Annotated in this window: 45 protein-coding genes and 2 pseudogenes (1 of these 47 cut by a window edge); 25 read left to right on the forward strand and 22 right to left on the reverse strand. The window is 66.2% G+C overall.

What is annotated here, in order from left to right; all coding sequences use genetic code 11:
- From ESZ60_RS12595 to ESZ60_RS12620, 6 genes are all read right to left on the reverse strand, one after another.
- Positions 1 to 13, reverse strand: the 5' portion of a protein-coding gene (locus ESZ60_RS12595) for a YciI family protein (protein ID WP_134681091.1). It extends 410 nt beyond the left edge of the window; the window shows 13 of its 423 coding nt (coding positions 1–13); it begins with the start codon at positions 11 to 13; the stop codon falls past the left edge of the window.
- 125 nt (positions 14 to 138) lie between these two features.
- Entirely contained in the window at positions 139 to 852 is a 714-nt protein-coding gene (gene arsH, locus ESZ60_RS12600) for an arsenical resistance protein ArsH (RefSeq protein WP_134681092.1), read from the reverse strand.
- Positions 845 to 1,264, reverse strand: coding sequence for an arsenate reductase family protein (locus tag ESZ60_RS12605; RefSeq protein ID WP_134681093.1), 420 nt, complete (start codon positions 1,262 to 1,264; stop codon positions 845 to 847). The genes arsH and ESZ60_RS12605 overlap by 8 nt, the downstream gene beginning before the upstream one ends.
- Before the next feature lie 10 nt (positions 1,265 to 1,274).
- Positions 1,275 to 2,315 (reverse strand): ACR3 family arsenite efflux transporter, encoded by a 1,041-nt coding sequence (arsB, locus tag ESZ60_RS12610; RefSeq protein WP_134681094.1) that lies wholly within the window; start codon positions 2,313 to 2,315, stop codon positions 1,275 to 1,277.
- Between the two features lie 2 nt (positions 2,316 to 2,317).
- Positions 2,318 to 2,833 carry an arsenate reductase ArsC gene (locus ESZ60_RS12615; protein ID WP_134681095.1) on the reverse strand — a complete coding sequence of 172 codons (516 nt, stop codon included), beginning with the start codon at positions 2,831 to 2,833 and terminating at the stop codon, positions 2,318 to 2,320.
- 7 nt (positions 2,834 to 2,840) lie between these two features.
- On the reverse strand, positions 2,841 to 3,173 hold the full coding sequence (locus ESZ60_RS12620) for an ArsR/SmtB family transcription factor (RefSeq protein ID WP_134681096.1): 333 nt from the start codon (positions 3,171 to 3,173) through the stop codon (positions 2,841 to 2,843).
- Positions 3,174 to 3,414: 241 nt separating this feature from the next.
- Between ESZ60_RS12620 and ESZ60_RS12625 the strand changes: the two genes are divergently transcribed.
- Positions 3,415 to 4,557 (forward strand): HPP family protein, encoded by a 1,143-nt coding sequence (locus ESZ60_RS12625; RefSeq protein WP_425331320.1) that lies wholly within the window; start codon positions 3,415 to 3,417, stop codon positions 4,555 to 4,557.
- Here ESZ60_RS12625 and ESZ60_RS12630 read toward each other — a convergent pair.
- The 6 genes from ESZ60_RS12630 to ESZ60_RS12655 are packed head-to-tail and all read right to left on the reverse strand — an operon-like array spanning position 4,538 to position 11,208.
- Entirely contained in the window at positions 4,538 to 5,584 is a 1,047-nt protein-coding gene (locus ESZ60_RS12630; RefSeq protein ID WP_134681098.1) for a glycosyltransferase family 4 protein, read from the reverse strand. The genes ESZ60_RS12625 and ESZ60_RS12630 overlap by 20 nt on opposite strands.
- A complete protein-coding gene (locus ESZ60_RS12635) occupies positions 5,581 to 7,110 on the reverse strand; it encodes an ABC transporter permease (RefSeq protein WP_134681136.1) in 1,530 nt (509 codons plus the stop codon). The genes ESZ60_RS12630 and ESZ60_RS12635 overlap by 4 nt, the downstream gene beginning before the upstream one ends.
- The gene (locus tag ESZ60_RS12640; RefSeq protein WP_134681099.1) at positions 7,107 to 7,871 is read right to left on the reverse strand and encodes an ABC transporter ATP-binding protein; all 765 of its coding nucleotides are present in this window, start codon (positions 7,869 to 7,871) and stop codon (positions 7,107 to 7,109) included. Before ESZ60_RS12640 ends, ESZ60_RS12635 begins: the two co-directional genes overlap by 4 nt.
- Positions 7,861 to 8,838 (reverse strand): ABC transporter substrate-binding protein, encoded by a 978-nt coding sequence (locus ESZ60_RS12645; protein ID WP_134681135.1) that lies wholly within the window; start codon positions 8,836 to 8,838, stop codon positions 7,861 to 7,863. Before ESZ60_RS12645 ends, ESZ60_RS12640 begins: the two co-directional genes overlap by 11 nt.
- Positions 8,839 to 8,887: 49 nt before the next feature.
- Entirely contained in the window at positions 8,888 to 10,471 is a 1,584-nt protein-coding gene (locus ESZ60_RS12650; RefSeq protein WP_134681100.1) for an alkaline phosphatase family protein, read from the reverse strand.
- Entirely contained in the window at positions 10,468 to 11,208 is a 741-nt protein-coding gene (locus ESZ60_RS12655) for a CDP-alcohol phosphatidyltransferase family protein (RefSeq protein WP_245155687.1), read from the reverse strand. Before ESZ60_RS12655 ends, ESZ60_RS12650 begins: the two co-directional genes overlap by 4 nt.
- A 92-nt stretch (positions 11,209 to 11,300) precedes the next feature.
- Between ESZ60_RS12655 and ESZ60_RS12660 the strand changes: the two genes are divergently transcribed.
- The 20 genes and pseudogenes from ESZ60_RS12660 to ESZ60_RS21285 form a co-directional block, all read left to right on the forward strand.
- Positions 11,301 to 11,849 carry a cytochrome b gene (locus tag ESZ60_RS12660; protein ID WP_134681101.1) on the forward strand — a complete coding sequence of 183 codons (549 nt, stop codon included), beginning with the start codon at positions 11,301 to 11,303 and terminating at the stop codon, positions 11,847 to 11,849.
- A 198-nt stretch (positions 11,850 to 12,047) separates the two neighbouring features.
- Positions 12,048 to 13,742 (forward strand): phage tail sheath C-terminal domain-containing protein, encoded by a 1,695-nt coding sequence (locus ESZ60_RS12665; protein ID WP_167620139.1) that lies wholly within the window; start codon positions 12,048 to 12,050, stop codon positions 13,740 to 13,742.
- A 23-nt stretch (positions 13,743 to 13,765) separates the two neighbouring features.
- On the forward strand, positions 13,766 to 14,146 hold the full coding sequence (locus ESZ60_RS12670; RefSeq protein ID WP_134681103.1) for a hypothetical protein: 381 nt from the start codon (positions 13,766 to 13,768) through the stop codon (positions 14,144 to 14,146).
- Between the two features lie 2 nt (positions 14,147 to 14,148).
- The gene (locus ESZ60_RS12675; protein WP_134681104.1) at positions 14,149 to 15,405 is read left to right on the forward strand and encodes a hypothetical protein; all 1,257 of its coding nucleotides are present in this window, start codon (positions 14,149 to 14,151) and stop codon (positions 15,403 to 15,405) included.
- Positions 15,402 to 16,058 carry a hypothetical protein gene (locus tag ESZ60_RS12680; RefSeq protein WP_134681105.1) on the forward strand — a complete coding sequence of 219 codons (657 nt, stop codon included), beginning with the start codon at positions 15,402 to 15,404 and terminating at the stop codon, positions 16,056 to 16,058. Before ESZ60_RS12675 ends, ESZ60_RS12680 begins: the two co-directional genes overlap by 4 nt.
- On the forward strand, positions 16,055 to 17,074 hold the full coding sequence (locus ESZ60_RS12685) for a hypothetical protein (protein WP_134681106.1): 1,020 nt from the start codon (positions 16,055 to 16,057) through the stop codon (positions 17,072 to 17,074). The genes ESZ60_RS12680 and ESZ60_RS12685 overlap by 4 nt, the downstream gene beginning before the upstream one ends.
- Positions 17,071 to 17,730: a hypothetical protein gene (locus tag ESZ60_RS12690; protein ID WP_134681107.1), complete on the forward strand. Its 660-nt coding sequence runs from the start codon at positions 17,071 to 17,073 to the stop codon at positions 17,728 to 17,730. Before ESZ60_RS12685 ends, ESZ60_RS12690 begins: the two co-directional genes overlap by 4 nt.
- Positions 17,730 to 18,131, forward strand: coding sequence for a PAAR domain-containing protein (locus ESZ60_RS12695; protein WP_134681108.1), 402 nt, complete (start codon positions 17,730 to 17,732; stop codon positions 18,129 to 18,131). Before ESZ60_RS12690 ends, ESZ60_RS12695 begins: the two co-directional genes overlap by 1 nt.
- The gene (locus ESZ60_RS12700) at positions 18,128 to 18,586 is read left to right on the forward strand and encodes a GPW/gp25 family protein (protein WP_134681109.1); all 459 of its coding nucleotides are present in this window, start codon (positions 18,128 to 18,130) and stop codon (positions 18,584 to 18,586) included. Before ESZ60_RS12695 ends, ESZ60_RS12700 begins: the two co-directional genes overlap by 4 nt.
- Positions 18,583 to 20,322: a baseplate J/gp47 family protein gene (locus tag ESZ60_RS12705; RefSeq protein ID WP_134681110.1), complete on the forward strand. Its 1,740-nt coding sequence runs from the start codon at positions 18,583 to 18,585 to the stop codon at positions 20,320 to 20,322. The genes ESZ60_RS12700 and ESZ60_RS12705 overlap by 4 nt, the downstream gene beginning before the upstream one ends.
- Positions 20,322 to 21,608 (forward strand): hypothetical protein, encoded by a 1,287-nt coding sequence (locus tag ESZ60_RS12710; RefSeq protein WP_134681111.1) that lies wholly within the window; start codon positions 20,322 to 20,324, stop codon positions 21,606 to 21,608. Before ESZ60_RS12705 ends, ESZ60_RS12710 begins: the two co-directional genes overlap by 1 nt.
- Before the next feature lie 11 nt (positions 21,609 to 21,619).
- Complete coding sequence (locus ESZ60_RS12715) at positions 21,620 to 22,126, forward strand: hypothetical protein (RefSeq protein WP_134681112.1); 507 nt, start codon at positions 21,620 to 21,622, stop codon at positions 22,124 to 22,126.
- Between the two features lie 14 nt (positions 22,127 to 22,140).
- Positions 22,141 to 23,100 carry a hypothetical protein gene (locus ESZ60_RS12720; protein WP_134681113.1) on the forward strand — a complete coding sequence of 320 codons (960 nt, stop codon included), beginning with the start codon at positions 22,141 to 22,143 and terminating at the stop codon, positions 23,098 to 23,100.
- A gap of 14 nt (positions 23,101 to 23,114) precedes the next feature.
- The gene (locus tag ESZ60_RS12725; protein ID WP_134681114.1) at positions 23,115 to 24,812 is read left to right on the forward strand and encodes a coiled-coil domain-containing protein; all 1,698 of its coding nucleotides are present in this window, start codon (positions 23,115 to 23,117) and stop codon (positions 24,810 to 24,812) included.
- A gap of 36 nt (positions 24,813 to 24,848) precedes the next feature.
- A complete protein-coding gene (locus tag ESZ60_RS12730; RefSeq protein ID WP_134681115.1) occupies positions 24,849 to 25,754 on the forward strand; it encodes a hypothetical protein in 906 nt (301 codons plus the stop codon).
- Positions 25,751 to 27,334, forward strand: coding sequence for a hypothetical protein (locus ESZ60_RS12735; RefSeq protein ID WP_134681116.1), 1,584 nt, complete (start codon positions 25,751 to 25,753; stop codon positions 27,332 to 27,334). The genes ESZ60_RS12730 and ESZ60_RS12735 overlap by 4 nt, the downstream gene beginning before the upstream one ends.
- On the forward strand, positions 27,331 to 30,588 hold the full coding sequence (locus tag ESZ60_RS12740; protein WP_134681117.1) for a hypothetical protein: 3,258 nt from the start codon (positions 27,331 to 27,333) through the stop codon (positions 30,586 to 30,588). The genes ESZ60_RS12735 and ESZ60_RS12740 overlap by 4 nt, the downstream gene beginning before the upstream one ends.
- On the forward strand, positions 30,585 to 36,761 hold the full coding sequence (locus ESZ60_RS12745; protein WP_167620140.1) for an RHS repeat-associated core domain-containing protein: 6,177 nt from the start codon (positions 30,585 to 30,587) through the stop codon (positions 36,759 to 36,761). Before ESZ60_RS12740 ends, ESZ60_RS12745 begins: the two co-directional genes overlap by 4 nt.
- A gap of 354 nt (positions 36,762 to 37,115) precedes the next feature.
- Complete coding sequence (locus ESZ60_RS20775) at positions 37,116 to 37,286, forward strand: hypothetical protein (RefSeq protein WP_167620141.1); 171 nt, start codon at positions 37,116 to 37,118, stop codon at positions 37,284 to 37,286.
- A 27-nt stretch (positions 37,287 to 37,313) separates the two neighbouring features.
- A pseudogene (locus tag ESZ60_RS21285) lies at positions 37,314 to 37,657 on the forward strand (transposase domain-containing protein); the annotation flags it as partial.
- Between the two features lie 295 nt (positions 37,658 to 37,952).
- Here the strand turns inward: ESZ60_RS21285 and ESZ60_RS12750 are convergent.
- From ESZ60_RS12750 to ESZ60_RS12780, 7 genes are all read right to left on the reverse strand, one after another.
- On the reverse strand, positions 37,953 to 38,339 hold the full coding sequence (locus ESZ60_RS12750; protein ID WP_134681119.1) for a RidA family protein: 387 nt from the start codon (positions 38,337 to 38,339) through the stop codon (positions 37,953 to 37,955).
- A gap of 19 nt (positions 38,340 to 38,358) precedes the next feature.
- Positions 38,359 to 40,152 (reverse strand): ABC transporter ATP-binding protein, encoded by a 1,794-nt coding sequence (locus ESZ60_RS12755; RefSeq protein WP_134681120.1) that lies wholly within the window; start codon positions 40,150 to 40,152, stop codon positions 38,359 to 38,361.
- A 1-nt stretch (position 40,153) separates the two neighbouring features.
- Positions 40,154 to 41,005, reverse strand: a complete 852-nt coding sequence (locus ESZ60_RS12760; RefSeq protein ID WP_134681121.1) for an ABC transporter permease — start codon at positions 41,003 to 41,005, stop codon at positions 40,154 to 40,156.
- Complete coding sequence (locus ESZ60_RS12765; RefSeq protein WP_134681122.1) at positions 41,002 to 41,952, reverse strand: ABC transporter permease; 951 nt, start codon at positions 41,950 to 41,952, stop codon at positions 41,002 to 41,004. The genes ESZ60_RS12760 and ESZ60_RS12765 overlap by 4 nt, the downstream gene beginning before the upstream one ends.
- 6 nt (positions 41,953 to 41,958) lie before the next feature.
- Entirely contained in the window at positions 41,959 to 43,479 is a 1,521-nt protein-coding gene (locus ESZ60_RS12770; RefSeq protein ID WP_134681123.1) for an ABC transporter substrate-binding protein, read from the reverse strand.
- 48 nt (positions 43,480 to 43,527) lie between these two features.
- Positions 43,528 to 45,009, reverse strand: coding sequence for a M81 family metallopeptidase (locus ESZ60_RS12775; RefSeq protein WP_134681124.1), 1,482 nt, complete (start codon positions 45,007 to 45,009; stop codon positions 43,528 to 43,530).
- A 253-nt stretch (positions 45,010 to 45,262) separates the two neighbouring features.
- Positions 45,263 to 46,345 carry an alanine racemase gene (locus ESZ60_RS12780; protein ID WP_134681125.1) on the reverse strand — a complete coding sequence of 361 codons (1,083 nt, stop codon included), beginning with the start codon at positions 46,343 to 46,345 and terminating at the stop codon, positions 45,263 to 45,265.
- A gap of 133 nt (positions 46,346 to 46,478) precedes the next feature.
- Here ESZ60_RS12780 and ESZ60_RS12785 point away from each other — a divergent pair, with 133 nt between their 5' ends.
- Together ESZ60_RS12785 and ESZ60_RS12790 are read left to right on the forward strand one after the other, a co-directional pair.
- Entirely contained in the window at positions 46,479 to 47,342 is an 864-nt protein-coding gene (locus tag ESZ60_RS12785; protein WP_134681126.1) for a MurR/RpiR family transcriptional regulator, read from the forward strand.
- 634 nt (positions 47,343 to 47,976) lie between these two features.
- Positions 47,977 to 49,706 (forward strand): annotated as a pseudogene (locus tag ESZ60_RS12790) (DUF3604 domain-containing protein).
- A 934-nt stretch (positions 49,707 to 50,640) separates the two neighbouring features.
- On the opposite strand, the gene ESZ60_RS12795 reads toward ESZ60_RS12790, so the two are convergent.
- Positions 50,641 to 51,273, reverse strand: coding sequence for a response regulator transcription factor (locus ESZ60_RS12795; RefSeq protein WP_134681127.1), 633 nt, complete (start codon positions 51,271 to 51,273; stop codon positions 50,641 to 50,643).
- 51 nt (positions 51,274 to 51,324) lie between these two features.
- Positions 51,325 to 51,717, reverse strand: coding sequence for a response regulator transcription factor (locus ESZ60_RS12800; RefSeq protein WP_134681128.1), 393 nt, complete (start codon positions 51,715 to 51,717; stop codon positions 51,325 to 51,327).
- Between the two features lie 219 nt (positions 51,718 to 51,936).
- Between ESZ60_RS12800 and ESZ60_RS12805 the strand changes: the two genes are divergently transcribed.
- Both ESZ60_RS12805 and ESZ60_RS12810 read left to right on the forward strand, forming a co-directional pair.
- Positions 51,937 to 53,430: a sensor histidine kinase gene (locus tag ESZ60_RS12805; RefSeq protein ID WP_167620142.1), complete on the forward strand. Its 1,494-nt coding sequence runs from the start codon at positions 51,937 to 51,939 to the stop codon at positions 53,428 to 53,430.
- Between the two features lie 395 nt (positions 53,431 to 53,825).
- Complete coding sequence (locus ESZ60_RS12810; protein WP_134681130.1) at positions 53,826 to 54,230, forward strand: hypothetical protein; 405 nt, start codon at positions 53,826 to 53,828, stop codon at positions 54,228 to 54,230.
- 332 nt (positions 54,231 to 54,562) lie between these two features.
- Here the strand turns inward: ESZ60_RS12810 and ESZ60_RS20780 are convergent.
- The coding region (locus ESZ60_RS20780; RefSeq protein ID WP_167620143.1) for a hypothetical protein at positions 54,563 to 54,978 on the reverse strand (416 nt) is incomplete at its 5' end.

Consider the following 54,978-nt stretch of genomic DNA (forward strand, 5'->3'; position numbering starts at 1 on the left):
CCATCACGCGCATCGTGTCATCCTCATTTTGACAGACCCTTCGGGGGCCCATGATGAGATGACGATCAGCATGAGCCAATCCGGACAAAACGGAATGAAAAAATGCGCGCGTTCTGCGCCGGACGCCGATCCGGAGGTTCAGACCGCCTTGGCCTGATTGACGCGTTTGGACAGGGCCTCGTGACTTTCGACGCGCTCGGAATAGCGGTCGACGAGATGGTCGCGTATGTCGCGGGTGAGCAGGGTGAAGCGGACCAGTTCCTCCATCACGTCGACGATGCGGTCGTAATAGGCGGAGGGCTTCATCCGCCCCTCGGCGTCGAACTCGTCCCATGCCTTGGCGACCGAGGACTGGTTCGGGATCGTCAGCAGACGCATCCAGCGACCGAGGATGCGTAACTGGTTCACCGTGTTGAAGCTCTGGCTGCCACCGCAGACCTGCATCACGGCCAGCGTCTTACCCTGCGTCGGGCGTACCCCGCCGAGCGATAGCGGGATCCAGTCGATCTGGCTTTTCATCACCCCCGACATTGCGCCATGCCGCTCGGGCGAGGACCAGACCATGCCCTCGCACCAGCCGACCAGATCGCGCAACTCCGCGACCTTTGGGTGATCGGCCGGGGATTCGTCCACCATGGGCAGGCCATGCGGGTCGAAGAAGCGGGTTTCGGCGCCGAAGGTGTTCAGGATCCGGGCGGCCTCCTCTGCGGCGAAGCGCGAGAAGCTGCGTTCGCGCAGCGAGCCGTAAAGCAGCAATATGCGCGGCTTGTGGCTGCTGCGGCTGGCGGGGAAAAGCGCATCCGCATCCACAGGGTGGAAGCAATCGGGCTTGATATTCGGCAGGTTAGTCAAGGATCTCGCCCTTTTCGTTCAGGATCATCTGGCCATCTTCCTTGTAGAGGGGGCCGGGCGGCAGGCGGTCGAGCAACGGCAGCACCGCCTCCGAAGGACGGCAAAGCCGCACCCCCTTGGGTGAGGCGACGATGGGCCGATTGACCAGCACGGGATGCTTGAGCATCGCGTCAAGAATGGCCTCGTCGCTGACGCCTTCTTCCAGCAGACCCAGCTCGGCGGCGGGGGATTTCGAGACCCGCAGCGCCGCGCGCGGGGTGAGGGCCGCGGCGGCGAAAAGCGCCAGAAGCTGCGGTCGGGTCCAGCCCTCGGTCAGGTAGTCGATGATGACGGGCTCGGTGCCCGAGGCGCGGATGATCTCGAGCACGTTGCGCGAGGTGCCGCATTCGGGATTGTGGTGGATGACGATCATCGGGCCCTCCTCAGGCGAATTGGCTGCGCGAACGATTGGCGAAGGCGACCAGCGACAGCATCACCGGGACCTCGACCAGCACGCCCACCACGGTCGCGAGCGCCGCTCCGGAATTCAGCCCGAACAGGCTGATCGCCACGGCCACCGCGAGTTCGAAGAAATTCGAGGTCCCGATCATCGCGCAGGGCGCGGCGATGCGATGCGGCACACGCAGGGCCCAGGCCGCGCCATAGGCCAAGGCAAAGATCGCGTAGCTCTGGATCACGATGGGCGCGGCGATCAACAGAATGACGAAGGGGCGGTTCAGGATGACCTCGCCCTGCAGCGCGAAGAGGATCGCCACGGTGGCGATCAGGCCGAGGACCGACCAGGGCTTGATGCGCTGCGAGAAGGCCTCGATCGCGGCCGGGCTGCCAAGGGCGCGGCGCGTCAGAAGCCCCGCCGCCAAGGGCAGCACGACGTAAAGCAGCGTGGACAGGACCAGCGTCTGCCACGGCACGGCAATCTCGGTCACGCCCAGCAGCAGCGCAACGATCGGCGCGAAGGCCACCACCATGATCAGATCATTCACCGAGACCTGCACCAGCGTATAGGTCGCGTCACCCCGCACCAGTTGCGACCAGACGAAGACCATCGCGGTGCAGGGCGCGGCCCCGAGCAGGATCAGCCCGGCGATATATTGCTGTGCATCTTCGGGCGCGATCCAGGGCGCGAAGATATGCTCGAAGAACAGCACCGCGAGAGCCGCCATGGTGAAGGGCTTGATCAGCCAGTTAATCACCAGCGTGATCAGCAGCCCGCGCGGCTGTCGCGCCACGCCCGCCACCGCGCCGAAATCGACATTGACCATCATCGGAAAGACCATCGCCCAGATCAGCACAGCGACGACAAGGTTGATCGAGGCCACCTCGGCCCCGGCTATGGCATGAACCAGCCCCGGCGCAATGGCGCCGAGGGCGATGCCGCCCAGCATGGCCAGCGCGACCCAGAGGGTCAGCAGGCGTTCGAAGATGCCCAAGGGGCTGCTCTGGGTCTGGACTGTATCGGTCATGTTCAATTCTCGGAAAGGGTGGTCGCGCTCTGCCCGATCTCATCGACATGGCGCTGCAGCGACATGCGGTCGATCGAGGCAATGGGCAGGCTGGTGAAAGCCAGAATCCGGTTCTTCAGCGCGCGATAGGTGTCGGCAAAGGCAAGGTGCCGCTCGGCCTCGTTGCCGGTGGCAACGGCCGGATCGGCAAGGCCCCAATGCGCGGTCATCGGCTGGCCGGGCCATACCGGGCAGATCTCATCTGCGGCATCGTCGCAGAGGGTGAAGACGAAATCCATCTGCGGCGCGTCCGGGCGCGCGAACTCGTCCCAGCTTTTCGAGCGCAGCCCGGAGCAGTCATGTCCGAGCCGGTCGAGGAGTTGCAGGGCAAAGGGATGCACCACGCCCTTGGGTGTCGAGCCGGCGGAAAAGGCATGGAAACGGCCTCCGGCCTCAGCATTCAGGATGGTCTCGGCCATGATCGAGCGGGCCGAGTTTCCGGTGCAGAGGAACAGGACGTTATAGGCTTTGTCGGACATGGCAACCTCAGCAATTGCAGGTGATCTGATCCAGCACGGGCTGGCACGCGCCGGGCTCGCCGCCGCAGCAATCCTCCATCAGGAAGCCGAGCAGCCCGCGCATGGTCTCCATATTGGCGAAATAGCGGATCGAGCGGCCCTCGCGCGCTGAGCGCACGAGCCCCGCCACGGCGAGGATATTCAGGTTGCTTGAAAGCGTATTCGGACGAACGCCAAGGGCCTCTGCAATCTCGCCCGCTGCTTTCCCTTCCGGGCCGGCGCGGACCAGCAGGCGAAAGACATCAAGCCGGGTATCCTGACCAAGAGCCGAGAGGGCTTCGAGCGCGCGATTCTTTTCCATAATTCGAGTATAGTCGAATTAAGTTCCCCCGCAAGCCCGGATCGCCCTCGGAACATGATGGTTAAGGGATGCGAGGGCAGATTCCGAAAGACAACGCTGAAAGTCGCGTGTTCGGGGGAGGGTTTTAGCCCTCTCCTGCACGAGATGCTGAAGATCGTGACGGGTCGTGCGCATCGCTCACGGGTTGACCTTTTCATAAACTGCCGAATATTTGCGCTCGTTTATCATGCAGGCGAGTGATTTGCGTATTTTTCGTTCATTAGGACCAGCGGTTGCCGGGACCTCGCTATGGGAAGCCACCCGCGCAGGCATAGGGGCACTCATCGGCCTGGCGCTGACGGGGCTTTTTCTGCTCTCGCCCGCCATTGATCTCCAGACCGGATTGTATCTGGTCGCCCCGTTCGGGGCGAGTTCGGTTCTTCTTTTCGCCATCCCCAACAGCCCTCTGGCTCAGCCTTGGTCGGCGATCATCGGCAACAGCATCGCCGCGCTGATCGGAGTTGCGGTCTGCATGCTGGTGGCGGACCCGGCGGTGCGGGTGGCGCTGGCCGTAAGCCTGACCATCACCGCGACGATCCTGTGCCGCGCGGTCCATCCTCCGGCCGGGGCGGTCGCGATGACGGCGGCGATGAGCCCCGATGCCATAGAGCAGCTCGGCTTCTGGTTCGTGCTTGCTCCGGTCGCGTCGGGAACTTGCCTGCTGGTCCTGCTGGCGATGATCTATGCCCGGCTCACCGGGAGGCGCTACCCCTTCCGCCAGTTCGACGAGCCGAACCGGCATGGCACGCGCGACGCCGAGCCGGCCGAGAGGCTAGGTCTGTCGGAGCAGGAATTGGCAAGGATCCTTGAGCGGTACAGGCAATCCTTCAACCTCGGTGTTGAGGATCTGGCCCGTCTGATCGGCGCCGCGGAACTGCAGGCCGCGACCCATCATATCGGTCCGATGACCGCGGGCGAAATCATGTCCCGCAACCTGATCACGGTCGGTCCCACGACCCGCCTGTCCACTCTGGCTGATCTCTTTGGGCGACACCATTTCACCTCGCTTCCGGTTGTCGGGCCAAAGGACGAATATCTGGGCGTCATCTTCCAGATCCACCTGATCGAGGCTCTGCGCGGACAGCATGGGCAAGACGTAACCCGGGCCGCCGCCAGCATCATGGACGTGCACGGCCCGCGCGCGACAGCTGACACGCCGGTCGCAGCGCTTCTTCCGATGATGGCCGAGGGCGAGGTCGATGCGGTCCCCATCGTCGAGGAGGAGCGGATCACGGGTATCGTCACACGCACCGACATGATGGCGGCGCTGGCCCGGCATCGGGCGCAGTCCCGGCCGGAAGCGGATCGTGCGCGCGGGGGGCGGATCAGTCCAGCCGGTCGATGACCGCGCTGGCAATCCGCGCGGTATCGTCCCAGCCCGGAAGGTTTCTGCCGGCGGCAAATGCCTGTGCCGCCATTTCCTGGCGCAGGAATTCATTGGTCAAAAGCGCGCGCAGCGCCTCGGCAAAGGCCAGCGGGCGATCCGCGGGGACCAGGATGCCTGCCGCCGCGGGCACGGTTTGGGGCACCGCGCCGACCCTGCAACTGACGATGGGCAGGCCGCATGAAAGCGCCTCGTCCAACACGATCCCATAACCCTCGTAACGGGTCGCCAGAGCAAAGATCGACGCTTTCGCATAAAGCGTCTCTAGCTCGGCTTGGGGAACGCGTCCCGCCAGCCGAATGCGCTCACCGGCGGGCGACCCGGCAATCTGTCGCGTCAGAGCCTTCGCGCAATCCGCGTCCCAGGGATTGCCGACGATGACCGCGCGCCAGTCCAGCCCGGCCAATTCGCCAAGCGCCGAGATCAGCACGTCATGCCCCTTGCGCGGATGCAATATGCCGACCGACAGGATCAACGGAGGGCGTTCCGGCGCGGCCGCGTGCGGAGGCCGGTCCGTGCCCGGCGGCACCACGCTGATCATCCCGGGCGCGACGCCGTATTGGCCGGTCAGGATCGCCTTGGTATGCAGGCTGGGAACCATCACGTGACGGGCATGGCCAAGATTGGCGCGTTCGGTCCGGTACAGGTGATCGCGGCGCGCGGCGGACAGCCCGGTCTCGAGCGCAAGCGGATGGTGGATCATCGCGATGAGCGGCGCGCGGACCTGCGCCAGCGCCGTGGGCGCGATCGCGCCAAAGACCAGCCCGTCCAGAATCAGCGGATGCGCCGGATCGACCGCCGCCAACAATGCGGCCGCGCGTGCCATCTCGGCGCCCGATGGGGTGGGAAAGCCCGCGGGCAGCGCCAGATGGCGCATGGGATGGCCCAGATCGCGCAGCCCTTCCAGCAGGCGTCGCTCGTAGATATAGCCGCCGGTCAGCGAGGCGATGTCTCCGGGAATGGCAAAGGTGGCGGGGCGATGGGTCATGGCCGCATCTGTTCAGGGGCATAGACCCCCAGAACCCGGCGTTCGATCGCGGCGACCCCAGCGTGACACAGCATGGCAATCACCGTCACCAGCGCCACGGCGGACCAGAGCATCCGGTAATCCGAGGTCGAGGCGGCCAGCGCCATCAGGCTGCCAAGCCCGCGCCCGGTCACCAGCCATTCCACCACCGTCACGGCAAGGATCGCCGCCGGCACTCCCATCCGGGCGGCGGCGAAAAAGGCGGGCAGCATCGCGGCCAGGCGGACATGGAGCATCTGGGCCAACGGCCCTGCGGCATGGACTCGGAACAGATCAAGGATCTGGCCGGGGGCCTGTCGCAGCCCATGCAGGCAGGCGATGAAACTGGGGAAAAAGATCATGATCGCGACAAGGCTGACCGTGCCAAGCGCATTGCGGCCAAGCAGCAGGACGATCAGCGGCCCGGTCGTCACGATCGGAACCGCCCGCAGTGCCAGCGCCAATGGCAGGACAAACCCGGCGGCTCCCGGGCGCAGTGTCACCAGAACGGCAAGCCCGGCCCCGCCAGCAAGCCCGGCCAGATAGCCCGCCGCCGCAAGTCCAGCGCTTTGTCCCAAAGCGCGCATCAGACCGTCTCGCAGGGCAGGGTCATGGAAAAGAGCGGCCGCGACCTCCGCCGGACCCTTGGCGAAAAACGGCGACAGGCCCGCAAGCCGGATCGCCGCCGCCCAAAGCCCGATGACCGCGATCGCCAGGATCACAGGGCCCAGAAGGCTGCTCCGCGCGGCCGGGACCCGGGGCGGTGCAAGCAGCAGCGGAGGATCTTCGCGCAGCAGCTTGCGGGCGAGCGCGCCGATTGCGGCATGGGCCAGCATCGCCGCAGTCGCCGCGACCAGCGCGACCGACCACAGCGCGGGCACGTCCAGGGCGCGCATATAGCGGATCGTCAGAACCCCCATGCCTCGCTCGGCCCCGGTGAACTCTCCCACCATCGCCCCGAGGAATGCTGCCGGGGCCGCGATCTGAAGTCCCGCGAAAAGATAGGGCAGCGCGGCGCGGGCGCGCAGATGCCACAATTCCGAGAACCGCCCCCGGCCATAGCTATGGACGAGGTCCAGCCAGACCGCGGGCACGGCACGCAGGCCGATCAGCAGCGCGGCCAATGTCGTGAAATGCACAGCCAATGCGGCCAGAACGATTTGCGGACCCTCGCCCGGCCCCATGAGAACGCGCAGGATCGGCCCGATGGCAATCAGCGGCAGACAAAAGCCCGCCAGGGCCAGGCCGAGGACAAGATCCTGAAGTCTTGGCCAGAGAACGGCAATGGCAGCGCAGAAGATCGCTGCGAAATTGCCCAGCAGGAATCCCGCCGCCGCATTGCTGGCCGTTCGTCCCAGCGCGCGGGCGACGAGGCCGGAATGTTCGAAGAGCCAGCGCAGGATCTCGAGCGGTCCTGCCAGAATCAAGCCCAGGCTCAACTCCATGGCCAAGGCCTGCCAGCCGATCAGCAGCAGGATTGCACCGATCAGGCCCGGCCTCGGGGTCATCCGCATGACAAGGCGGCCAAGGCCAGCGACGCGATGGCGCGAAATTGCGGGTTCTGGTCAAGATCCGCAGGCCTGGGACGGGGCAGGGGCACGGCCAGATCGGCAACGATCCGGGCCGGGCGGGGGGAAAGGACAAGGATGCGGTCCGAAAGCGTGACCGCCTCATCGATCGAATGGGTGACAAGGACTGCGGTGGTTCCGCGCCCTTGCCAAAGCGGCGGCAGATCGCGCGCCAATTGGCGACGGGTCAACTCGTCCACCGCGCCGAAGGGTTCGTCTAGCAGCAGGATGCGTGGCCGGGTCACCAGCGACCGGGCAATGGCCGCGCGCTGGCGCATGCCGCCGGACAGCGCGGCGGGACGGGTGGCGGCGAACCCGTCAAGACCGACCAGCGCGATCAACCTTGCCACATGGTCGGGATCGGGTTCTTGGCGCGCGAGGCGGCGCGCCAGCGCGACATTCTGCTGGACCGTCAGCCAGGGAAGCAGCGATGGGTCCTGAAACGCGACCGAGATCGCCCCCTCACGGCGCTGCTCGGCGGGGGTACGGCCAAGAATGCTGACAGTTCCCCCGGACGGCATGTCGAGACCGGCGATCAGACGCAGCAATGTCGATTTGCCACATCCCGAGGGTCCGATCAGCGCCGTGGTCAGGCCCTCGGAGAATGCCAGATCCATTTCCGCGACGGCCTCGACCCCGCCCGGATGGGTCTTGGACAGGCCCCGGCAGATGATCGCCGCGGCGGCCTCGCTACCGGGCATGTATCTCGTCGAGGATGGACCGGTCCCACAGATCGGTCGTCACCTTGTAGCCAAGATGCGCCAATGTCTCGATATTGGCGGAAACGCTCGCCTCGTCCCAGGCGCCAAAGCCTTGCGCCTCGGTCAGGTCGGAAAACATCAAGGGCACCTGTCGCGCCGCCTGAAGTTTCTGGGTCTCCTCGTCCAGACCGGCATCGGGGAACATGCGCAGGGTCAGGCGGGCCGCGGCATCGGTATCGGCACGGTAATCGTTCCAGCCGCGGATCTCGCCCTGCATCAGGGCGAGCAGTTCCTTGCGGCGGGCGCTCAGGCTGTCACGCGTCGCGATATAGGTCTGGGAATGAACCGCATAGCCGTGATCGGCCATCAGCATGGTCAGGCATTCGACGCCGTTCACGGCCATGGCGACCGGCAGGTCGGTTTCCCAGCACAGCAGGCAATCGACCTCGCCCGCGATCAAGGGCTGGGCGGAATATTGCGTTGGCACGATGCGGATCGCATCGAAATCGACCGCGTTCAGGCTGCACAGGGCCCGCAGCACCGGCGTATTCGCAATCGCCATGCCGATCCGCTTGCCCGCAAGATCGGCGGGGCTGCGCACCGGATTGGCGGGCAATGAGGCGATGACAAAGGGGTTTTTCTGCATGGCAACGCCGATGATGCGGAAATCCGCCCCCTGCGCGACGGCGCTGGCGGTGTAATCCGCGGCCGAGATGCCCACCAATGCGGTTCCGGCGACCACGGGCGGCTCGACCGGGGCATTGGGGCCCCCCTGCATCAGGCGGACATCGAGGTCGCTCTCGCGCCACCAGCCCCTGTCCTGCGCGATATAGCTGCCCGCGAACTGGACCGAATGCAGCCAGGACAGTTGCAGGCCGACCGGCGTGCCTGGCCAGGCGGGACGGGCCAGACCGAGCGCTGCCATTCCCGCGACAACCCCGCGCCTCGTGAGTGTGGAAGAGATCATCATGCTTCTGTCCCCCTCGCCGCAGCCTCGGGCAACCGGGGCCGCGAAATCAACAATTTTTCGCTTCCCGCTGTTCCACGGCACTGCACGATTCGCCGTCGAACCCGCCCAGAATGAGGTCGCGCAGTTGCTCCAATGGCCGTGAGGGCGCATCGGGTGGGGGGATCAGCCCCGGCGCAAGACCCCATGCCGCCGTGCGCTCGACCAGAGTATGCGGGCCGATCACATGCAAAGGCACCTCCCGCCCTTGCTTCAGCGCGATATGCGGCGCGGCGGGATGATCGCCCAGGATCAGGACCAGCGGGGCCTCGGCGGCGTGTCGCAGCACATACCCGGTGACGGCCTGCAGCGCGTAATCGAGCGCGTCGCGATAGCTGCGCCGAACCCTGTCCTGATCGCGCCAAACCACCGCCGGGGGATCGCCCGATTCGGCCATCTCATCGAATTCCCGTCCGTCACCGATGAGGTCCCAGGCCAAGATCCGCGGCACTGGCGTCCATGGCGCATGGGACGAGATCAACGCGATCTGGATCATCATCCTGGGCCGCGCCCCGCCGTTTCGCAGCAGCCGGTCCATCGCGGTCAGGGTGAATTGATCGGGCATGGTCACCCAGTCAAAGGGCTTCCCGCGATAGCCCAGATCGGCCGCAGCCAGAACCCGGTCAAAGCCCATCCGTTCCGCTTCGGGCCAAGGGCGGGTGATGGCGGGCATCACCGCCGCGGTCCGGAACCCGGCTTGGGCGGCATGGTGAAACAGACCCCTGCGCGGGCTTGCCAGAACCGCGCGATAGGCGGCCTGATCGGCAATCCTCAGCCCGTTTGCGGCCGTGGCATGGGCAAGCCAGCTTTGCCCGCCCTGAACCGGCGAGACGAAGAACCCCGAGCGCGCTGCCAATCCCGCCTCGGCAAGCGCCGTTTCCGCACGGCGCAGCGTGTCGATATGGCGGGCGTAAAGCGGCTGGGAAAAGCTGCTGCGGCCATAGCTTTCGACAAAGATCAGCAGCACGTCGCGGTCGATCGCCCCGAGCATTCCCGGGCGGCCAAGATGGGGATCCGTGGCGGCCGCTTCGCGCAGCCGGCGCAGCTCCGCAAGGCTTTGCCGGATCATCGCGGCATGGGCGACAAGATAGCCCGCATTGCCCGCGATCGGCGCTTCGGCCGTGGCGGCGGGCAGCAGAACCAGAGCGCAGATTGCCGCGGCAAAGGAACGTTGCGCGCCGCTGATGGGCCGGGCGGCCCAGCACCTGACCGCAAGGCCAAGGGCAAGCCCTCCCGCAATGGCCGCGACCACGGCTCCGCACGCGAGCGAAAGCGCCGCCATTTCGCCGAACGTACCCGCAAGAAGCCGCCTTCCCGCATCCAGCAGCGCGAGATCCGTCACCGGATTAAAGCTTCGACCCAAAGCGGCCTGGGTCACGAGATCCGCCGCTTTCAGCAGCGCAAGCGCCAGCAGCACTGGCAGCAGCAGAAATAGCGCCGCCCGGCCCAGGACGCAGATCAGCGCCAGTAGCAGCAGCAATTCGACGAGATGGAGCGGCAGTTCCGCCCAGGGCATCGCCGCTTCGCGCGGAATGAGCAGGATCAGAAGAATGGTCCCGGAGGCCAGAAACGGGCCGATGCGCCGCCCGCTCATGTCCGGGCCCGCCAGAGCCGTGCCACATCCGTTCCAAAAGACCATGTCAGCCCAAGGATCGCCGTCCATGCAAGCAGGCTGGAAAGCACGGGCGGCAAGGCCGGCAATTGCAAGAGGACCAGCACCGAAAGCTGCGCGACGCATATCAGCTTGCGGCGCAGGCTGGGCGCAAGCGGGGCCGCGAGCCAGGGCCAGATCCATCCTGCCGCGACGAAGACGTAGCGCATGACGCCCAGCAACAAGGTTGCGATCCCGACCCCGGCTGCGACGGCATGAAGGCTCAGGACAAGGGCCAAAGCGGCATCGGCCTCGATGTCGAAGCGCGCGCCGAAAGCCGAGGCCAAGCCGCTGCGCCGTGCCAGCCAACCATCCATCCCGTCCAGCAGCATTGCGCCAAAGGCCAGCAGGGCGACCATCCAGCCACCGGGTTGATGCGCCAGAAGCGGCGGGATCATCGCGCAGGTCAACGCAAGGCGCAGCAGCGTCACGACATTGCACGCGCCCAGCCTCGGATGCGGATAGAAGCGGCGCATGCGCCCCGCGACAAAGGCTCCCAGCAGGATGAACAGGCCCAGAGCGGCGATCCAGCCGACAAAGCCGCCCGACATTCCGGCCCCACCCAGGCCCGCGACCAGCGCAAGCCCGGCCAGCATCGCCAATCCGAAATGGCCGCCGATGCCCGGCCGCAGCCGGACGGTCGGGAATGAAAACCTTGGCGCGGATCCGCTGTCTCGCATGGGCAAAGGCTAGGCTCATGGCGGAAGAGGTCAAGGCTTTCGCTATGCCTGGACGGCAATCCGGATTAACATCGGCGCAGGAAGGAACAGCCATGCCGGAACGGCCCGCAGCCTACCGCCCCACCGCCCGCATGTTTCACTGGGGCATCGCGCTTGCGGTGCTGCTCATGATCCCTGCGGGCCTAGTCATGACGCGCGAGGGTCTTCCCCGCCCCTTGCAGGACGGATTGTTCATCCTGCACAAGAACTTGGGCGTGCTTTTGCTGCTGGCGATGCTGGGGCGGCTGGCCTATCTGGCGACCCATCCGCCGCCCCCGCTGCCCGATACGGTTCCCGCTTGGCAAAAACTGGCCGCGCGTGTTTCGCATGGGGCGCTTTACCTTTTGCTGCTGGTCATGCCGCTCACTGGCTTTACCCGGGTCCGGGCGGGCGGATTTCCGATCGAGATGCTGGACAGGCTGGGTTTCGGCCCCTGGATCGCCCAATCGAAGCCTCTGGCCGATGCGGCGCAATCCCTGCACAGGACCGCGGCCTATCTTCTGATCGCTCTGCTTGCCTTGCATGTCGCCGCGGCGCTTTATCACGCCCTGATCCGCCGAGACGAGGTCTGGGGGCGGATGTGGCCGCCGCGTGGTCCCTGATCCGGGTTTCCGGCGCGGACGACGGCCCCGAAATAGACGCTTGGGCGAATCGGGTCGTCGCGGTTATTATTCCCGCATAGGTCAATTGCTTTTGAGTTCCGGCTCTCCGGGGCTGTACTTGGTATATTGAACTGATTTTTCTCAGTTTTCTGTGCCTTGGCTTGACCCGGAGTCCCTCTGATGATGGAGGTGACTTCCTTGACCGTTCTCGTTGTTCCCGGCGTGAGCATCGCAACCCGTTTTGATGTTCTGCCGCCGCTTCCTGCTGCCTCGGGCGTCGTGGGCATCGCCGCAATCATTGATCGCCCTCCGGCCACCGCGAGCCTGATCGGCCTGACGAAATCCGCCGAGATCGACGCGCTCTTGGGTCCGGGCACCCGGGCCAGCGCGCCCGAGATCGTCCACGCCCTTGGCAATGGCGCGCAGGAGGTGGTGGTCAGTCCCGTCCTTGGTGGTGGCGCGGCCTCGCTCGTGCTGAACAATGCTGACGGAGCCCCGGCGGTGATCCTGCGGGCGCGGTCGAACGGGAGTTGGGCGCATCGGCTCAGCGTCGATATCCGCGCGCTCGCCTCGGGCAGCGGCGGCACGGCCCGTGTCACGCTGAGGCTGCTCGCAGCTGGCCAGGTGATCGAGGAATTCCCCGATCTTGCCGGGGACCGAAACGATCCGTCCGCGATCTTCGACGTGATCAATACCCGTTCGGTCCATGTCGTGGCGGTCGATCCCGGCTTTGACGGGGATGATCCCACGCCCGGCACCTATGCCTTGCCCGGCGATGGCAGCGGCGTGCCGGTCAATGTGACCGGAGAGGCGACCGAGCTTTTCCGCATCCTTGCCGAGACCGGGGTCGACGAGACCGGGCTCTCGGTCGAGATCGCGGGCAGCGGCAATGCGATCACCGTGCGGGTCTCGCGCACGGGGGCGGTGCAGGAAGAATTTACCCGCCTGACCATGGATCCCGACAGTGCAAGGCATCTTCCCGCGGTGTTGCTGGCCAATTCCGCGCTGGTGACCCTGCGGCAGGCCAATTCGCTGGCGCCAGCCGCGCGGCTGCCGGCCGCCACCACGGCCCCGATCCCGCTTCAGGATGGCAGTTCGCCCAATGCGGCTGCCTATCAGGCCGCGATCGACCGTCTGGGGGACGATCCGCGCATCAACCTCGTGCTGGCCGCGATCGAGCCCACCGCCACGAGCAATACCGTCCGAACCATCCATCAGGCGCTGGTCGCCCATGCGGTGCAAGAGGCCGAGAATGGCAGCCCCCGGATTGCTCTTGGTGCGGTGACGGCGGGCGAACAACCTGATCTGGACCAGGTGCGTGACCATGCGGCGGCGGTGCGCAACCGGCGCTTCGTCCTTGTCTCGCCCGCCGGGGCGGCGGGGGCGGTGGCCGGGCTGGTGTCGCGGCTCTCGCCGGAAATATCGCCGACTTTCAAGACCGTGCCGCTCTTTGGCCTGACACCGGCAAGCTATAGCGGCTCGGAACTGAACAAACTGCTTGGGCCAAGCCATAATGCGCTGGTCGTGCAGCAGCGCAGCGGACGGGGAATCATTGTCCTGCGCGGGCTCGATACGTCCGGCGATCAGATCTCGGTCACGCGGGTGGCCGATGCCGCGATCCGCGAGACCAAGGCCATTGCCGAGAATTTCATCGGTCAGCTCAATTCCTCGGATGCGCGCGCCGCCTTGCGCAGCCAGATCATCGCCACCTTCACCCGCATGGAGCGCGCCGGGGCGCTGGTGCCCTCGACCGATGGGACCGACCCTGCCTTCTTCGTCGATGTCTATTCGACACAATTGGATTTCGCCCAAGGAATCGTGCGCATCGACATTGCCGTCCGGCCGGTGCGGGCCATCGATTTCATCTACGCCACGATCCGCGTCAAGAATTAACCCAAGCCGGAAGGAGGCTCGCGATGTCTCTGATATTTGCAGCCAATGAAAGCGCAGTTCTGGTCAATGGCGAACCCGTTCTTGGGGTGCAATCGCTGGAATACCGCCGGGTGCGCGAGCGCAGCAACGTCTATTCCGTCGGCGGGGCCGAGCGCGTCGCCGTGGTGACGGGCCGCGAAAAGGTCGAGATCCGGCTCTCGGTCGCCTCGACCTGGCCGCCCCTAGACGAATTGGGCTGGGCCGAGGAGCCCTTTGCCATCACCGCGCAGCTGCGCTCGGCGGGCGGTGAGACGACGGTGTCCTTCGACGAGGTGCTGATCTCGGAAAAGACCTTTGCCATGCCCGTATCGGGCCGGGGCGAGACGGTCTATGAGATGACAGCAACGCGCGTGCGCGAAGGCTGACCATGACGGGGATCGCCATCCTTCTGGGTCTTGGCGAGGCCCGGTTGGCGGACCGGTCCTTTGCGATCGCGCCCGGTGCCGGGGACGGGGCGCTGCGCTTGCTGCCGGACGGGCCCGAATTGCGGATGCTTCGCTTTGGCGAACGGGGCCGCCTTGCCCGCGATGCCCTGCGCGCCGCCGCCCCCGAAGCCGAACTGGCCCAAGCGGCGCTGCGGCTTGCCACGGTCGCACCGGGCCGCCATCCGGCAGCCGCGGCGCTCGCGCTGCATCTGGCCGGGGCCGGGGCAGAAAGGATCGGCTTTGTTCTGGCGCAAAGCCTTGTCGCGCGCCATCTGGGCTGGTCGCCCGCCGCCATCTCCGAGGCCGTGGCGGCAGAAATCGACCTGCTGGCGGGCGAGTGGCATCGCAGCACACAAAGCGCGCCCGGAGGATGGACACGGGTGGTATTCGAGGCTGCCCCGGCCGGTGGCGAGGAAAGTCTCGACAGCCTGGCGGAGAGTTTGGCCCGCGATCTTCTGACCCGAGCGATGATGGGGACCGAGACCGAGGCGCTGTCTGCCATCTCGGTCGCCGCAGCTCGGCGCAACCCCGAAGATCCGCACCCTGCCGCCAATGCGCGCGGGGTACCAAGCGGTCCGCGGCGCAGGGCGGGCTTGACCCTTCCCGATCGCGCGCGCGCCGATGCGCCCTCCGATGCGCCCCCCCAACCTCTCTCCGATCCGCGCACCGATGCGACTCCCGCAGCGGCGCATCGCGCGGCGTCCCGCCATTCGCTGTGCGCCGCGCCGCAAGGTCGTGGCGCAGGATCGCCTGATCTGCCACCTGCGCAGGGTTCCGCAGATGCCCGCTTGCCATCCGCCCAAGCCCAAAGCCCGGTGGGAAGTGAAGACCCCGCTGCCGCAACCGCCCGGCGCGGCAGGGACGCGTTGCCGCAGATGGCGCGCGCCGCCTTTTTCGACATGACCGACAGGCTGCCGGGCAAGGCCGCGGGGGGGCGTGGTTTTGCGGAAAGCTCGGCGGCGATGCCAATGCCACCCGCTTTCGCCAATTGGTTCTCTGCCCCGCCGCGGCCTGAGGTGCCGGCTGCTGCGGAAGTCGCGCGGCCCTCGCCCTGGGTCTGGAACAACCCCGAACCGCCCCCGGCCCATCTGGCGCCAATGCCGGCCCCGACGCTCGCGTTGCCGCCTGCGTCCGATCCCCTGGACGCACTGGCCGAGGCGCTGCATCTGGCGGCCGATCTGCGGGGGATCGCGCCATGACCGAGCGCAGCCTGCCGATGATCGGAGACATCGCGCTTGGGATCGTCGAGCGGATCGAGCATTTCGCGGAAAGCGGCTTTCGGGGCCATGAGGTGATCGGGCTCGAGGGCTCGGCGCAGCAGCATGTCGGCCGGGCGAGCCATGTGATCCGCATTGCGGGGCGGCTGGCGGGGGCAAGCGCGCGGGACGATCTCGAGGCCTTGCAGACGCTTGCCGCGACGCCCGAACAGACGCAGTTCACCGCAGATATCGTGACCGCGCTCGATCTTCAGGCCGTGGTCCTGTCGCGTCTCGCGGTCAGTGAAGTGGCGGGCGCACCGGGCCAGATCAGCTATCAGATGGAGTTGATCGAAGCGCCGCCTCTGCCCCCGCCTGCGCAGGTCTCGGGCTTTGGCGGGCTGGATGATTTCGGTTTTGGCGACCTTGGTTTCGACACCGACATCATGGGCGATCTCGCGGATCTGGCCGGGGATATCGCCGGGGCGGTGGATGGCGCAATGGACGCGATCGCCGCGCTCGATGCCCTGGCCGGGCTGGGCGATCTGAACCTGGACGGTCCTCTCGCCCCGTTGAACGGGGTGATCGAGGGTCTGGGCGAGGCGGGCCGCCGCTTTACCGAGGCCAGCCGCGCATTGGGGGATGTTCTGGGATGAACGTGCTGGTCAATACGGCATCTGTGCAACTGGGCGCGCTGCGCTATGACTGCCACGCGACATCGCTGGAGATTGAACTGACCCTGTTGCCGGGGATCGGCACGCTAAGGATGAGCCTGCCGCCGCAGGTCGAGGTTTCGGCACGCCCGGGCGATGAGGCGGTGCTGAAGCTGAACAATGGCGAGGGCGCGGAACTGGTCCTGACCGGGACAGTGCGGCGGGTGGCAAGAGGGCCGCGCCGCACCGAACTGGTGGCGGCCGATGCGGGCGCGGTGCTTGCGGCCGCGCGCATGGCCCAGAGTTTTCAGAACCTCCCGCCCGGCGAGGTACTACGCAAGATCGCGGGCGATCTGGGGTTGACGGCGCTGAGCATGCTGACGGCGCTCGACCCGATGCCGGTCTATGTGGCCGATCAGCGGCGGACGGCGGGCGAACATGTCGCGCGGCTTGCGGAACTGGGCGGGGGCTATGCTGCGGTGGAGGCGGGCGGACGGATCTCGGCCCAGCCCTGGCCCTTTCTGCCGCCGACAAAGGCGCTCTTGCAGGGGCGCGAAGTGATCGATTACGCGGCCTGGGATTACGGCGCCGAGGCGGATCTGGCCTTTGTCGGCGCAAGCCCCGCTTCGGCCGGAGCCGATCTGCGCGCGCTGGCGCAGGCGACCGAGCCGGTGGCCGGCGGGGCAGGGGATCCGGCCCCGGATCTGCATTGGCTGCAGCGTCCGATGCTGCGCTCGGGTCTGGGGGTGAGTGGGGCTGCCGAAGGCGCGCGGGCTGCGCGCGCCTCGCGCCGGTCCCGGATGCGCGCGACCTGCTGGCTTTTGCCCGGCCTGCGCCCCGGCGATGTGATCGAGGTCCAGGGTCTGGCCGAGGGCATATCGGGCGGGCCTTGGATGCTGGTGCGGGTGCAGCATTCCTTGCGCCGGGACCAGGGCGGGACCACCCGCATCGCAGCGGTCTCGGCCCGGGGAACGGGGCTGCTCGACGCGCTTTCCGGATTGGCGGGGGCGTTGCCATGAATGACCAGCTTTTCGACGCGGTGGCCCGGATCGCCCGGCACGAGGCCGAGGCCCGCGACATCGCGGCCTTTGGCATTGTGCAGGAGGTCCATCGCAGCCTGATGGGGGCCAGCGATCTTGCGGTTGATCTGCGGCTGCGCGATCGCGGCATCGTCCTGCCCCGCGTGCCGGTCGCGGTGGGCGCTCTGGGCGTCGCCGCGACGCCGACGGTCGGAGATCTCGCGCTGGTCCTGTTCGCCGAGGGCGATGTCCATGCAGGCGTCGTCGTCGGTTTCCTGCACCATCCGGGCCTGCCTGCGCCCCAGCTTTCCGACGAGCAGATCGCGATCAGCCTGCCGCCGGGATCGCTAGCGCCGACGGTCTCGGCGCTGCTCGACTATGCTGCCCCCGCGCTGACACTGAAGATCGGCGACAAGACCGAGGTCACGATCGAGGATGGCGCGGTGCGGATCGTCTCGGGTGGGGCCAGCATCGCCATCGACGCTGGCGGTTCGGAAGAGATCAAGATCGATACCGGAGGGGCCTCGTTCCTGATGACGGCCGGAGGCGAACTGACCGTCGAGGCCAGCCAGAAACTGACCCTGAAGGCCAGCCAGATCGAGATCAAGGCCGATGCCACGGTCAAGATCAGCGGCGCCACGGTGGAGATGAACTGATGGGCGCGCCAGCAGCAACCCAGACAAGCCAGGTGGTCGGGACCGATATCCATATCGTCATGGTCCCGACTGCGGGCGGCCCGGTCCCGACCCCGCTGCCACATCCATTCGCGGGGCAGATCCAGTCGGCCACCTGCCCGACGGTCAGGATCGGCGGCAATCCGGCGGCCACAAAGGACAGCGTCGCCGTGAACCAGCCGCCGCATATCCCGACCCCTCCCGGCACGGCATTCCAGAAACCTCCCGCCAATCAGGGCACGGTCCTCGTGGCCAGCATGACGGTCAAGGCGGGGGGCCGCGGGATCGCGCGCCTCGGCGATGCGGTCAAGACCTGCAACGATCCGGCCGACAGCCCCATGGGCAGCATCGTCTCGGGCGTGCCCGGCGTGGGGATCGGATGATGGCGGATCTGGGGACCGACCTCAAGGTGATCGTCGGGCCCCCCGGTCTTGCCGCGCGGGACGGCTCCGGGCTTGATCTTCTCAGCATCAATGGGCTGCCGCTTGGCGCGCGCCATGCCTTCGATCTGGCGCGGATCGATGGCCGCGAGAACCTGGCCCAAGCCCTGATCCTGCGGCTGCTGACCCCGGTAGGCGCGCTTGGCCCCTTGGGCCATGCCGCCTATGGCTGCCGCCTGACCGAGTTGATCGGCGGGGCAAAGACCGCTGGCAGCCGGGCGCTCTGCAAGGCCCATGTCCTGGCCGCCGTCGCCCAGGAGCCACGAGTCGAGGACAAGGCCGTCGAGTTCGCCTTTGATCCGGCCTCGGAAGGGCCCTCGGAGTTCCGCTTTACGCTGACGGTCAGACCTCGGACCGGCGCGCCGGACGTGACCCTTGATCTGGCGGTGACGCTATGAATTTCGAGCCGCGCCCCTATGCCGATATCGTCCGCGACCTTCTGGTCACGCTGACCGGAGGCACGGTGCGCGAACAGGTCGCGGTGCCGGTCCCGGTCGCGGGCGCGATCGTTCTGGACCGGCTGGCCGACCGCCCCTTGCGGCGGATCAGCAGCATCGAGGGTCAGGTGGCACGCGGCGGCCCCGAGGGCGGCCTGGCGCCGTTCCGCTTCACCAGCGCCGATTTCGAACTGATCGCGAGCGATGGCGGCACCATCTTTGACGCCGTGCGTTTCCGGCCCGAGGGGCGGCAACCCGCACCCGGCACGGTCCTGACGGTCAGCTATTACCCGATCGACATTCCCGCGCCTCCGCTGACGGATCTGAACATTGGCTCGGTCGTGCGCACGCTGATGGAATCGGTGGGCGTCGAACTGGCGCTGCAAGAGCAATTGCTCGATCAGGTCTATCGGTCGGCCTTTCTCGACACGGCCGAGGGCGGATCACTCGACAAGGTCGTGGCCCTGGTCGGCGTCACCCGCCTGCCGGGCGGTGTGCCTACGGTCAGCCTGCGATTCACCCGGGCAGCCGGCGCAACCGGGCAGATCACCATCCCGGTCGGGACCGTCGTGACCGACGAGTCGCTGGCGCTGCGCTATGCGACGCTCGCGCCCCTGACGCTGGAACCCGGCGAGGCCGAACGGCGTGTGCTGGCCGCCAGCACCAATGGCGAGCCCCCTGCGCCCGCGACGTCGTTGACCCGACCCGAGGTGCTGATCGCGGGGATCGGCGCGGTGACGAACCCCACTGCCGCGAGCCCCGCCGCCGCCCCCGAGACCGACGAGGCGCTGCGCAGGCGGGCGCGCAAGGCCCTGCTGGTCGCGGCGACGGGGACGCTTGCGGCGCTGGAATACGGCCTGCGCAGCATCGAGGGGGTCAAGGACGTCACCGTGACGGAATTCCCCAATGGCGTCGCGGGCGAGGTGCGGGTCGATGTGGTCTATGCCAATCCCGGCGATGCCGCGATCGAGGCGCTGGTGGCAAGTCGCATCCGCGCCTTGCGCCCGGCGGGAATTCGCGTCGATTTCGGCGCGGCCGAGGCTGTCCGGCTCAGCGTGAACGTCACCTTGACGCTCGAGCAGGCGATCCTGCCGGAAAGCGATTTCGAGGCGATGAAGAAGGCCGTCGAGGATCGCCTTGCCGCGCTGATCGACGCGGTGCCGCCGGGTGGCACGATCCGGCGCGGGCCTCTGATCGCCGCAGTGCTTCAGGACCCTAGGCTGGTCGAGGCCGAGGTGATGCTGACGCCCGAGGGCGGCACCGCCGCGGAAAGCTACCAACTGCCCGACGGCAAGGCGCTCGATCTGATCCGGCCATTCGGCTTTGCTCCGCCGGTGATCCTGGGCGGTGTCCCTGCGGGAGCAGGTGCGGCGCTGGAAGTGGACCTCTATCTGCCAGTCGAATTGCAGGCCGGCGAAACCGTCGCAAGCGCCGAGGCGGCGATCCGTCTCGCGGCCGAGACCTATCTGTCGCGCGCCACGCGCGACGGCACGCCAATCAGCTTCGACGGTCTGGCTGCGGCGATCCGCGATGACAGCCGCTATGTGCTCGACCGCGCCGCGGGCTCGATGACACTCGAGTCGCTCGACCGCTTCACCCAGCTGGCCGACGGTCTGGGACAATATGGCGAGACCTTGGGCAAGGCGGCGCGCATCCGCAGCCTCTCGATGCCGATCACCAATGGCGGGGGCGGCTGATGGGACGCGCCGCGGATCTTCTGTCCCGCCTGCCCGATCTCTACCGCGAGGGCGAGACGCTGGGCCGGATTGGCGCGGTATTCGGAAACCAGTTCGAGATGCTGGACGAGACCGCCCGGGACGTGCGCCGATCACATTTCTTTGCGCAATGTCTGGATCTCGAGGATGCGGCGAAGCTGGGCGCGCTTCTCGATATCGCGCCAGAGCCATTCCAGGGGCTGACGGAATATCGCGCCTGGGTGGCGGGGCTGCGGGCGGCGCGGTTGCAGGCGGGCTCGGTGACGCGCGAGGGGATCCGGCTTTTCACGCAGCTATACCTTGATGGTTTCGAGGCGGGGAACCGGCTGCAGGTGACGCCCGTGACCGGGCAATTGGGCGATGCGGCCAGCGATGCCGCGCCCGCACTGATCGAGAACCCGCCTGTCGCACGTCATATCCGCGGGCCCGGACTGGATGGGATCACGCCGCTTGACCAGTTCACGCTTGAAAATGGCGGGCTCGATGCGGTGCCGGCCGGGATGGTGATCACCGCCCGGGGCGACCAGGGCGGCGAGTTCGCGCCCATGATCGCCAATCTGACCACCGGCGAGGCGCTGGTCTATCTCGACCGCCTGCCCGCCGGCCAGCGGCTTTTCCTGTTGCCGGTCCGGACCGCCGAGGGGATCGGGCTGCGGGCCCTGCGCGAGGCCGAGGATGTCAGCGCCAGAATACGCTATATCCATCCGATCCGCCCCGGCGATGCGTCGAGCGCCGTCGCTGCACCCGGTCCGCTGCGGCCGCTGACGCTGAACCGCGGAGCGAATCTCATGTGGTTCCTGCCGCTCGCGCATTTCGACGTGCCGGGGCTTGACCGCGCGCTATTGGCGCTTGCGGACGAGAACCTGGGACAGGGACGCTGGGACCGAACGCGTTTCGACCACGCTGTCTTTGCGCAAGAGGCTTGGGCCTCTTTGCAGGTCGCCTGGGCCGAAAGCGCCCCTGCGGCGATGGAACTGCGCATCCCCACGGGCATGATGCGCAGCGAGGCGGGCCGGATCGACGCGGCATTGCTGGCGCTCGACAATCTGGCCACGGCGCTGGGGATTGCGCTGCGGCGGCTGTCGGCGGCGGGGGTCAGCGCTAAAGCCAATCTTGCGCCGCGCCGCGAATACCAGCCGATGCAGGACAATCTGGCGCTGGTGCTGCCGATCTCGTTCCGCGAGGGCGGCAGCACCGGGGCCGACCGGATGCCGGATGCCGATGCGCGTTTCGGCGTGACGAAACTGGATGATGCAACCTTGGGCTAGAGGGTCGAACCATGCGGGGCCATCTGCAGCTTGAACTGCGCGACGAGAGCGGCGGCGTGATCGCCCGACGCGCTGTCTGGAACACGGTGATGCAATCGGGCGCCTCGATCGTGGCCGAGCTTTTCGCCGGGCAGGGCGCGCCGATCAGCCATATGGGCGTCGGCACCTCGGATCTTGCCCCCGACGATACCGCCGTCACCACCCTTGCCAATGAGCCGGTCGGCGAAAGCCCCGCCCTTGTGGGCGAGACACTGACGCCGATCGTCCCCGCCTCGGTCACCTTCGAGACCGACAGCGTCAAGCGCCATATCCGCGTGCGTCTGCGCGCGACCCTTCCCGCCGAGGCCGCCGTGGGTCGCATCCGCGAGGCCGGGCTGATCAGCCTTGCCCCGGATGGCGTGACCGCCCGGCTCTATAACCGCGTCACCTTTGCCCCGATCGACAAGGGGGACGACCATGAATTGTCGCTGTTCTGGGAAGTCGCCTTTCCCTTCGGCGATCTCTCGTTCAGCTTTTAGGAAAGGAAACCGCCATGGCGATCCAGAAAGCGGCCTTTGACATCCGATTGCAGGGGTTTCCGGCCGCGAACCGGGACGCCACGATCAAGCTGACCAATCAGGTCACCGGCGCCGTCATCGAGCGCAAGCCGTTTCTCGATGGCCAGCTGCTGCTGCGCGACCTCGACCCCGGCCCCTATCAGCTCAGCGTGACCCATCCCAATCTCATTTCGCCGATCGAACAGCGCATCATCCGGCTCATCCCGCAGCCGTTTCCGACGCGGGTGCCGGTTCCGGTGCCGCCCGATCTGTTCCGCGACACGCCGATTCAGGATATTCCCGATGCCGATCTGGCCCCGGTGCAGCAGACCGCGGCCACCGTGGCCGCGGCGATGGGGCCGATCAGCGGCAAGGCCGCGGGCGAGGTGATCCGGGCAGATGACTGGAATACGCTGGTCTCGGCGGTCTCGGATCTGGCGCGGGCGGTGGGTGAACTGACGCGACTGGTTGCGCCGATCGGGCATAACCACCCCGAGATCGAGACCAAGATCGGCGAGGTGCAAGGCAATATCCGCCGCTTTGCCGACAGTTTCGGCCGCTCGCTGGTGGCGCTGCGCCGCGACCTCGAAAACCAGAATCTGCGCCAGAACATCCGCGACGTGCTGACCGTGGCCGGGCAGGATCCCGACGATCTGACCAACCCGCTCAACATCCGGATCCGCGAACTCGAAGAGGCCGTGGTGCAGCCCACGCCGAACTTTACCAGCAAGCTTGCGGCAACAGGATCGCTGATCCTGAAACGCGTCAACGAGATCGCGCTTGAGCGCGACGACCCGGACACGTTCCTCGCCACGCCGCAGGTGAGCCAGCTGCTGGGGATCGCCACGCAATATTCCAATGCCGGACCCCAGATCACCGCCGAGGAAGAGTTGAACACCTATCAGCGCACGACGGCGGTGGGCGGTCCCACGAAATTCGGGTTCGCCCGGTCCTAGAAAGGAGAAGGATCATGGCGACGATTGCCGAACTGGAGCGCCTCGAGGCGCTGGTCGCCAATCTCAAGGGTTTGGCAGGCAAGCAGCGCGGCGAATTGATCGAGGCCGAGACATGGAACCGGCTGGTTTCGGCGGTGATCGATATCGGCCGGGCCACCATCGAGGACCGCTCGGACGAAGTGCCCCGCCACAGCCATAGCGATCAGGTCGCGCTGGACTGGCTCGACCCCAAGCTCAAGGCTTTGGTGCTGGAGGGGGGCCTGGGCAACCCGGCCAGCGCCGCGCAGTTCGACAGGCTGGATCGGCAATTCGAGAAGCTCGGTCGCAGCCTGCAGGATCTCGAGGACCGGCTGGGTCGTCTTCAGGCGGATCTGTCGAGCGTCGCGACGCGGGATGTCGAGCGCGAGGCCTCGGTCGGGACGGCGCTTCGCAAACTGGATGGGGTCTTTGACGCGCGCGAGGATGTGGCCGGGTTGCGAGGATCGCTGCGCCTGCTCGAAGGTCAGGTGCGAACGGCGGCGGAGCTCTCCGAAAGGCTGCGCGACGATACGGGGAACGATCTCGACTTCAATGCGCTCGCCCGCCGGATCACGACGCTCGAAGCCCTCGGCGAGCGCCTGAAGCTGCCCGATGGCAATGATTTCGGCGGTGACGCCTATGCCCGTGATCTGGGTCAGTTGCGGGCCGAGCTAGTCACCGAGGCAGAATTACGCGAAGCGTTGGAGGGCATCCGGAACAATTTTTCCGCCGATCTGCGCAGCGATGTTCTGGAGGCGGCCCGCGCCGCCGCGCTCGAGGCCAATGCAGGCGCGATCGAGGGATTGGGTCGGGATCTGCGCGCCGAGCAGCAGGCCCGCATCCGCAGCCTCGAAGAGACGCTCGACACGCGGATCGGGGCCGCGACCGGCGATCTGCGCGAGAGCATTCTCGCCGATGCGCGCGGTGAACAGACGGGCTTGCTTGATCGCCGGCTGGAAAACTTCTCCGCCGACCGCGACCGCGAGATGGACCGCCGCTTCGGGTCCTTTGCGCAGGAACTGGATGGCCGATTTGCCGGGCAGGCCCAGCGGCTGCAAGAGGATGTGACGGCGCTGGTCCGGGCCGATCTGGGGACAGCGCTCGACGATTTTTCCGGACGGATCGGGGGCATCGAGACCAGCACGACCGGGTTGGAGGCGAAGCTTTCCGAGGTGAGTCAGGCGCTGAGCGGCGCGGCCGCCCGGATCGAGGCGGTCAATCGCGATCTGCTGGCGGCCGACAGCCGCATCGCGGCGCAATTGAGCGACCGGATCGGCAGGATCGAGGTCTCGCTTGATGAAAAGATCCGCAACGCCGCGGATGCGAGCCGCGTGGCGATGCGCGAAGAACGGGCGGCCGAACTGGCGTTGATGCGCGACCAGTTGACCACGGATCTGACGCGCAGTCTGCGCGAGGTGGCCCGGACCGAGGTGGCCATCTCGACCACCCAGTTGCGCGGCGAGATGACCGAGATCGCCGATGCCCGGATCGCCTCGGGCATGGCCGCGATCCGGGCGCAGGTTCTTGAGACGAGCGCGGTCAGCGACGCGCGCCTGGCCGGGCTCGTGTCTGCCGAGGTGCGGCGGGCCACCGCCGATCTTGACGCGCGGATCGCCTCGGGGATCGACAGCCGGTCCGGTCTGGTGACCCGCGATGTCACGCCGATCCTTCCCAGCCGAGGCGGCACGCGATGATGCCGGGTCGGGCAGGGTCATAACAGGGGGCACGCGATGCTGCGTGAACTGGAAATGCGGCTGGCCACCGTGCTCGGGGCCGATCTGCCGCCGCCCTTGGCGGGCCGGGTAACGGTGCGGCCGGACAGTGCGGCTGGCAATCAGCCCGCGGCCCAGATCGCGGTGCGCGCGGTGCGCCCGGTCACGCCCGATTTCGGAGCGGTCCGGCACGAGGTCGCGCCGGGAGATCCCGCCGCCCGGCGGATCGTGAGGCTCGAGGCGCAGATCGACATCCGCGTGACGGCTGGCGGGGCGAATTCGCGTGTGGCGCGGATCCAGGCGCTGGACGCGCTGATCTATTTCCTCGATGCACCGGCCCTGCGCAGCGGGCGGGCGCTGCGTGATGCCGGCGATCCGGGCTTTCTGCTCGACAGCCTGATCCTTGCGGGGGCCGATGCGGAGCCCGCGCTGAGCGATCCCGTGCCCGCCGATCTGACGCTGACCGCGACGGGCTGGTTCTGGCCGGTGGGGCAGGCCGGGCAGGACGGCCCCGCCATCGCCGAGGCGCGCATCACGCAGCTTGTCTATCCGGTCCTGTCCGATCCCGATCCCGCCCGGTTTCTGGCGGGCGCAGCCGAGGCCGATATCACCCTGCGTCTGACCGATGTCCAGGCCCTCTCGCTCAGGGCAGAGGGGCCGGGCACGCGCGACGAGACGCGGCTGGCCTTTCAGTTGCTGGCCGCGGATGGCTCGGCCGGCGCGGGCAGCCTGACCAATGGGCGTGATCTGGGCGAGGGCATCCGCTCGCGGCCGCTTGCCGATTCCACGGCGCAGATCCGCTATCGGCCGCCTGCGAATCCGGCGCGGGACCGGCTGGTCGTGCGACCGGTGCAGGAAGCGCCCGAGTTGCGGCTGGGTCCGGTCTTGGTGGAACTGACGCTGATCACGGAGGCTCCGGCATGAGTTTCCTGATCTCGCAACTGCAACCGGTCGGGCTGGGCCTGCAAGCACAAGCCGCGAGCCTGATGCAATGGACCATTCCCCAGCAGATCGACGTGACCGCCGAGGGCGCGGCGCTGCAACTCGACTGGCCGCAGATCTCGGGCGCAACCGACATCGCGCTCGAACGGGCCAGCATCACGCTTTACCCGCCGCTTGGACCGGAAACGGGCCTCTCGCTGGGGCATCTTCTGGGGGCACATTCCGGCAAGGTCGCGACGATTCAGGTCCCCCATGGGCCAAGGCCGATGCGCTCGGTCTATCTGTCGGGACTGCGTCTGGCGGATGACGCCGAGACCGCGCTGCCGGATGAGGCCACTCTTGCTGAGCATAAGCTGCGGCTGGCGGTCGCCGTCAAGGCCGGGGGGGTGCTTGCCCCGGTTTCTCTGGCGGTGCCGCATCTCGCGGCTTCTCCACGGGATCCGCCCCATGCGCTGCCCCCGCTGCTGGCAGGGGCAACTTTTGCCGGCTACCGTCTTAATCTGCCCGATGTGATGGCCGAGGCGCTCTGGCTGCAGGTCGTCAGCGGCGAGGCGCCGCAGGATTTCGCGCCGGTTTCATTCCTTCTCGATCATATCTCGGCGCAGGCCGCCCCCTCGGCAGTAGATGTCTCGATCCTTGATGGCGCGGGCGCGCCCTTCCATAGCGGTGCGGGTCCTCTCACAGCAGCCGTCACGATCGATGCCGCAAATGCCGTGCGGCGGGCGCTGGAAACGGCTTTGGCCAAGGCCACCGCGCCTTCGGTCAGCCTTCGGGTCTCTGCGCGCATCGCGGGAAAGCTCGGGACGGATGGCATCCTGGCGGTCGGAGAGGTGCGGCGGGTCTTTGACGACAAGATCGCGGTCACATTGGAGGGCGCAGAGATCACCCCGCCGCTTCCGGGTGCGCCTCTGGATGCCCGAGTGCCCGCCTCGGCCCGGGCCGATCTGGTGATCGATCATGCCGGTCTGCGCCTGCATCCGTTGAGCGATGACCTGCCCGTCGCGACCGGGGGCGAAGCGGGCGTCGTCGTCAGCATGACCTCCACGCAATGGCGTGCCTTGCCCCCTGACGCGCTGCGCGGCGACACGCTGCGCCGGGTCGGGGTCGTCGGCTACGGTCCCGAGCCGGCGACGCTGTCCCTGCGGGTCCTGGGCGCGGCAGCGGATGGTCGATCCATCGCCCCGCCCGATCTTGCGACGACGCGTTGCGAGATCCTGCCCGTCGCGTCTGGACAGCCGCTGAGACCTGCCGTGCATTGGTTCGACCTGGGCGCGGGCCTGCCGGTCACCCGCGCGATCGGATTTGAGGTCAGCGCGGTCTCGGGACGATTCCTGTGGATTTCGCGCGCGGGTCTGCCGCTGGTGCGGCTTGCGGTCGCCCATGGACTCACCGGCGACGAGACCGTCAGCATCGGCGGCCATGTGGTCGCGCTGACCGGGCCGCGCACCTCGATCCATTCGGCTGTGCTCCGCCCGGCTGCTTTCGCCGCGCCGCCCCGCTTCCAGAGCCAAGAGTTCGTGTCCGTCACCCTGAGCCGCCTCACGCTGGGATATGCGCCATGAGCCTGCTTGACGATCTGAATGCCATAGATTTCTCGGCCGTGACCGATGCCAAGGGGCTGGTCGGTCTTGCGCTGCAAAGCGAGGATTTGCAGGCCTTGCTGAGAGACGGCCCCGCGACGGCCGTGCTGGGCGATCTCGGCACGGCCTTCAAGGCGACCCAGGGCGATCTGGGCGATCCCGGCGTCTTCGTCGCCCCGCTTCTGGACGCGCTCGGTGGCATTGCGGGCAGCATCCGCTTCGACAGCGCCGATATCAACCGGGCAGTCGATGTCGTGGGCGAGGGCGCCCAGATCCTGAGTTCGGCGCTTGCCGGGCTGGGCGGGGATCTGTCGCAATTGAAGGTCGGGGGCGTCCAGACGCTGGCCGACCGGTTCAGCGCGGCCGCCGGCGGGGCCAATGATTTCGCGCAAAAGGCGGTCGGGGCGATCGGACGGCATCGCGCTTTGCTGGACTTGGCCGACAATGGCCTGCCGCGCGATCCGGCGGCGCTGGCGGGCGTCGCGCTCGACATCCTTCTGCCCTTTCCCGGCCGGATTCTGGATGGCGCGCTGACCGAGATCCGGTCCCTGAACGCGGGACTGTCCGGGCTGGACCTGCCGCAAAGCCGATTTTCCGGCGTGATCGCCACGCTGGGGCAGATCCGGGGCGCGGCCGAGGCGGGAGACCTTGCGGCGCTGCGCGCGGCGCTTGACCGACTGTCCGGGTTGCGCGCCAGCACAATCGCCGGGGTGGGGGCGGATATCCGGCTGGCCGGGCAACAGCTTGTCGGGCTGGGGATCGGCAGCGGGCTGCCGGCGGTCAGCGGCATCCTTGGTGATCTGAAACTGCCCGATCTCAGCGTCATTGACGAATTGGCCGAATGGCGGGCGCGGATCGAAACCGCCTCCGGGCAGATCGGCCTCTTCGATCTCGATGCCATCCGGGCGGCGGTCGATCAGCTTTTCGATCTGGCCGAGACGGCGCTGGCCGATCGGTTCGAGGCGGCGATAGATGCCCAGGTTCTGAAGCTCGAGGATTGGCTGCGGATGCTGCTGGCCCATCTGCCCATTGCCGAGTTGCGGGGGCAGATCACCGCTGCCCTGCACGAGGCCTCGGCCCGGATCGAAGGGGCCGGAATCGACGCGATCGCGATCGGGATGCGCGACCGGATCGGGCAGATTTCGGATCTGCTGGGCAGCCTCGATCTGCAGGCCGTGGTCCAGAGCGCGGCACAGGCGCTGGCGGATGCGCTGGCCGAAGCGCTCGATCAGGTCGAGGCCGCCCTTTCGACCATCACCACCCAGATCGAGGCCGTCGCCGACGAGGTGAAATCGGTTCTGGAACGCGCCATGGCTGGGCTGACGGCCTTTGGCGACGCCATCGCGAGCGTGACCGAACTGATCGCCGCGATCGACATTTCGGCGGCGGCGCAGGCGGTGATCGACACATTGGCAAAGCTGCGCGAAACCGCCGAGAAATTGCTGGGCGCCGCGCCGCTGCCCGATGCGCTTCGCGACGAGGTCGGCAAGTTCACCGCCGAAGTGGCGGCCATCGACGTCGAGGCGCTGGTGCGACAGCCGCTTGCCGCCGCGATCGAACAGCTGCGCATTCCCGATGACATTGGCGACACCATCCGGGACGGGCTGGACCAGATCGGCGAGATTGTCGCCAATCTGATCCCGGAAAACATCGCGGCCGAATTGCAGGGCGAACTCGACGGGCTTTTCGCCGCGCTGGACGGTCTGGACCTTTCGGGCGTTCTGAGCGGGATCGGCGACGAGATCGGGCGGCTGGCCGACCTGCTGGAAGCGGTCGATCTGATCTCCGCCATGGCCCCGGCGCAAGAGGCATTTGACGGCGCGGTCGCGCTCTTGAACCGGCTCAAGCCGGGGCTTTTGCTGGCCCCGGTGATCCGCGCCTATGATGCTGCGGTGGCGCAAGTGCCTCTGCCCGATCCCCAGACCGTCGCCGAGCGTGCCGGAGAGACCGTGGCGGCCTTTGGCGAGCCTGTCGCCAATGCCGCGACCGCGCCGGCACGGGCGCTTGCGGGTGCGCCGGACCAGGCTCCGCCCCCCGCGACCACGCCTCTTGCCGCGGCCGACCCGCTGCCCGACGGGGTGCGGCCCGGCGATATCATCCGGCTGGTCGGCTATCTTCCGGGCAAGTTGAAAGAGGCGATTTCCGATCTGGAGGACGGTCCCGCAGGCCAGGTGATGGCCGGGATCGACGCCAAATGCCGAGGGCTGGCCGCCGAGATCCGCAGCTTTCAAGCCCGGATCGCTGCGCTCGAGGCCCATCTGGACCTGTCCTGCGGTGCCATGCTGTCCGCCGTGAACATCGCCGCGACCGAGGCCCGGATCGCCCTGCATGGCTCCGAGGCACTGCGTGGCGAGCCGGGCGATCTCCGGCTGTCGCTCGAGGTGGTGGGGGCGTTTGACCTGGCGCGGTTGCGCCATGCATTGGCGCAGGATCTGGCTTTCTTCGAGAGCCAGGCCCAGCGGGTGCGGCGCAGCGTGGCCGGCCCCGTCATGGCAGAGGCCGATCAGGTCGCGGCCTTGCTCGAATCCTCGCCGCTGGCGCGGATCGGCGGCGACCTCGGCGCGCTGCTCGCCGCCATCGACCCCGAACCGATCGCCGACGCCCTGGACGCGATGCTCGCGCGGACGCTGGCGGCGATGGCCGAGATCGCAGGCGATGTCGAGGCGGATCTGGCGCGTTACGAGGCACGGCTGACCGCGCTGATCGCGCGGTTCAACCCCGGCGCGCAGGCCCAGAAATTCCTGCATGCGCTCAATGTCCTGAAAGAGCAGTTCGACCTGATCAACCCGCGCCGTCTGGCCAATGAACTGGACGAGGTCCACCGCTCGATCCTCAGGATCTTTGCCGCCTACGCCCCCGAGGCCTTTGCCCGCGAGCTGGATCAGTTGATCAAGCAGGCGGCCGCCGCCTTGCGGGGACTGGACCCCTCTGCGCTGACGCCGGATTTCGCACCGGTCGAGGCGCAGGTGGCGCGCGTGCCCGGCCTCTTGCCCATCGCGGCGCTGCAAGGGGTCGGCAGCCAGCTTGACGCACTGAGCGCCGAACTCGCGCGGCTGGACATGGATGCGCTGCTCGACAGCGTGAACAGCCTGACGCCGCAGATCGTCGAGGCCGTCGATCTGGCCGCGCAGGGCATCAAGGCCGAAATTCTCGCTTTGCTCGGGGCGATTCAATATGCCCAGAGCCATGCCGGGGCAGGCGGTTCGGTCAGCGTTTCAGGGGGGATCGAGCTGTGAGCCGGATGGACAATATTTCGCCCGCCGAGACCCGAAAGACCCGCGTGGCGATACCCGGCACTGAGGCTTTCGTGCAATATACGCGCAGTGCTGCGGATGGCGCGCTGTTGCGCATGGCGGTGGGCGACCGGGTCTATCTGGAAGCCGGATGCGACGGCTGGGTCCGGCTGGACCAGGGTCTGGGCCGGATCCGCGAGCGCTGGCGCGACACGGGGCTCTTGCGCGAGGTCCGGACGCCAGATGCAGACTGGCAGGAGGTTTACGGATTCGACGAACAGGGTCGGCCCTGCGAGGTCGATGGCGTTGCCATTCACCGGGACGCTCAGGGCCGGATCACCGCCTGCCTGGGCGATGCGAGCCTGCCCGATCATCGCTGGTTCTATGCCTATGGCGCAGAAGGGCTGGTCTCGGTCACCACGCCGCAGGCTACGCGGCATTTGTCGCGCCTGTCCGATGGCCGGGTTCTGGCCTGTCTAGAGGACGGACGAGCAGAGCGGTTCGACCATGACCGCCAGGGCAAAAGGCGCGGCTTTGCCGGCCTGAGGGACATGACCCATCATCGGGACAAGGCGGGCCGGATCTGGACGGTCACCGATCCGGCGGGCGCGGTCCGCGCCACCTATCTCTGGGATGGCTGGCGCTGCCTCGGCCGGATCGACGGAGCCCCGGGCGGGCCGCTCGCGGCCTTCTTCTGTCTTGACCCCTCGGCCACCCCGGTCAGGGCGATCACGCCAGACGGCATGATCCGCATCCCGCGCGATGCCTATGCCGAAGGGCTTTGCGCCCATCCGGGCGTTCCGGGCCTCTTTGGCGCCTTTCAGGCCGGGGGGCTGCATCACCTGCCGTTCCGCGCGTTGGATCCACGGCTCGGCTGCTTCACCGCGCCCGATCCGTTCGACGGGTCTGAAACCGACCCCAGACGCGGGCCTGGCGGCGCCTATGAGGGTGACCTGCCCATCGAGACTGACCGCCAGCGCCCCTATGAGATCTGCCGCAACGATCCCGTCGGGCGGGCCGATCCCTCGGGGGGGATATCGGTCGGGCTGCTGATCTCGTCGCTGACCTGGTCCTTTCAGAACAATCTGGTCAGCTTCTTCGGCATCGACTGGTGGTTCAACCTGTTCATGTCGATGTTCACGGGGTCGAATTTCTTCTCGTCCGAGGGGCTGGTGGCCTCGGATCATATCGGGGCCTTCGGGGTCAGGCGGGACGGTTTCATCCCCGTCCTGACGAATGCCCGGGCCTTTACGACCCAGCATATCGTCTGGGACACGGCGGAAAGCTTTGACGTCCTGAATGCCGGCATGGTCTTTGACCCGATGGGCCGCTTTGATCCGCCGCTGAGGGGGGGCATCCTGCACGCGGCCCCGACGGGACGCCGACCCGTCCTGCTGCGCGCTGCGCCGGACGGTCTGTCGCTGAACTGGAACCGCAATGGCGGCAAAGCCGAGCCGGCTTTCCCCGGCGGATCGCAGCCGGTCTTTCCCTCGGGCGGCTTTCACCTTTCAAGCGGGCTCGAGGATGTGCGCGGCCCGGTGGCCTGCCCGCTGACCGAACTGGTGCCCGGCGCGGGCTTGACCACCGGCATCGCGGACCCAACTGCGGTCCGGCAGGTCTTTACCGCCAATGAAAGCGCGATCCCGCTCGCGAACCTGCCCCAGATGAGCAATGGCGAGCCGGTGCTTGTGCAGGACGGAACGAACCGGCTGCGCAGCACCCTGCTTTCGTTCCTGCGCAGCGGGTTGACGACGACTGGGGGCGGGACCGTCACGATGCAGATGACCGACCCGGTGCCCGACGCCATCGGGCCGACCGGGATCAGCGTGACCCGACTGCTGATCCCGCCCTCGTCGGAAACCGCGCAGGATCCGGGCGCGGGGGTTCAGGGCCTCTCGGCGCGTGGCCTGACGCAGCGCTATGGCGCGACCGACGTGCTCGAGATCCGTTCGGCGGCAGGCGGCGCGGATGTCGCGATCTGCTTCGCCACCGGGGCCGAGGCGCGGCTGCCGTTGAACGCCCCCGCGCCTGCCGCCATGGTGCCGCCGATCAACGTGATCGAGACGACCCTCGCCCCGCCCGTGCCCGTGACGATCGACGGGAGCGACGGCATCGTCTTTGCCAATTCCGGCGCGGCTCCTGCCGCCGGCAGCATCGGGCTGGCCAGCAATGGGGCGATCCATATTCCCTTGCGCATCACCGATGCCGCGGCCACGCCGATCCTGCGCACGGATGCGGATCTGAGCGCGCTTGGCGGGCCGGGCTCGGCGGTGACATTCCAGCTGGTGAATGCCTCGGGCAGCCTTGGACGGCGGAGCGATGCGGTCGAGGCGGCGGCCCAGATCACCTATGTCCCGGCGACGCCGGGAAGCGCTCCGGATGGATCGGCGGGTCCAGTGGTGGTGCTGCTGAGCGCAGGAGGGGTACCGGATGCGCCGCGTCTCGTGACTGGCGCGCCGAACCATGACGCGATCCTGACGGATGTGCCGGTGAGCGCTGGCCCAGCACCCTGGACGGTGCAGCGATGGCGTCAGGCACCTGCGCCGGCGACGATCGGCAATGTCAGCACGACCGAAACCATTGCCATTACGCCAAGCGATCCCGCCCAGCTTGCCGGCGCGCTCGCGATCAGGGTCCTGAGCCTTGCCGGGGCGGGGAATGTCCCCACGCCCGCCGCAACTGCGGCTATCGCGGGGATCGCGATGAACGGTGCGCAGGCGACCTTTCCTGCCCCGCTGACCAGCATGCCCGCCACGCCGCGCATCGGCAGCGTCATTGCCTTGCGTCAGGGTTCGACCGACAGTCTGGCCAGTCTCTCGGGGCTGCGGGTGGAATTCGGTTTCGACCGACCGGTCGCGATCGTTCCCGATACCGAGAATTTCATCGTGCGCCTGCGTCGCGCCGGTTTCCGCTGGACGGCCGAGCGGCGCAATTTGCTGACGCTCGTCCTGACCCCGATGGCGTCGGGAATACGCAGTCAGTTTCCCCGGATCCGGACCGGGGCCGCGATCTGCCTGGACTGGGCGGTGGGCGGCACGCCCGATACGCAGATCTATCGCGTGGCCGATGTCGAGGGGCTGACCCTGACTCTGGAGGGCGTGACGCCGATCCCGGCGAATACGGATGCAGGCACGCTGACCGCGCAATTGCTCGAAGCCGACGATCCCGGCACCGGGCATCAGCGCATCGCGATCGGCCTCTCTGCCGCAACGACGGCGCCGACCCGCAGCGCCAGCGCCGATGTCTGGTCGCCCGATGCCTTTGCCGCCACCGCAAACGCGGGCGGAGCTTTGGGTTTCGGACTGGTTTCGGGCGGGATTACCACGCCCGTGGTGATTGATCCGGGCACGATGACCCTGACGCTGACATTCTCGGCCGATCCCGGTCTGACGGGAAACGCGGATGTGCATCTCTTGAGCGAGTTGCAGCGTTTTGAACTGCCGGTCACCGCCGCCCTGACCGAGCCCCTGCTTTTGGTGAATTCGACGACCGATCTCGCGGTAACGGTCATGCAGCCCCTTGTCCCCTCGAGCGAGAGCGCGCCCTTAGCCATCCTGCATCCCGGAACGGTGCTCGTTCCCGAGGAGGAGGGCGTGGAGAATACCCGCCGTCAGGCTCTGGTCGATCACGAGCTGACCCATACCGAGCAATATCACAAGTTCGGGCCGATCTGGTTTTGCTATTTCCCGCTTTTCCTGACCGAGCTACCGGTCGAACTGGCCACCGATCTGGACCAACCGGACTTCGGACCCTCGGTTCCGGCGGTGCTGGAACGGGTCGGTGCGCGTGTGCGGATCACCCCGCAGACGAGCCTTGATGTCGACGCGGGCGATTCCGTTCAACTGTTGCAGGGCGGCGATCACGAGCGCATGAAGGTGGCCTCGCTCGAAGGCACGGCGCTGGTGATGCAGGGGGCATCGGCGCTGCGGCCCGGGGCCCTGCAGGTCCGCAAGGTCCATGATGACGGGATCTGGTCCGAGGTCCTGCTCAGCATGGGGCGCGTCACCACGCATGGCGGGCTTTTGAACACGGCGGTCGGCTTCACCTGGGGCGGGCTGTTATGGCTTCTGGCCAAGGGGATCTATGGCGCGGTCCGGGCGATTGGCGGGGCGGGGGACCAATATCCCGGCACCATTGCCGCAGAGGGGCGCGAGGTCGAATTGACCGATGAGGCGGGCCGCCGCGAATTGAATGCGGATGGCCAGTTCATCCTGAAAAGCGGTGATGACGCGGTGCTGCGCAGCGCAAGACGCAGCGGGGACCGTCTTGTCCTCGACCAGCCGGTCGCGCTGACCGGCGAGGTCAAGGTCTCGGCCTATGCCAGTCTTGATCCGGGGGCGACTTTCGACTGGCTGCAATACCGCCCCGGCAGCATCGCCGCCGACAATCCCGCCGCCATCGACCTGCCGGGGCATGGCAGCAGTTTCAGCCGGGGCGACCGGGTCGAATACATCTATCTGGGCACCTCCGGTCGAAGCCATGTCAGCGCGGTCAATGGCGACCGTATCGAGCTTGAGGAGATCATCCGGCTGCAAGGCAGCGAGCGCTCGATCCGGGTCGCGCCGCTGGCTGCGGCGGGCACGACCCTGGCCAATGCCGACGAGGCCGCGCTGAACTGGATGGGGATGGGCTGGATGCGCATCCTCTTCGACCCCTACGGCCAGATCGAGGCCCGCGTCGGGGCGCGGGAAACCTGGGCCGTGGTCCTGCTGCGCGTCATGCGGGTGCTGCTGGGGTCGCGCAACTGGTCCGCCATGATCCCCTTTCTTGGCTATGTGTTTCAGGCGCGGCTCCTGACCTTTCTGCCCTGGACCCCGCCCGAGCATCGCGCAAAAATCGAGCAGCAGGCTTCGGAAAAATCCGGCGATCTCTATTCGCCGCTGGCGCGGCTGCTGGGCGAGGTGCGAAGCGAGGACCGCTTTGGCGAGACCGGCATGGCGGTCGGGGATATTGCCCGCTACCGCTATTGGGAATGGTCCGGAGTGCGCGATCTCAGTTCCATCGGCGCGACCCAAGAGGGTTCAGATCTGGGCGCGCCGGGGCTGCATGTCGATAATCGCGACCTGATGCGCGTGATCGTCAATCGCATCACCGGGACGACCGAGAACATCCCGAACCGCTTCATCACGACGGACCAGACCGGCTCCTACCCGCCCGCGACGGCGCTGCCGGACCTGTTCTTTCGCAAGAATTTCGACGCGACTCTCGGGGCGCTGACCGACCCGGCCGATATCGGGCTGCTGCCGGCGGATCTGGGCGCGGTTCCGCTATCGCCCCGGCTGGTGCGCAATCCAAGCATCTATGTCGCGTTTTGCAGGCCAGGTCAGCACAGGGTGACGCTGGCGAACAATGCCGCGATCGCCACGCTCGAGGACGGGTTGGAAGCGGGCGATGACGTGTCAGAGGCGTTGGATGCACAGGATCACGAGCGCCAGACGCTTCTCTTCGACGTGACAGCCCTCGACGTTGAGGTCAAGGTGAATGGCGCGCCCGTCGCCGAGGGCGATACCGTGACCCTGCTTCAGACCCAGACAGTGCTGATCGACGTCGCGACCACCGGGCCGGTCCCCGTCGTCGCACGCCGCTTTCGCGCCAGCATCGCGAGCCCCAGAACGGGCGTCGTGTTGCGCGCCCCCGCAGCCCTGCGGCTGGTCGCCCAAGGTGTCAACAGCGTGACGCCGGAACCCATCGAGATCAGCCGCTTCTACGATTTCGACGAGACGAGCGGCACCTATTCCGATCCCGTGCTTGCGGCCTATGGGCTTCATCTGGGCGGCGATCTGGACATTCCCGTGCGGAGCTTTGCGATCACGGTGACGGATCAGCTGACCGCTTTGGCCGCGGCCGACCCGGCCGCCGCGACGGTGACCAGCCTGCGTCAGGGCGACAGTGCCTTCCTGTTGATTCCGACCAGCGCCGATGAGGTGAACAGTTACAGGATCAATGGTGCCGCTTCGACCGCCGCGGATCCGGCATTGCAGTTCGAGACGGTCGCGACACCGGATGCGGCGGCGGCCAGCATAGGTTCGCTTGGCCATGTGCGAAGGATCCGCTTCGCGCCCGACCCGCCGCTTGGCGCTGCCGCCGCGGTCGAGATCTCTGTCCCGGTCCATGGCGAGGATGGCGGGACCGGACTCCTGCACCTTGCGCTCACCGTCGAGCCGCCGGCACCGTGACGGGATGTCATGGGGTGATTGCTCCGGAGCCGCAGCGCCCGCAAGCGCTCTGCCCCAGATGTCTTGCCGCGCGGCATGGGCCAGCGCTTACCGCGCGAAGATCAGAATTTCCATCGTGGCCCCTCAGGTTGAGGGCTGAGCCCCACTAGCGCCGTCATGCTCGGCCAGGATTTCCTCGCCATAGGCCAGCGCGAGCATGACGCCGTTGAATTTCGGCGTGTCATATCGAATGCGAAATCGCCTCCCGCCGTCGAAATCCTTGATGACACCGCCTGAGATGCCCGAGAGGCCTCGCCGTCGCGGAGCTCGTAGCCTCCGGCCATGTTGCGCAGGTTCGCATAGCTGGCACGGCTGGTGCCAGAAGTGTCGATCTCGGCCACGCCATCGGTCGCCATGCTGCCCTGGCCGATCCAGACCGAGCTGAAATTCGCGAAAATAGAGGACCTCGAACGTGCGCGGACCGGTGCGCTGCCCGTCGGTCCAGTCGGCATCTTCAAGCTGGCTGGTCTTGGAGGGGGGACTTGAAGCCGAGGTAAGGGTCTGTCCTCCGCACTCATGGACTCCTATGCCCGCAAGATCGTCAGCCGGCGCGCCAGCACGTCAGCCCAAGCAGGGATTGTCCTGGAAACACTGGAGCAGGCGGCCCATGACCGAAGGCCGACAAAGGCAATGGGGCTGGTTCATCACCGATCCGGGGGCTCGCTTGAAGGCGCAGAACGCTTTGGTCGAAACCATCAACGGCCCGCTCAAGGCAGAGGTCATTCATCGCCGCGGCCCATCGCAGCTTCGAGCCCGTCGAATAGCCGACGCTGGACTGGGAAGACTGGTTCAACAACCTTCGCCTCCCCGAGCCCATCGGGAACATCTCGCCAGCCGAGGCGGAGGCAAACTTCTAAGCGGCGTCGGAAACCGAAGACATCGCCGCGTAACTGCCCCTATCCAGCCTCCGGCAAGCCCGGGGGGGGGGCACGGGGATCGCGCCGGACAAATTTCAGGTGCTCGACAGCACCGTGATGCATGGCGGTCTTCTTGATTATCGAGCAGGCGATGACGGTGCTGCTGCATTCTCGTTGGCCGCGGCGTCCCGCATGAGCCGGTGAATGGTGGCGAGGGATCTGGCACTTGCAGGGCGTAAGACGTTCGGCGGGGCACTTGCGACAAGCCGCCCCGCCTGGGTCATGCCCACCTGCTTCAGGGCTTGCGATAGGCGATGCAATCCACCTCGACCTTGCAATCGACCACCATCGCGGATTGCACGCAGGCCCTAGCCGGCGGGTTCTCGCCGAAATACCGCGCAAAGACCCCGTTGAAGCTCCAGAAATCGCGGGGATCGTCCAGCCAGACGCCGACGCGCATGATATGTTCGGGACCGTATCCGGCATCGGTCACGATCTTGAGCATGTTCTCGATGGCGATGGTGGCCTGCTCGACGATGCCGTGGCCGACGACCTCGCCATCGCGCATCGGCGTCTGACCCGAAACGTAAAGCCAGCCATCGGCCTCGGTCGCCTTGGCGAAGGGCAGGGGACGCTGACCCGAGCCTTTTCCTTCGCCGACGCCATGACGCTTGATATCCATGTTCTTCTCCTGGGTGGTTTCAGGCCGAGGTCTCGGCCATGACGAAGTGGCCCGGCGCGACCTCGCGGTAGAGCCGTTTGGGCGCAACGTAGTCCAGCGGACGCAGGGGGCTGCGCGGCTCCTGCGGCGGAGCGGCCGACCGGGTGCCGCGCAGCGCCGGGTCCGGTACGGGCACGGCGGCGATCAGCCGGCGGGTATAGGGGTGCTGGGCATTGCCGAAGATCGCGGCGCGCGGCCCGATCTCGACGATCTCGCCGAAATGCATCACCGCGACGCGGTGGCTGATGCGTTCCACCACGGACATGTCATGCGAGATGAACAGGAAGGCCAGTCCGCGGCTCGCCTGGAGGTCCATCAGCAGGTTCGAGACCTGCGCCTTGACCGAGACATCCAGCGCCGAGACGGCCTCATCCGCGACGATGAATTTTGGCTCGAGCGCCATGGCCCGCGCGATCGAGACGCGCTGCCTCTGCCCGCCCGAGAATTCATGCGGATAGCGCCCGGCCATCTCCGGCGACAGCCCGACTTGGTCCAAGAGTTCCGCGACGCGCAGCCTTGCGGCCGCCTTGGGCAGGAGGCCATGGGTCAGGATCGGCTCGAGGATCGCGTCACCCACGCTGATGCGCGGATTGAGCGAGGCGAAGGGATCCTGGAAGATCATCTGGGCGGATCGGCGCATCGTGCGCAATTCTGAGGACCTGGCCCGGGCGATGTCGCGGCCGTCGATGCGGATCTCGCCCGCACTGGGGGTGGTCAGGCGCATGATCGCGCGGCCCGTGGTCGATTTTCCGCAGCCGGACTCGCCCACGAGCGCAAGCGTCTCGCCGGGATGCAGATCGAACGAGACATCCTCGACCGCATGGACGCGGCCCTGGGGCAGATCGAACCGGATCGAAAGGTTGCTGACGCTGACGACGGGCGCGGTGCCCGCAGGCGGCAAGGGCATTTCCCGCCCCTCGCTGGCCGTGCCGGTCCGGGGGTCGACCTGCGGAAAGCGCCGCGGCCCCGCTGCGCCGTTCATCGTGCCCAGGCGCGGGATCGAGGCCAGCAGCGCGCGCGTATAGGGCTGGCCGGGCGCGGCGAAGAGGCGCGAGGTCTCGCCCGTCTCGACCATGTCGCCGCGGAACATGACCACGGTGCGGTCGGCGACCTCGGCCACGACGCCCATGTCATGGGTGATGAAGAGCACCCCCATCTCGCTTTCGCGCTGCAATTCCGAGATCAGCGACAGGATCTCGGCCTGGATGGTCACGTCGAGGGCGGTGGTCGGCTCGTCGGCGATCAGCAGGCGGGGCCTGCAGGCCAGCGCCATCGCGATCATCACCCGCTGCCGCATCCCGCCCGAGAACTTGTGCGGATATTCATGCAGCCGGCTCTTGGCCGAGGGGATGCGGACGCGCTCCATCAGGGTCAGCGCCTCGGCCTCGGCCTCGCGCCAGGACATGTCGCGATGCAGGACCAGCGCCTCGGCCAGCTGGTTGCCGATGGTCAGGACCGGATTGAGCGAGGTCATCGGCTCTTGAAAGATCATGCCGATGCGGCCGCCCCGCACCTTGCGCATCTCGGCTTCCGGCAGGGTCAGCAGGTCGCGCCCCTCGAGCAGGATGCGTCCGGTCGATCGCGTCTTGTCGCGCGGCAGGAGGCGCATGGCGGAAAGTGCGGTGACGCTTTTGCCCGAGCCGGATTCGCCCACGATGGCGACGGTTTCGCCGGCCTTCACCTCGAAGTTGATGCCGCGGATCACCTCGCGCCAGCCCTCGCGGCTGCGGAAGGCAGTGGTCAGGTTCTGCACGGAAAGGACAGGATCGGACATCTCAGCGCTCCTTGGTCAGGCGCGGATCGACGAGATCGCGCAGTCCGTCGCCCAGAAGTTGAAGCGACAGCACCGAAAACACGATGGCAAGGCCGGGAAAGATCATCAGCCAGGGCGCGCTGTTCATGTATTCCCGCCCCGAGGCCAGCATGGTTCCCCATGTCGGCATGTCGGTCGAGACACCGACACCAAGAAAGGACAGGCTGGCCTCGGCGAGCATGGCCGAGGCAAAGACGAAGGTCGCCTGGACCAGCACCGGCGAGGCAAGGTTCAGGAGCAGGTGGCGCGTCAGCACCCGCCAGGTCGGCAGGCCCAGCGTGATCGCGGCCTCGATATAGGGCATCTCGCGCAGCACCAGCGTCGAGCCGCGCACGATCCGCGCCAGACGCGGCGCATAGGTGATGCCAAGCGCAATGATGACGGTGGCGACCGAGGGCCCCAGCGCCGCGACCAGCGCGATCGCCAGCAGGATGTCGGGGAAGGACATCATGGCATCCAGCAGCCGCGAGATCGGGGCGTCGAGCGCGCGGAAATAGCCCGCCGCCACACCCAGGATCACGCCCAGCACGGTGGACAGCGCAACCACTCCCAGGCTGACCAGAAGCGAGACCCTGCCGGCGAAGATCGCGCGGGACAGGATGTCGCGGCCGAATTCGTCGGTGCCGAACAGGTGGCTGGCCGAGGGCGGCTGCAGCTTGTTCACGATCGACAACTTGTTCGGCGCGTAGGGCGCGATCAGGGGGGCGAGCAGCGCGGCCAGCACCACGATCGCAAGGATCACGGCGCCCAGCAGGGCGGCGCGGTTGCGCAGCAGCAGGCGGGGTGCGGCAAGGAAATTGGTGGTATCGGTCACAGGCGCACCCGCGGGTCCACAAGAATATAGAGCATGTCGGTGATGAAGTTGATCAGGACGTAGATCGCCGCGACCACCAGAAGCGTGCCCTGGATCACGGGATAGTCGCGCCGCAGCACCGCCGAGACGACGAGGTTGCCGACCCCCGGAAGGCCGAAGACGGTTTCCGTGACCACTGCGCCCGCGACCAGCATGGCGACGGAGAGGCCGATGACGGTGATGATCGGCACGAGCGCGTTGCGCAGCGCGTGTTTCAGCACGACCCGCGTCTCGGTCGCGCCCTTGGCCCGGGCGGTGCGGACATAATCGTCCCCCAGCACGTCGAGCATCGCCGCCCGGGTAAAGCGGGTGATCAGCGCCGAATTCACCACGCCAAGCGCGATCGCCGGCAGGACCAGGTGCTGGATGCGTTCAAGAAACCCGCTCTCCGGCCCACCATAGCCCGAGGCCGGCAGCAGGCCCAGCCCGACGGCAAAGACCTGGATCAGGATCAGCCCCAGCCAGAAGCTGGGCACGCTCGAGGCGATCATGGTCAGCGTGACGACGACCTGATCGAAAAGAGTGCCGCGACGGACGGCTGAGAAGACGCCCACCGGCAGCGCGATGGCGCAGGCGATCAGGATCGAGAAGAGCGTCAGGAAAAAGGTCGGCTCGGCGCGCGCCAAGAGCGCCTCGCCGACCGATTGGCCAAGAAAGATCGACTGCCCAAGATCGCCGCGCAGCAGGCCCAGCATGAACTGGCCATATTGCACGATCAGCGGCGCATCCAGCCCGATGCGGCTGCGCAGGTCCGCGATGTCCTGCGGCGTCGCATCCGATCCCAGCATGACGGCGGCAGGATCGCCCGGCGTGACCCGGACGATGACGAAGACCACGGTCGCGACGATGGCCAGCACCAGAAGCATGCCCGCCAGTCGGCCCAGCAAGGCCCGAGCGATCCTGTTCATTGCGCCTTACTCCTTCGGGGTGACGTTCCAGAAATGCGGCCAATAGGTCGGGACATAGCCCTCGACGCCCTTGGCCAGACCGCTCAACCCGTTGAAGTTTCCGACCTTGAAGAGCGGCGCGTCGTCATAGATGACGCCCTGCAGCCCCTCCCATGCGGTCAGTTTTTCTGCATCAGTGGTCGAGGCCAGATAGACCGAGACGGCCTGCGCCTTCTGGTCCGAGACATACCAGCCGGGATAGCTGTCGGTGACCGTGTTGATCGTGCTGGGATCGCCCGGGAAATTCGAATGGGTGATGAAGATGTCCCATTGCGCCGGATCGGCGCGCCGGGTGGTCAGGGTCGCCCAATCCACCACCTGCATGTCCACCTTGAAGCCTGCCGCTTCCAGATAGGCCTTGGCGACTTCGCCGATCTTGTAATGGAACTCGTATTGGCGGCTGGTCAGGATCCGCAGCGGGGTGCCGTCATAGCCCGCCTTTTCCAGAAGTTCCGCCGCGCCCTCGGGGTCGCCCTCGCCGTAGCGGGTCACACCGGCTGCGCTGTGCCAGTAGAAGCCCTCGGGGAAGATCGCGCCGTCAACGCTGAAGAACCGCTGATCCGAGAAGGCCGCCAGCATCATGTCCGTCGGGTTCAGCGCCAGTTGCACCGCCTGTCGCAGGTCCTTGTTGGTCAGCAGACCTTCCTTCATGTTCATGTTCATGGACGGCCAGCCCTGGTTCTCGAAGATGACCGGGGTGGCGGCGTCGCTTTGCGCGATGCGGTCATATGCGCTGACCGGCAGAGCATCGGCAAAATCGAACTGGCCCGAGATCAGGCCCTCGACGCGCGTATTCGCGTCGGGCACCGGAACGAAGCGGATTTCCTTGGCGATCGCCTCGCGCTTGCCGGCGAAATTGCTGGCCTCACCCTCGGGCGAGACATAGGCATCGAAACGGACAAGCTGGGTATATTGGTCGGGGCGGCGTTCTTTCAGCATATAGGGGCCGGTGCCCACGAACTCGGTGAGTTCCTCCGCGATCTTTTCCGAGGGCAGGATGATCGAGGCCTGCGACAGGGTGGCCAGCAGCGGCGCATAGCGCGACTTCAGCTTGAAGACGACGGCATCGGGACCATCGGCCGCGAGGCTCTCGACGATCTCGGCGACCTGCTTGCCCTTCGAGTTCACCTGCATCCAGCGTTCGAGCGAGGCCACGACATCGGCGGAATCGAAAGCCGATCCGTCATGGAAGGTCACGCCCTGGCGCAGCGGGATGCGCCAGCTCAGCCCGTCGGCCGAGATCTCGGGCGCGGACGAGGCAAGCAGCGGCACCGATTTCCACTGCGCGTCATAGGTATAGAGCGTCTCGAAGATATGCTGGTCGATGGTCAGCACGATGTCGGTGGGGGTCTGCATCGCATCCAGCGTCGGCGGCTCGCCGATGGTGGCGACGGTCAGCACGCCCTCGGCGGCATGGGCGCTGCCGATGGCGGTCGATGCGGCCAGAGCGGCAAGGCAGCTGGTCAGGTAAGCTCTTGTCTTCATCATTGTTCCTTCCTGTCGGTCATGGCCCTTTGCGGGTCGTTCGGGGGTGGTTTAGGTTTCAAGCCCCAGCGGGTCGGCAACCCGCGGCCAAAGGCCGAGGCTTGCCTTGCGATAGGGGGTCGTGGCGGGGTCGGTGGGATAGGATGTCGGAGCGGCGACATAGACGATCTCGGCCGCGATCGGCGCGAAGCCCGCGTGGAAATGGTTGGTCGATTTCACCAGCAGGTAATCCTTGGCGGCGAAATCGATGCCCAGATTGGTGAAGATGTCCGGCTCGTAGGTCTGCGAGCGGCTGGTGATCAGGATGATGTCGGTCTCGCTGCCGAGCGGGCGGATGACCGCGACGCGGCCCAGAGAGACCCGGCTGTTGCGGAAGCTCTGCCAGCCCTCGTCCATGACCCGCATGACGCGGACCTGCAGGTCCAGAGGCTCGCCCCCCATGCCCGAGGACTTGCCGCCGATGCGGATGCCGATCTCGGCCCCTTCGCCTGCGGCGTGGCAGAAGCCGACGGCGATCGGGTCCCAGATCGTGGCGACCGCCAGCCGGTCCATGCCGCGTTCGAGTATCCGGCGCAGGACATGGGTCGCGTCGCCGGCGACGCCGCCGCCCGGATTGTCCCAGACATCGGCGATCACCACGGGCAGGCCAGGCCCCGCATCGCGAAGGGCGGCTGCGCGGTCGAGCCCCGCCTCGGTCGCGAGCATCGGCATCGCGGTGTCCCGGCGCAGGGCGTAAAGCTCGTGGCCCAGTCGCTGCGCCAGTGCCGCGCCGCCCGCCGCATCGCCATCGGTCACGACCAGGATGCGGGTGCCCATGTCCGGCACGTCCCCGGCCATGAAGCCGTGGATGACCGAGACGGAGAGCACGCCGTCGCGCCCTTGCAGCGCCTTGAGCCGGTCCACGAAGCCGCGCATCGGTTCACGGCTGGTCGGATAGATGGTGATCATCCGGCAATCGAAAGTCGAGATCACCGGCGCGATCTCGCCGCGCAGGGCGCGCAGCGACAGCTCCACGACATGCTCGCCGCGTTCCTCGAAATCGGTATGCGGAAACTCGAGAAAGGCCGCCATGAGGTCGAGATTGCGGACGCGCGTCGCGGTCAGGTGGCTATGCGGGTCGAATTCCGCCGAGACAAGAACTTTTGGCCCGACAAGGGCGCGCACGCGTTCCAGCAAATCGCCCTCGGGGTCGTCATAGCCCTGCGCGACCATCGCGCCATGCAGGCCGAGGATGACGCCATCGACGGGCATGGCAGCGGAAAGTTCGGCCAGCAGCTGGTCACGCAGTGTCTCGAAGGTCCGGCGCTGGATCAGCCCGGCCGGTTCGGCCCAGCAGGACGTGCCCTCGATGACCTCGAATCCCTCGTCGCGGCCGCGGCGGCGCAGGATCGGCACCACCGAGGAGCACAGCGTGGGCGTGTCGGGATGGGTGCCGGGGGCGGCATAGAAGCCGGCGTGAAAGGCCAGCATGTCGGTCGGGACCGGCGAGAAGGTATTGGTTTCGGTCGCAAGCGACGCGGTGAAGATTCTCATGTCCTGCGGGCCTGTCGGGCTGCTTTGGGAAATTAATTTTCACAAATAGCGCCAGAAATTTCGCGCGCGTCAATGAATTTTCGTCAAACAAGAAATTGAATTTCACGTCCCGTGAAAACAGGCCGGAGGGATTTTCAGCCCATCACGGCGGAATCGGTCCCGCACAGGCTCTCGCCTGAAAATCCGGGACGAAAATGGCGGGACGGTTTCACCTGTCCCGCCAAAGATTTTTTCAGCCGTGGGAGGTCGCGGCTTACCAGACAGTCCCGCGCGCCGCGACGGGCAGGGTGCGGGTCACGACGCCGTCTCGGTGGAAGACGATCCGATCGAACAGATTCGTCACCACGCAGGTATGGTTCGGCACGATCCGGACCTGCTCTCCGATGCCGGGGAAATCCGCTCCGATCGATTCGACCACGGCATGTTCCTCGGAAAGCGTGGTGATGCGGGCATCCTCATGGCCCTCGATCCGGCCGTAATCGGAAAATCCCAGCAGGTCCGAGGTCAGCGCCTTGGAGCCGCAATCCAGCACGGCCCGCCCCGGCGCGGGTCGGGAGACGACCGTGGCGAGGACATGCATGGCCAGATCCTCGGCCCCGCAATGTCCGGCCCGCTGCATCGCCCGGTCATTGTAGATATAGGTCCCTGAGCGGTGTTCCGTCGCGGATGGCACCTCATGGGCCTTGAACAGATCCGGCGACCCGCCATTCGAGCGCACCGGACAGGGGATGCCGCGGGCGTCAAGCAGTGCCATGGTCGCCGAGAAGAAGGCCTCGACCGCCGCCGCGCCGCCGACAGAGGGATAGGTCATCAGCCCGAGGAAGCGCAGCCCCGGTGCCGCCGCGATGCGCTCGGCCAGAGCGGCAGCGGCCTCGGGGGTCTGCACCCCGCAGCGCTTGCCGCCGGTATCGCATTCGACCAGCACGGAAAGCGGCCGCGCGGCGTCGAAACCGCTGGCGAGCCCATCCACGGTCGTTGCGCTGTCCGCGGTCACCCGCAGACCGCCGATCCGGTCATGAAGTGCCCTGAGCCGTGCCACCCGCGCCGCGCCGAGAATATTGTAGGTGATCAGGATCTCGTCGATTCCGGCATCGGCAAAGACCTCGGCCTCGGAGATCTTCTGGCAATTGATCCCGATTGCCCCAGCGGCAAGCTGCTCCAGCGCAAGGGCGGGGATCTTGTGAGTTTTGACGTGGGGGCGGAAATCCTTGCCGCAGCCGTCGAAATATTCCTGCGCGCGGGCGATGTTGCGCGCCAGGCGGTCCTCGTCGATCAGGGGCATTGGGGTGGGGATCTGGGCGATCGGCGTGCCGGGTTCGGGCCAGGGAAAGCTCATCTTCGGGATCCTTGACTGGAAATTCGAGTTCATGATTTTCATGTTCTTCCCGATCTTGCCACCGGAATCGCGCGAAACGGGTTGACCTCTGCCGATTCCGGAAATTAATTTTCACCCAACGCAGGAGTGGCCGATGGATCTTTATCATGTCCTGACCGATGACGAGGGCCGTCTTTCGGATATGGACCGCAAGCTGGCGCAGCTGGTCCTGCAGGATGTGGATTTTGCCACCGGCTCGTCGATCAGCGAACTGGCCGAGCGCGCCGGGGTCTCGCCGCCCAGCGTCACTCGGTTTTGCCGCCGGGTGGGCTGCAGCGGGTTCTCGGATTTCAAGGTCCAGTTGGCGCGGATGACCTATGTCGGGCTGCGCTACCTGCGGCCCGAGGTGCCGACCTCGACCCCCGAAGAAGTGGCCGAGGATATCCTGACCAAGGCGCAGAATGCCCTGTTCCATCTGCATCAGCAGCTCGATCCGCGCCTGCTGAACGAGGCGGCGCAGATCCTGCGCGCGGCGGATTTCATCCTGGCCTTCGGCTCGGGTGGGAATTCCTCGATGATCTCGAGCGAGTTGCAGAACCGGCTGTTCCGGCTGGGATGCAACATCCACAATTCAAGCGACAGGGCGATGGACCTGATGCTGGCGGCCGGGGCGGTCGAGGGCACTGTCGCGATCGTCTCGTCCATGACGGGGCGGGACCTGGATCTGGTGCGCTGTCTTGAACTCATGCGTCAGCGCGGCGTGCCCACCATCGCGCTGACCCAAAGCGGATCGCCCGTCGCGCGTGCGGCAGGCCTGACGATCCCGATCGACCTGCCCGAGGGGCGCAACATCTTTCGCCCGACCTCGACGCGCTACGCCTATCTGGCAGTGGTCGACATGCTGGCCAATCTTGTCGCCTATGCCGATCGCCCGCGTGCGATTGCCGTGCTGCGCCGGATCAAGGAAGAGTTGGTCCGCTCTCGCGACGGGGACGACCGGCAGTTGCTGGGCGACTGATCCGGATTGCGGAAGCGAGGCTCGAAGAAGCCATCCCGACGGCGAAGGCCCGCGGTTCAGTTTTCGCGCCCGCCAACATGGCACGTGACGGCAAAGGTTTGGCGCGAGAGCCACATCGCCATGGTTAGGGCGACAGGCGATGCTTTAAGGCGCCAGGGCCGTACCCTTTACGTCCTGAGCTTCTTGCCAGATCCCGCCAGAGAACTTCAGCGCTGTCTCCGTGACCCGCGCGGCAGCCGACTTGGCGGCAAATGCCAGAGTTACATCGAGATGCCAGTCATGTGCGGATCGCATGTGCGATTGCGCGCCTGACTCGATGGATCCTCCGCAATCTTGGAAAAGAACAGGCCGTCGCGTTTCTGTGCAATCGGGGGCCAGAGAACGGTATAGATTTTTCTGGAAGGATCGACTCGCTACATTGACGATTGAGGAGATCATGGTTCCAATTCAGCGAGTTCTGGTCGCAATAAGCGTCGCAACTCTCATCCTGCTGACCGACCGGGCCGCCGCACAGGACACAGGAACGCCATCCGCCGATAAGTTTGCGATGCCAAGCCCGTATTCGCCCTATGTGGATCGCAGTTTTCCGGAGCGGCCCTATTTGGGCGACACGCATTTGCACACGGCATTCTCGATGGATGCGGGCGCATTCGGGGCACGGCTCGATCTGCGCGATGGCTATCGGTTTGCGCGGGGCGAGTCCGTCATCTCCTCGACGGGACAGCCGGTGCGGCTCTCGCGGCCGCTCGATTCCTAGGCGTTGCGGATCACTCGAACAATATGGGCTTCTTCCCCTATCTGTTTGCCGGCAAGGCGAGCGTGCTGGCCGACCCGACCGGTCGGAAATGGTACAATATGGTGAAGTCCGGGCAGGGCAACGATGCCGCGATCGAGATCATCGCCGCCTTCTCGCATAACAGGTTTCCGCAGGATCTGATGTATTTTCCGGGCTCGCAGGGCTACAAGAACGCTTGGCGGGCGACGATAGACGCCGCCGAGGAATTCAACGACCCCGGCACCTTCACTGCGTTCATCGGCTGTGAATGGACATCGAATACCGGCGGGAACAACCTGCACAGGAACGTCATCTATCGCGGCAATGGTGACCGGGCCGGTTTGGTGCAGCCCTTCACGGTCTACCCGCCGTTTGGCAGCGACGATCCGGCCAAGCTTTGGGAATGGATTGCAAGCTACGAGGAAAAGACCGGCGGCAGCGTATTGGCGATCCCGCATAACGGGAACCTGTCGAACGGCCTCATGTTCCCGGTCGAGACGGCCTCTTCGAAACCGCTCGACAAGCAATATGTCGAGACCCGGAACAATTGGGAGCGGCTTTACGAGACCACCCAGACCAAGGGAACCGGCGAGGCCCACCCGATCCTGTCGCCCGAAGACGAGTTCGCGGATTTCGAACTGTGGGACAAGGGCAATCTGGATGGCAGCGTGGCCAAGACCAATGACATGCCGCAAGATGAATATGCCCGCGAAGCGCTGAAGAACGGGCTCAAACTCGAGGCGCAGTTCGGCACCAATCCCTACAAGTTCGGGCTGATCGGCTCGAGCGACGCGCATACGGGCCTTACCGCGATGGAGGAGGAGAATTTCTTCGGCAAGACCGTGCCGCAGAAGCCCTCGGCCGAACGCTCGACCAAGGCTTTCGTGGACAACAAGGAGATGGGCGTCAGGGTCATGGATTGGGAGGTCGGCGCGTCGGGCTGGGCCGCAGTCTGGGCGACGGGCAATAGCCGGCACGAGATCTGGGACGCGATGCATCAGCGCGAGACCTACGCAACGACGGGATCGCGCATGGTGGTGCGATTCTTCGGAGGTTGGGACTTCACGACGGCGGATGCCGATGCGAGGCTGCCAGTCGCAGCCGGCTATGCGCGCGGCGTGCCCATGGGCGGCGATCTCGCCGCGGGGCCAGAGGGCGCCTCGCCCGTCTTTCTCGTGGCGGCGCTCAAGGATCCGATCGGCGCCAATCTCGATAGGATCCAGATCGTGAAGGGCTGGCTCGACGCCGAGGGCAATACCCATGAGAAGGTCGATGACGTGGCCTAGTCCGGGGGCCGAGAACCGGCGGCGGGTTCGGGAAAGCTCCCTGATGTCGGCACTACCGGCGATCTGGCAACCGCGACTTGGAGCAATTCGATCGGTGCGCCAGACCTTCGCGCGGCATGGACCGCCCCCGATCTCGACAAGGATCAGTCTGCCTTCTACTATGCCCGGGTGATCGAGTGTCCGACGCCGCGCTGGACGGCCTATGACAAGGTGCGACTGAGCGCCTCGCCGCCCGAGGGTGCCCGCATGACGATCACGGAGCGCGCCTATAACGCGCCGATCTGGTATTCTCCCGCGGATTGAGGGTCAGACCACAGGCTGCAGGCAATCCTCTGCGCGACCAGAGGAACGCGCCGGATTTCTAATGGGTCGACAATGTGGCTTCGTTTCTGGCGGGGCCAGCCTCGGGCACTGTGCTTTCACATGATCGGCGCAGGAAAATTGGGTATCCTGCTGGGGTGCCCTCTGCGAAACAGACGATCTCCGCGCTACGGATGAAATTTGGGGCGGCAGCCAACTGAGGCCGAATTTGAGGAACTCATCAGCGTCTACATGCGGGAGGCAATCTGGCCTCGACGGGACCGACGTGGTTATCCCGTAGCGCCCGGCGTGGAAGACGATCTTCGTTCTCAAATTGACCGCCGGTGCATTTCAACCGACCATTGAGGCGCGTCGTATCTATGTCGCTGAGCAGCCTGGGCATCATTGCGAAGCGGCTCGGATCGGCTTTACTCAAATCTTTCCGGGTCTGGACGCGCCGAGCCGGGCGGATCACTTGGCCAGGAATTGCTGTCGCCGCAAGCCATCCTGATCGGGTCGCAGCACGCGGCAGATAGCATGTTTGGCGGGGCCCGCATCCCGATTTCGAAAGTTTGGGCGACAAGGCCGAAGCCGACTGACGCGACCTGCTCAAGGCCCTCTTGGATGCGGCCATCCGGCCGGTGCTCTCGGGACGCAAAGTCAGTCGATCCGAGATAAGGAATTGTTGCCAAGTTGAGGGCTAGCGCAGAATCGCCATTCATCCAGAGCATTTTAGCCGGATCCCTGCGTTGAAGCAGAGAGGTGTGTTCTGGTTGCCTGCCGTCCGTTACTGCAATCTGGGACCATCGGACCGTCGCGGCCCACACAAGATTTCTGCGCCGCCAAGTCGCAAAAACGGTCGCAAATCGGGCTTCTGGCAATTGGCGGCAAAGAGGTAATGCGAAGCCGCAGCGTCAAGGGCAAAGCCAGCCCCGGCTCAGCCCTCATGGGTACGTTCCCCTATACCCAGCCGGCCCGCCATGCGCACCAGATCGGCCAATGTGCGGGCCTCCATCTTCTTCATGGCAGACGCACGATAGAGCTTCACGGTGATCTCGCTCAGACCAAGTTCATAGGCAGCCTGTTTGTTTAGAAGTCCCGCCGTGATCAGGGTCATCACCTGCCGCTCCCGTTCGGAAAGGGCATTGTAGCGATCGCTTAGGCAAGAGGCCTCGCTTTCGGCCTCGCGACGCAGACGGTCGCGGGAAATTGCGTCGCTCACGGCATCCAGCAGATCCTGATCGCGGAAGGGCTTGGTCAGGAAATCGACCGCTCCGGCCTTCATCGCGCGGACCGACATGGGCACGTCGCCATAGCCCGTCATGATGATGACCGGCAAACGGATACCCAGTTGCTCCAGCCGGGTCTGGAAATCGAGGCCGCTCGCTCCTTGCAGGCGCACATCGAGCAAAAGGCAGGAGGGAATATCGGGCAGGGGGTCCGAAAGAAAGCTTTCGGTATTGGCATGGCAATGGCTGTGGAACCCGACCGAGCGCAGCAGCGTGTCGATGGCCCCGCGGAGCAATGCGTCATCGTCGATCACATGAACCGCAGAATCCTGGCCTGACATGTTGCTTCTACCCTCTCCGGATCGTGAGGATACGCAATCGGACGGGCGCTGTCATATCGAATTTCCATCCCGATCCCTGCGGCCGACCGCCATAGCTACGCAGCGGAGCAGGTCGTGATCGTCAAAGGGCTTGCCGAGGAAACAGACCGCCCCCGCGAGCAAGGCCTGATCGCGCAGATTGGGCTGCGGATAGGCCGTCATGATCAGCACCGGCAGGTCGGGATAGTCGGTCCGCAGATGCATCTGCAGGTCAAGCCCGCTCACCCCCGGCAGTTGGATATCCGTCAAAAGGCAATGCGGCAGATCCGCCTTCAGGCTTTCCAGAAACGCCTCGGCGCTGTCGTGAAGCGTCACGCGGTAATCCTCCGAGCGCAGCAGGCTCGACAGTCCACGCCGGATTGCGTCGTCGTCATCGACGATGGCTATATGCGGACCTGCGTTCATTTTCGCCACATGGCCCCCTTCCGTGTGGCCCGACGCAGATGGCCCCCGGCTTGGCCTGCGGCCCAAGGGGGCCATTGCTGCCAAGGGCCTGATTCCAAAACTGTTGTCGAAATGCGGGCAAGGCAACTATACTTAGGTTCAGTCGCCAAATTCGCCGGCCCTCTTGCCATGTGCGAACCGTCTGAGGGCGGCCATATATGCCAGTTTCGGGGCGGGTCGATGCGTCAGGTTTTCACTCTCTGGCCGACAGAGGGCCATGCGGCCCCGCAGCGCAGGATCGCGCCGGACGGGCTTCCGGCATGGGCCAGCGACCCCGGTCCTGCGGCGCAGACCCTGCGCTGGACGCGACAGGATTGGCTGTTTCTCGGCCTAGCCGCCCTGCCGGTTCTGACCTTGGGTCTGCTGGTCGCGGATGGCCTGCATCTGAGCCTTGCCTCGCTCCTGATCTGCAGCTTCGCGATCGGACTGGCCGCCTTTGCCATTTCCACCCATCGTCGCCGCATCTCGGCGCTGCAAGGGGAACTGGCGGATGCGCGGCGCTGGAACGACACCTTGTTCCAGCGCAGCGGCATTTCGCTTTGGCGCGAGGATTGGTCGCATGCCCGAGACGCCGTAGAGGATCTGATGCGGCGCGGCATTCGTGACATGCAGTCCCATTTCGCCGCCCATCCTGACGAGTTGCGGAGCGTCCGGCGTGGGGTCATCATCAAGGATGTGAACGATTTCGCGGTGCTGCGCGCCGGGGCCGAGAACAAGCAACAATTGCTGGGTTCGCTCGACAATCTTCTGCCGGATACGGATCAGACCTTCGTGCAATGGCTGGTCGCTTTCGCCAATGGCGACAATTTCTACCGCTCGGAAACCCATATCACCATGCCCGACGGGCAAGAGGTCGATACGCTTTTCGCTGCGGGCCTGCCGCAGAACCGGCGCGACTTCGAGGATATCCTTGTCAGCGATCTGGACGTCACCGAGTATAAATCGACCCAGACGCGGCTGGCGCAGGCCGAGCAGGATCTGGCCCGCGCCGTGCGGGTCAGCACCATGGGCGCGCTGACGGCTTCGATCGCGCATGAGGTGAATTCGCCTCTGGCCGCTATCGTATCAAGCTCCGAGGCGGCCTTGCGCTGGCTTGGGCGCGACGCGCCCGATCTGGCCGAGGCGCGCGAGGCCATCGGAAATGCGCTGGCCGCGGCCACCCGTGCTAGATCCGTAGTCGAGCAGACCCGCGCCTTTCTGAGCAACAGCAGCACCAGTGCCGCGCCGCAGGACTTGGCGGCAATCGTGCGCGACAGCGTGCTGCTGATCGAACGTGAGCTTCGCGCGCATGGCGTCTCGGTCCATATCGACGCCCCCGACGGCCTGCCTCTGGTCACGGCCGACCGGGTGAACATGCAGCAGGTCATGGTCAATCTGATGATGAATGCCGCGCAGGCAATGAAGGACAGCACCGGCAAGCGCGACCTGACCATCGCGCTACGCCCCGAGGGAGAGAGCGTCCGGGTCGAAATCCGCGACAAGGGCCCCGGTATTCCGCCCGATCGCCTGCATTCGGTTTTCCAGCCCTTCTACTCAACGCGCGAGGGCGGCATGGGCATGGGTCTCGCGATCTGCAAAAGCTGCATCGAGGCGCATGGCGGGCGGATCTGGGCCAGTGCCTCGCCGGATCGGGGCGCGGTGTTTCACTTCGAACTGCCGATGGCCCCAGCCTGAGCCATGCGCGTGGGCCGTTTGGTCCGGTCATGACCGGCGCCTATTCCGGCGCATGATCCGGGAGATACGAGCGGTCCCGAAAGATCGCCTCGTGCGAGGACGCGGCTCTGATTGCGCCAGATCGCCTCGGTCAGAAAGGCCCGATCTCTTGGACAGGCAGTGACAGGAGCGCGGGAGGTCATGATCTGTTCCGCCAGAAGCAAACTTGCGCGCCCGGCGGCAAGCTTGGGCCAGGTTTGCGGGCTTTGCGAAACTGTCCGCGGCAGACCCGCGGGGACTGGGTTGACTGGCACACAGCAAGGGTTGGCCTGTTCGATGTCTCGCCATATGCGCGCAGACCCACCCTGCCGAAAATTCTGAACCCGTTCCTGATGATCATCTGAGGAAGGTGTAAGATGCCGGAATTTACGGTTTGGGAAATCAACAAAGTGAGCGCGGGTGATGCGTTCAGTGACCCGTCTTCCGTCAATGACGATATTGCTGGCGCGGAACCGACATTCGGCTCGGGCTCGTCTCCGATCACGGTCTCGGTCGTCGATGATGACGATCAGTTCTTCGATGGCGACAGCACCCAGAGGCTGGAAGGCGATCAAACGATCAACGGGATGGTGTACGAGGACGACGAGGATCGAGCCCGACTATTCCTATGTGGTCATGCCCGAAGGTTCTACAGATCCGGCCGATGCGATCACGATCTATGCGATCAGGGCGGGGGCGGACCGATCGTCGGCTTTGCCACCTCTGGCCCGATCGATCCCCACGTGACCTATGTCTTTACCGATACCACTAGCCCATGTTGATGGCGTGGATGTCCCCACCTGACGGCATCGCAATGCGCCAATGTGATGAGTGTTGAAGCCATCACAGAGGGAGGGAGCATCCATGTCCGAGGTTACGATTATTGGGATTGATCTGGCAAAGCGCATTTTCCACCTGCACGGAGCTGACGGCGACGGGTCTATCCTGTTTCGCAAGAAACTCAGCCGTAATCAGCTCCTGGGGTTCATGTCGCAGGTTCCTCGGTGTGTCATCGCCATGGAGGCATGTGCCACGGCGCAGGGCTGGGGCCGCGATTTCGAGGAACTTGGACATGAAGTGCGCCTGATCCCACCGATTTACGTGAAGCCCTTCGTCAAACGCCAGAAGAACGATACCGTCGATGCGATTTGTCGCGCTGAAGACGGAAGGGCAACAAGCTCGCGCCACGCTGTTTCGGACGCGGCAGATGTTTGTCGGGCAGCGCACTCAAATGATCAATGCTCTTCGCGGACATCTTGCCGAACACGGCTTGGTCGCGGCGAGAGGGAGTGCCCACCTCAGGAAGCTTGCGGACCCAATCGAAGACATCAACACAGCCTTGCCCGTCGGCGTCCGGGACCTCGGAAAGATGTTTCTGAGACATATCGGAGAGTTGACTGAGCGCATCGTAGAGCTCGGCCTCAAGATGAGCGAGGCTGCCAAGGACACGGCCACGGCACGCCGTGCTCAAACCATGCCTGGTGTCGGAGCGATCACGGCACTTGCGATCGAAACGTTTGCGCCTGACCT

It is taken from the genome of Paracoccus ravus (genome assembly GCF_004522175.1).
Taxonomy (GTDB): Bacteria; Pseudomonadota; Alphaproteobacteria; order Rhodobacterales; family Rhodobacteraceae; genus Paracoccus; species Paracoccus ravus.

Coding starts and splice junctions, on each gene's coding strand:
- ESZ60_RS12730 (WP_134681115.1), top strand. CDS start 24,849: ATGCTGCGTGAACTGGAAATGCGGCTGGCCACCGTGCTCGGGGCCGAT.
- ESZ60_RS12800 (WP_134681128.1), bottom strand. CDS start 51,717: ATGAACGCAGGTCCGCATATAGCCATCGTCGATGACGACGACGCAATC.
- ESZ60_RS12655 (WP_245155687.1), bottom strand. CDS start 11,208: ATGCGAGACAGCGGATCCGCGCCAAGGTTTTCATTCCCGACCGTCCGG.
- ESZ60_RS12715 (WP_134681112.1), top strand. CDS start 21,620: ATGCGGGGCCATCTGCAGCTTGAACTGCGCGACGAGAGCGGCGGCGTG.
- arsB (WP_134681094.1), bottom strand. CDS start 2,315: ATGACCGATACAGTCCAGACCCAGAGCAGCCCCTTGGGCATCTTCGAA.
- ESZ60_RS12750 (WP_134681119.1), bottom strand. CDS start 38,339: ATGGATATCAAGCGTCATGGCGTCGGCGAAGGAAAAGGCTCGGGTCAG.
- ESZ60_RS12720 (WP_134681113.1), top strand. CDS start 22,141: ATGGCGATCCAGAAAGCGGCCTTTGACATCCGATTGCAGGGGTTTCCG.
- ESZ60_RS12765 (WP_134681122.1), bottom strand. CDS start 41,952: ATGAACAGGATCGCTCGGGCCTTGCTGGGCCGACTGGCGGGCATGCTT.
- ESZ60_RS12630 (WP_134681098.1), bottom strand. CDS start 5,584: ATGACCCATCGCCCCGCCACCTTTGCCATTCCCGGAGACATCGCCTCG.
- ESZ60_RS12770 (WP_134681123.1), bottom strand. CDS start 43,479: ATGATGAAGACAAGAGCTTACCTGACCAGCTGCCTTGCCGCTCTGGCC.
- ESZ60_RS12675 (WP_134681104.1), top strand. CDS start 14,149: ATGACGGGGATCGCCATCCTTCTGGGTCTTGGCGAGGCCCGGTTGGCG.
- ESZ60_RS12695 (WP_134681108.1), top strand. CDS start 17,730: ATGGGCGCGCCAGCAGCAACCCAGACAAGCCAGGTGGTCGGGACCGAT.
- ESZ60_RS12735 (WP_134681116.1), top strand. CDS start 25,751: ATGAGTTTCCTGATCTCGCAACTGCAACCGGTCGGGCTGGGCCTGCAA.
- ESZ60_RS12755 (WP_134681120.1), bottom strand. CDS start 40,152: ATGTCCGATCCTGTCCTTTCCGTGCAGAACCTGACCACTGCCTTCCGC.
- ESZ60_RS12650 (WP_134681100.1), bottom strand. CDS start 10,471: ATGAGCGGGCGGCGCATCGGCCCGTTTCTGGCCTCCGGGACCATTCTT.
- ESZ60_RS12810 (WP_134681130.1), top strand. CDS start 53,826: ATGCCGGAATTTACGGTTTGGGAAATCAACAAAGTGAGCGCGGGTGAT.
- ESZ60_RS12660 (WP_134681101.1), top strand. CDS start 11,301: ATGCCGGAACGGCCCGCAGCCTACCGCCCCACCGCCCGCATGTTTCAC.
- ESZ60_RS12795 (WP_134681127.1), bottom strand. CDS start 51,273: ATGTCAGGCCAGGATTCTGCGGTTCATGTGATCGACGATGACGCATTG.
- ESZ60_RS12725 (WP_134681114.1), top strand. CDS start 23,115: ATGGCGACGATTGCCGAACTGGAGCGCCTCGAGGCGCTGGTCGCCAAT.
- ESZ60_RS12775 (WP_134681124.1), bottom strand. CDS start 45,009: ATGAGAATCTTCACCGCGTCGCTTGCGACCGAAACCAATACCTTCTCG.
- ESZ60_RS12615 (WP_134681095.1), bottom strand. CDS start 2,833: ATGTCCGACAAAGCCTATAACGTCCTGTTCCTCTGCACCGGAAACTCG.
- ESZ60_RS12685 (WP_134681106.1), top strand. CDS start 16,055: ATGAACGTGCTGGTCAATACGGCATCTGTGCAACTGGGCGCGCTGCGC.
- ESZ60_RS12680 (WP_134681105.1), top strand. CDS start 15,402: ATGACCGAGCGCAGCCTGCCGATGATCGGAGACATCGCGCTTGGGATC.
- ESZ60_RS12620 (WP_134681096.1), bottom strand. CDS start 3,173: ATGGAAAAGAATCGCGCGCTCGAAGCCCTCTCGGCTCTTGGTCAGGAT.
- ESZ60_RS12670 (WP_134681103.1), top strand. CDS start 13,766: ATGTCTCTGATATTTGCAGCCAATGAAAGCGCAGTTCTGGTCAATGGC.
- ESZ60_RS12635 (WP_134681136.1), bottom strand. CDS start 7,110: ATGACCCCGAGGCCGGGCCTGATCGGTGCAATCCTGCTGCTGATCGGC.
- ESZ60_RS12805 (WP_167620142.1), top strand. CDS start 51,937: ATGCGTCAGGTTTTCACTCTCTGGCCGACAGAGGGCCATGCGGCCCCG.
- ESZ60_RS12645 (WP_134681135.1), bottom strand. CDS start 8,838: ATGATCTCTTCCACACTCACGAGGCGCGGGGTTGTCGCGGGAATGGCA.
- ESZ60_RS12640 (WP_134681099.1), bottom strand. CDS start 7,871: ATGCCCGGTAGCGAGGCCGCCGCGGCGATCATCTGCCGGGGCCTGTCC.
- ESZ60_RS12705 (WP_134681110.1), top strand. CDS start 18,583: ATGAATTTCGAGCCGCGCCCCTATGCCGATATCGTCCGCGACCTTCTG.
- ESZ60_RS12740 (WP_134681117.1), top strand. CDS start 27,331: ATGAGCCTGCTTGACGATCTGAATGCCATAGATTTCTCGGCCGTGACC.
- ESZ60_RS12605 (WP_134681093.1), bottom strand. CDS start 1,264: ATGATCGTCATCCACCACAATCCCGAATGCGGCACCTCGCGCAACGTG.
- ESZ60_RS12710 (WP_134681111.1), top strand. CDS start 20,322: ATGGGACGCGCCGCGGATCTTCTGTCCCGCCTGCCCGATCTCTACCGC.
- ESZ60_RS12780 (WP_134681125.1), bottom strand. CDS start 46,345: ATGAGCTTTCCCTGGCCCGAACCCGGCACGCCGATCGCCCAGATCCCC.
- ESZ60_RS12690 (WP_134681107.1), top strand. CDS start 17,071: ATGAATGACCAGCTTTTCGACGCGGTGGCCCGGATCGCCCGGCACGAG.
- ESZ60_RS12785 (WP_134681126.1), top strand. CDS start 46,479: ATGGATCTTTATCATGTCCTGACCGATGACGAGGGCCGTCTTTCGGAT.
- ESZ60_RS12700 (WP_134681109.1), top strand. CDS start 18,128: ATGATGGCGGATCTGGGGACCGACCTCAAGGTGATCGTCGGGCCCCCC.